Origin of the sequence: Nocardioides thalensis, assembly GCF_013410655.1 — a bacterium.
Lineage (GTDB): Bacteria > Actinomycetota > Actinomycetes > Propionibacteriales > Nocardioidaceae > Nocardioides > Nocardioides thalensis.
This window is the reverse complement of sequence record NZ_JACCFP010000001.1, coordinates 279850-336499: the sequence shown is the minus strand read 5'-3', so window position 1 is coordinate 336499 and position 56650 is coordinate 279850. Positions and strand designations below refer to the sequence as shown.

Sequence of the window (56650 nt, the reverse complement as noted above, 5' to 3'; positions counted from 1 at the left end):
CGTCACGACACGCTCACCGGTGCGCGAGGTCAGAGCGCGAGGTGTCGAGACTCCGGCTTCCTCGCGGAGGGCATCGAGCCAGGCCAGCTCGGAGGCGATGGCAACGGCATCGTGGTAGCCGGTGCGGTGGACCCTCAGCACGGCCGCTGAGTCGACGCCGCTGGTGCCCACGACGTAGGTGGTGTTCTCCGAACGGTTGAGCTCGTGGAGGGTCGGGCGCTCTCCGAGGTCGTAGAGCTCCGTCATCGCGCGCGCCACCTCCATCTCGGCTGCAGCGGCGTCGTGCTCTTTGGGCTCGTCAGCTCCCGATCTGGCCGCCATTACTGTTCCCGTCCGTCGATCGCTTCGAGAACCTTGATGATGTGGTCCCGCGCAGTGGTGACGTCGTCGTGACGGCCACCGAGGTAGAGCCGGCCGGCAGCGCCGATCATCTGGACGTCGACGAGCGTCACTCCTGGCGCTGCACGTTCGGCCTCGTTGGCAGCCACCGCAGCGAACAGCGCGGGCGTCATCTCGAACACCAGCAGCGAGTCCCCGGGAAGGATCATCGACCCCTGCCGGTTGCGGTTGAGGATCACGGCGTGCTGGTCGGTGATGGAGTCGATCACGTCGTGGTAGAGGATCCGCGGACGCAGCTGGTCCCGTGCCCGGGCGCCCGTGCCTGCCAGGATCGCCTCCCCTGCTGCGGTCACATCACCAAGGTCCCTGCCATGGACCTCGAGGACGCCGAACTGCCGCTCCACGAAGAGGATCCCTGGCTGGATCGAGGGCACGGCTCGCAGCGCGAGGTCGATGACCCGCTCGATCGCGAGTGCCGGCGCCACCTCGATGATCAGGGCGTGGTCCCCTACGTAGGGTGGATAACCGCGCGCTCGCGTGGGCGTGCCCATGTATGCGGCGAACTGCTCCCTCAGATCCTCGACCAACAGGTACACGCGCAGCTCCGTAGGCGCGACGTTGGGCTCCGCCATGGGTCCTCCTCAGTGTTCGGTCCGAACTCGACGCCCGGCTGTCTCAGTGGACGTTGACTTCGAACTTGCTGGCGAGCTCGGCGTGGGGACGCGGAATGACGTGGACGCTCACCAGCTCTCCCACCTGCGAGGCTGCTTCGGAGCCAGCCTCCGTAGCGGCCTTCACGGCCCCGACCTCGCCTGTGATGATCACGGACACCAAGCCGTCGCCGACGTCCTGCCGGTCGATGATCTGCACGTTGGCAGCCTTCACCATGGCGTCGGCTGCGGCGAGTGCTGCGACGTATCCCTTGGTCTCGATCATGCCGATGGCGGTACTGCTCATTTCTTCTCCTGTGGGTGAGTGCCCGCGCGTCGTGCGGGGGTCTTGGTGACGGCCTTCTTGGCCGCGCTCTTGGACTGACCAGGCAGGGTGCTCGGCGACGCAGGGTCGATGGCGCCGATGACCAGGGCGTCGACCGGCGGCGGTGCGCCGGGAAACCAGCTGGCGGCAACTGACCCTTGTGCGACCAGCACCTGCTCGCCCGTCCCGCTGCCGAGGACGTCGAACGCGATGATGGGCGTGCCGGCTTCAGGCTGCACCTCGAGGAACGCCCCCGGGGGAAGCCCGTCGATGTGCCGGCTGGACCACACACTTCCGATGACAGTGGCGCGGATCATGCTCGCTCCTTGATGATCGTGATTCCGAGGGCACGCGCGCGTTCGCGGGCAAGAGGTGTGAGGACGGCACGGGGGCCCAGGCGAATGCCTTCCACGGCTGCTCCGGCCTCCTGAACGTGGCGTTCCGTCACCGCTCCCGCCTCGATCGAGCGGAACCGTCCGCTGACGCCTGACCCAGTCGCGTTCTTGAGCTGGAACCGAAGGCGTCCGGAGCGCAGGTCCATCCGGTTCTTGGGGTTCTCGAACAGCGAGAGGACGTGTCGGACGAAGGCGTCGAGATCCCTGTCATCAGCAATCCGCACCGTGCTGACACGTGCGGCCGGATGCCGCCTTTCGCCCGGCGCCGTGGTCAGGTCGGGCGTCGGGGACCCCTGGCCGGGGCCACTTCCGGGCAGGCCGTCGCCTCGCCGGTCCTTGAGAGCGCCTGCAACGCCCGGGCTGACAAGGTCGGCAAGCACACGGCGGACTGCGGCGTCGATGAGCTGCTGGAGGTCGGGCTGCGGCGTGGTCATGACGACCCGCCGAGAGCTGTCTCGGCTGCCTCAGCGGCCTGTCGTACGTCGGCTTCCTGTCCGGCGAGGTAGACCCGGCCGGTGGCGCCGATCATCCGGTAGTCGATCACTTTCACGTCGGCCGCCTTCTCGGCCTCATTGGCCGCCACGATCGCGTAGGACGCCGGCTGGACCTCGAGGACGAACAACGACTCGCCAGGAAGGACCATCGAACCGATCTTGTTGCGGTTGATCAGGAACGCGTGCTGCTGGTCGATGCTCGAAATGATCTTGCTCGCAAGGATCGACGGCCGAAGTGCGCTGCCCGCGTCGGCGCGAAGCTTCATCAGCACCGCTTCTGCCGCGGACTGGACGGCGCTCGTCTCTCCGTGGAACTCGAGGTAGCCGAACTGGCGCTCCACGACCAGGATGCCGGCTTGAACCTCAGCATGCTGAAGGGCGGCGTCGGTGAGCGGCTCGATGTCGATACCCGGTGCAACCTCGATGATCTGGGCGGCCATGGACGCCCGCGGCAGCGAGCCTTTGATCCACGTCCCGAGGTAGCACATGGTCTGGGGCTGAAGTCGGTCAAGAAAGATGAATGAGCGAAGCTCGGCCATGGTGGTCAGGTCGCTTTCAGTCGTTCACGAATTTGGAGAGTTCGGACATCACGAGCCGACGTACCTCTTCGCGGAGTACGGCTTCGCTCGCAGCTGACGGCCGCTCTGCGTCCGCCACGCGCTCGTGCATCCCGAGGACCTTGGGAGGGCGCACGTCCCGTTCGCCGTTCGAAGGTCGCGGATACGGCGGCGTGGCGCCGGCGCGCTGCGAGCTCGGGGAGAGCCCGGTGAAGTCGGGCATCGCAGCAGCTGGATCAGCCGCATAGGCGATTCTGGTCCAGTCGACGAGATGGTCCGGCCGGAGGTTCTCGCCGAGAGAGCTTCGGCCGACGAAGCCGGTTCCGATGGTCATGGTGGGCGCCAGGTTCGTGAGGCCCCCAGATCCACCCAAGCTGTTGCCGACGTTCACCGAGACACGCAGAACCGGTACTGCCGCCGAGAACCGGAGGACTGTGTCCGCGTCGGTGCTGTGGATGGCCGCGGAGTGCCCGGCGCCGGCGACTCGGATGACCGATTGGGCGACCCGGATCCCGGCCGCCGAGTCCGGGACGGTGATCATGCCGAGGACGGGCGAGAGCTTCTCGTGAGTCAGCGGCTCGTCCGGAACCGCTGCGTCGAATGGCGCGACGAGCACCTTGGTCCGTGGACCGACCCTGATGCCGGCGCGAGCGGCGATCCAGGTGGCATCCTTGCCGATCACGGTCGGGTCGAGCCGGCCGCTAGGGAACATCGAGGAGCGCAGCAGCTCGGTGTCTGCCTGCGTGAGAACGGCAGCGCCGGCGCGTTCGAGCTCGCGGCGCAGTCGGTCCGCGACCGCTGTGACCGCGATGAGCACCGACTCGTTGGTGCACAGGACCGAGTTGTCGAACGCCTTGCTCTCGACGATGTGCCGAGCGGCCTCGCGTAGGTCCGCGGATCCGTCGACGAGGACCGGGACATTGCCGGGGCCCACGCCCAGGGCGGGGTTGGCGGAGCTGTACGCCGAACGCACCACGCCCGTTCCTCCGGTGGCCAGGATGAGATTGGTGCCGTGGTTGGCCATCAGTTCCTCGACCAGCGGGATCGTCGGTCGTTCGATCCACTGGATGGCACCGCTTGGCGCGCCCGCCTGTTCCGCGGCCGCGGCCAGGGTCGCCGCGGCGTGGGAGCAGCACTCTCTGGCCATCGGGTGCGGACTGACCACGATCGCGTTCCGAGTCTTCAACGCCAGGAGGACCTTGAAGTACAAGGTCGACACCGGATTCGTGGAAGGAGTCAGGGCAAGGACCACACCTGCCGGTCTCGGTATCGACACGATCTTGCTGGTCTGGTCGATCCGCGGAGAAGCGAAGTCTGCGCCACGATAGGCGTCCGCCAGCGCGCGTGCCATCGACCTGTTCTTGAGGGTCTTGTGCTCCGCGACCCCGAAGCCGGTTTCCCGAACAGCCCATTCTGCGTACTCCTCGGCGTGCTCGTGGGCTACGTCCGCAACGGCGTCGACGATCCGCTCGACGTCCTCGGCGGAGTACTCGGAGAACGCCTGCGCGGCCCAGCGGGCGCGTTCGAGGATGTGCGCCGCACCGATCACGGGGCGCGGGGTGCTCGTCATCGTGCGCTCACCGCCTTCCAGCCGTGTCGGTTCGTCGCGGCCCTGCCGATGGCGATCTCGCTGCGGTCCAGGAGCTCTTCGACCAGCTCGGGAGACATCAGCACTCCAGGCTTGAGCTGCAGGACGCGTGGGTCGAGCGTGCTGAAGATTGCCCAGACGCCGACGTCGTAGAGCTCTCGCATCACGTGGAGCGCCCCCTCGGGATGGTTGAACTCCAAGCCGATCACGACGCCGTTCTGGCGGATCCCGACGAGCCAGTCGGGATAGCTGTCCTGGATCCGGCGCAACCCCTTGTCCATTGCGTCCGCGATGTAGTGGACCATCGATCGCACCTGGGGTCGCCGAGCGATCTCCAGGGTCTTCAGGGCGGCGATGCAGCCGAGCTCGGACCCGCCGAAAGTGGAGATGTGGCCGAATCCGTCCTCGTCGAGCCATGCACCGGCACGATCGTTCAGGAGCGCCGCCGCGATGGGATAGATCCCGCCGGAGAGGCCCTTCCCGGTCACGAGGATGTCAGGCGTGACGCCGTACTTCTCGATGCCCCAGAGCTCCCCGGTACGCATCAGCCCGGTCTGGACCTCGTCCGCGATGTAGAGAGCGCCATGACGCTCACACAGCTCCTTGACGGCCGGCAGGTAGGCCGGCTCGGGAAGAGGGAATCCGTAGGTGGCAGGAATCGTCTCCAGCAGCACCGCGGCAACGTCCCCGGGTCGAAGAGCTGCCTCCATGGCAGCGAGGTCGTTGAAGGGGACCTGGATGAACTCCTCGGGTCGGTCGGCCAGAAACATCTCGGAGAACCTGGCGTCGCCGGTCGCCACGGCCAGGCCGGTGTGCCCGTGGAACGCCTTGATGATCGACACGACCTTGCGTCTCATGGTGGCGTTGCGAGCGCTCTTGATCGCGATGTCGATCGCCTCACCTGCCCCTGCTGCGTAGGCGACCTTGCTGATGCCGGACGGGGCAGAGCGGACGAGCTCTTCGGCCAGCGCCGTCCGGGCAAGGGAGGGGAAGTGGTGGTTCCCGATGTCGTACTTCTCCATCGCCGACGACACGGCCTCGACAACCTCCGGGTTGCGGTGGCCGAAGCTGTACGTACCGCCGTTCAGGTGGACGTCGATGAAGCGGCGGCCGTCCATGTCCCACATCAGGTAGCCGCTGCGCTCGTTGATGGCGAGATCGATCCCCTGGCGTGACCAGAAGCTCGTCTTGCCCGGGTTCCAGTACCTGGCGGACCTCTCGTAGAAGTCTGCCTTCGACTCGAACCTGAGCAGCGGGTCGTCGTACATCGCTCTTCCCTCACGCTAGGGACCCTGCTGGGCCGATAGCGCAACTCTGTATTGGTTGAACCATATCTGTCAACGGTTGGGTCGATTTTGCTTTACGGATCACTCTTAAGGCTTGCCAACGGTTGAACCGGGTGCGACGATCCCCGGCTAATGGTCCATCCCCAAGCATGGGAGCTCTCCATGGTGACGAACGATCCGACCCAGCAAGCCACCGCAACTGCTCCGCCATCTGTCCAACGCCTCCGACCCAACGCGGTAGGCCTCACCGGCGTCCTCTTCATGAGCGTTGCCACGGCCGCACCGATCGCCGCCATGGTCGGCAACGCGCCCATCGCGATCGGCTTCGGCAACGGCATTCACGCGCCCGCCGGCTTCCTCGCCGCGACCATCGTCCTGGCCCTGTTCGCCCTCGGGTACTCCTCCATGGCCCGCCACATCACCGCCACCGGCGCCTTCTACGGGTTCGTCTCTCATGGCCTGGGCCGGGTCGTCGGCATGGGCGCCGGCGCGCTCACGACACTGGCCTATGTGGTCTTCGAGGCATCGCTGGCGGGCATGTTCGGCTTCTTCGCCGCCCAGTTCGCCGAGGCACGGCTCGGTCTGGACGCCTCATGGATCTGGTTCTCGGCCGCGATGTTGCTCGCCAACGCGGTATTGACCTACTTCGACGTCACGCTCACCGCCAAGGTCCTGGGCGTCTTCCTGGTGACCGAGGTGGCGATGCTGCTGGCGGTGGCGATCACGGTGGTGACGGGCGGTGGTGGCCCGGAGGGGTGGTCGCTCGAGTCGCTGAATCCTCTGGGGGCGTTCACTGACCTGAGCGGCACGGTCCCGGACCCGGCAGGGAACGGCGAGGTCATCGCTGTCGCCGGATCCGCAGGGATCGGCCTCTTCTTCGCGTTCTGGTCGTGGGTCGGCTTCGAGTCTGCCGCCATGTACGGCGAGGAGTCCAAGGACCCCAAGCGGATCATTCCCCGCGCGACCATGGCAGGCGTCCTGGGCATCGGCGCCTTCTACGTGTTCGTCTCCTGGGCAGGCCTGGTGGGGACCGGGCCCGAGCGGTCGATCGCCTTGGCCCAGGACACCGCCAGCGCGGGTGAGATCTTCTTCGGGCTCGCGGAGCAGAACCTCGGAAGCTGGGCCGTGGTGCTCTTCGAGGCGCTCCTGGTGACTGGAGCATTTGCGTGCGGCATGGCTTTCCACAACTGCGCGAGTCGCTACATCTACGCCATCGGCCGAGAAGACCTGATTCCGGGAATGCGTGACACCGTCGGACGGTGCCACAGCAAGCACGCTTCACCGCACATCGCCAGTTTCGTGCAGAGTGTCATCGCATCAGTCATCGTCCTGTTCTTCTTCGCGACAGAACGCGATCCTTATGGACAGCTGTTCGCACTCATGGCGATCCTGGGTACGACCGCGATCCTCGTGGTTCAGACCCTGGCTGCCATCGCTTGCGTGGCGTACTTCCACATCCATCATCGCCACCCGGAGACGGCCCACTGGTTCCGCACCGGGGTCGCCCCGGCACTCGGCGCACTGGGCATGGCATACGTCATCTGGCTACTCATCCAGAATGCGAGCTTCGCCGCCGGCGCGGCCGCCAGCGACCCGGTCTTCAAGATCGCACCGTGGATCGTCGGAGCCGTCGGCATCGGAGGCGTCGCGTTCGCACTCGTCACCCGAGCGATCGCACCAGAGCGCTACGACGTCATCGGACGCATCGTCCTCGATGACTCTCACGAGCGAGCGTGACCACGGTGACGAAACTGGTCGACTATCACGCCAGCGACGGGGTCGCTCGCATCACCCTGTCCGACGGGGATCGGGGCAACCCGATCAGCGCGGCACTCGGCCGGCAGCTCCTCGGAGCAGTACGCCGAGCTCATGCAGACTCCGCGCGCGTCATCGTCCTCGCCGCCCGAGGACGCTACTTCTCGGTCGGCGGGGACCTCGCCGCGCTGCACGCAGCAGCAGCACCGGGTGCGTTCATGGACGACCTGACCAGCGACCTGCACAGAGTGGTGGTCGAGCTGATGGAGTCCGATGCCGTCGTCGTCAGCGCAGTCCAGGGCCACGCGGCCGGCGCAGGCTTCCCGCTTGCTTGCGCCGCTGACATCGTCCTAGCGGCCAGGACGGCCAGCTTCAGCCTCGCCTACGCGAGGGTGGGCCTCTCGCCCGATGGCGGCAGTACTCTGCTGACCCGTTCGCTGGGCCTCCACACCGTGCTTCGGTTGGCTCTTCTGGGACAGCAGCTCACCGCGCAGGAGGCGTTGGACGCCGGCCTGGTGGCCCAACTGGTTCCGGCGGACAGGTTGGCCGACACGGTCGAGGGGATTGTCGCGACGCTGCTCGATGGTTCCACGGAAGCGCTCAGCGCGACGAAGGCGGTCATCCGCGGCACCGCGTCCGAGCACGTGGAGTCCGTCCTACGACGGGAGGCACTAGCAATCCGCAGGCTGGCCGGGACGGACGACGGCCGAGAGGGCGTGCGCGCTTTCCTGGAGAAGCGGTCACCCTCCTTCGGATGACCCACGCGGGCTGTACCGTTGGGTCGCAAACGGTCAAACCGAAACGCAGGAGGGGCTTATGCGGGAGGGGAGCAGCGCTGGCGAGGTGCTCCGGCGACGCATCCTCGCGGACATCGCCGCCGGCACTCTTCGGCCGGGCGACCGGCTCGGCAGCGAGCGTCAGCTGGCCACCGACTACAACGTCAGTCGCGGCACGCTACGCGGCGTTCTCGCGGCCCTCGAAGAAGCCGGGATCATCAAACGGGTGCAGGGTCGCGGCGGAGGGACGTTCGTCGCTCGCAGCAAGGTCGAGCACGATCTCAGCGCGGTGCAGGCCGTGCCCGACTATCTGGCCCGCCAGGGGTATCCGGCGGGCACGACCGTCGTGTCTGCCCGGATGACCCCGGCCCTCGATGACGCTGCGAGAGCCCTGGGGTTAGCCCCGGGAAGCCTCGTGTTCGACATCCAACGGGTCCGCCTCGCCGACGGCAGACCGATCTCGCTCGACCACGCCTGGCTGTCCGTCGAGCGGTTCCCGGGCCTGCTCGAGATGCCGCTGGGGGGATCGATCTACGAGATCATGGAGAGCCATTACTCGGCGGTGCCCGCCGAGGCCGAGGAGGTCGCCGAGGTCGTCCTCGCGACCGAGGAGGAAGCCGCCTTCCTCGGAGTGGCCTCCGGTGCGCCGCTCCTCGCGATCACGCGCACGACCTTCGACGCCGAGCTCAACCCGTTGGAGTACTCCTACGACCTCTTCCGGGCGGACCGAACGACGATAACGATGCGGAGCCAGGGGCGGGGCATGCAGGCGACCTCGTCCTCCGGATCCTCCTCGCTGCGCCTGGAGCATCGCCCGGACGCCACGAAGTCAAGGGGGAAAGCCTCGCGGTAGGCGTTTCCGCATGAGCGTGAATCCTCGTGGCGGCCACAACGTCATCGCTGTTCCCGTGCCGCCGCTCGACCCTTTCGTCAGGTCGCGCTGGGAGCACTATGACCCCCACCTGGTCTCCGATGACCCAGCCTTCACGCACGCCCACGTCACGCTGCTGTCGCCGTGGATTGATGAGCCGACTCCGGACGACCTCGCCCAAATTGCCGAAGCAGCGAGCTCACTCGCGCCCTTCGACTACGACCTCAGCAAGGTCCATGTCACCCCCAGCGGCATCGTCCACCTACTCCCTGAGCCAGCCGCTCCGTTCTCGCGGCTCACGGCGCTCCTACGGGCCGCGTTTCCTCAATGCGTGCCCTAAGCAGGTAGGTACGGCGACGTGCCTCCGCACCTCACGCTCGACGTCGTCGGCTCCGACGTGACGCTCGAGACCCCCCGCGCCGAGCTGGCCGACGTGCTGCCGGCCCGCTGCACCGCCGAGCGCATCGAGCTGCACCGGTACGAGCCTGGTAACGCACACCTGCAGGCCAGCTGGTCGCTCGGTGCTCCGCTATGTCAGGCCCCCTCTGGGTCCAGCCCGTTGACCGCTCGGCCGCCGTCGACAGGCAGTACAGCGCCGTTGATGAAGCTTGCTCCCGGCGACAGCAGGTAGGCCACAGCGTCCGCGGCCTCGTCCACCGTGCCTGCTCGCCCCAATGGGTGGAGCTCGGCCATTGCCGCGTCGACCTCGGGGTGAGCCGCACGGTACGCCTCGAACCGGTCGGTTCGGATCGACCCAAGAGCGACCGCGTTGGCGCGAATGCCGTCGGGGCCGTGGTCAACGGCGATGGCGCGCGTCAGGCCTTCGATCGCGGCTTTGGCAGTTGCGTACGGCAGCGCGCCACGGACTGGCCGGCGAGCCTGATGTGACGAGACATTCACGATCGCTCCTGCCCGACCGCGCCGCAAGTAGTGGTTGACCGCAACATGCGAGCCGGTCACGGCGAGCGCGAGATTTGCCGTGATGAGATCCGTGACCGCGTTCGCTGAGTCAGCGGCGAGACTTGCGTCCTCGAAGACTGCGGCGTTGTTGACCCAGCCGCAGAGAGCCCCGGCGGACTCGGCGGCCTCAGCAGCCATCGCAGCAACCGCCGGGTCTCGTGCATCGCCCACAACGTGAGTCACCGCGTCACTCTCATCTCGACGTCCAGCCACGACGTCGAGGACCACAACAGCGCCGTCCCGGCTCAGACGGTCAACGATCGCGAGGCCCACGCCACCGGCACCTCCGGTGACGACGTACGAGCGCTGGTACACGTGTGCTCCTCAGGTCACGGCTGATCGGCTCGTGTTTCATGATGCCGGGCCTCGACGTGTTCCGCCGAGACCGATCGACGACGACTGGCTGGATCCATGGCGTGTCGGTGGCGCAGAGTGCCCAGCCAGCCGGCAACAGTCGCGACGACCGCGCAACGCGAAACGGCCCGTTCCCCACGTTTCCGCAGGTCACGGGCCGTTTCCGGCGCCGGTGGCAGGTAGTGGATTCGAACCACTGTAGGCAATGCCGGCTGATTTACAGTCCGTCGGACGGCAGGCTGTGACCTGCACACATGAAGCTGTGCCGACGTTCTATGGGGCGCATACGGGAAACCACCGCGCTCGCGGGCCGGCCGATCGACGATTAACGCCTTCTACACGATTGACCACTGGAGCTTGACCTCATGATCCGCAGCACATCGACAGGTGCGCCCCAATTCGGTCGTGTCCGGTGCTGAGCGTGAATCTCATCACCACACGGCACGGCTAGTACTGCCCGTTCGGCCCCTTCGTGTCGATGCCGTGAGGGCGGACTTGAGAGCTCCCGTGTTTCCGCACGGACCCGCATGAAAGCCGCGACACTCTCCTTGTGGATTGGGGATGGGTCGACAGCCTCGCCGGCGTCGTCATCGGCGGCGCGATCGCCGCATGGACGGGCAAGGCAGCCACCGACCGCGCCGCGCGCGATGACGCTCTAGTCGCCGTCGAGCGATTCCGCGGCCTCCCCTTCGACTCGAAACTCGACAACGACGCCAAGTGGCGATCCCGGCTCGAATCCCGGATGGCGCTGTTCCGAAGCGGCGTCCCGTGGATCTACGTGGAGCTCATCGACCGAGCAACCCAGGCGCTCATTGCGGCCGAGCACGCCATCAAGCCGCAACCCGGCGACAATCCCCACCGCGGAACCTACGCGAGCATGATGCGCCACCCCTCGCGCGTGCCCACGCGACCATTGGTGCTCTATCGCGACGTGGTCTGCGAGACCGTGGCGGAACGAATCGAACAACCCATCCGCGGACGGCTGTTCTCTATGTTGCGGCAGTGGCAGCTTCGACGCGCACTGGCAGCGGTCTACCGCGACAACGAGGTCCGTCGGATGCCGGAGACGACAGGGGATTTCTTCACCGTCGCCATCCAGCACCGACCAGTCGCTGAGCACCTGACATGGCCCTCACGCGGATTCACCCTGCTCCGCCCCGGGCGGTTAGTCCAGCCCCCACCTGGGTTCTGGCCAGCGCTCACGACCATCGACACCGACGCACAGCAGCCACGCGGCGGCGGCGAGGTGGACCCAAGCGAGGCCCCCGAGCCGTAGGACGACACGACATAGTCACGACGCCGCGGGGCGTCAGCACAGGACCGAACCACCGCCGCCTAGGACCCGGGCAGCACGTCCGGGTAGATCGCTGGCAGCAGATCGGTCTTGACGACCCTGGCGACCTGCTGCAGCGACACACCGCGGCGGTCCGCCTGGTGCTGCAGCAGCAGCGTCAACAGGTCCAGCGCGGCCGCGACGACCGGCCGGAACTCCGGGAACGCTCCGAGGTCGAGACCGAGCGTGCCCATCGCGAGCACGATCCGGTCGTCGGCCGCTTGCGTACCCGCATCTGCTAGGGAGAATGTGCCGATCGCGTCGAGGAGCAGACCAGCTGCGGAGGCACGAGCCTGAGTGTCGATGTGGGTCATGGGCTGACGCTACGCGCACGGCCGTTACCCTGTGGGCCAGAACGAGGCGGCCGACAGCGGCGTGTGATCGGCGACGCCACCGAGATCGTCCGACCGGGCGCACGGACGTCGGGGCTCGGTGGCTTCACGACAGCCACACCGACACGCTCATGGATTCGATCGACCCGGGCAACTTCCGCGAGGCCGTGCAATTCCGTCGGATAGTCGCCACTCACAAGGCCATCACCGAGGCCGAGGTTGAGGCCGACGTCGCCGCAGCCCGCGAGGCGGGCGACTCCTGGACCGTCATCGGCGCCGCGCTCGACATCACCGCCGAGGCCGCCGCCGAACTGTTCAGGCACGTCACCGCCTACCGGCGCAGGCCCCGGGACTTTTGCCACTTCGCGTTCCGACGCTCCAGGAATGCCGCACCGAACGAGCCCGTAATGGCAGCGACAACGGACACCACCGCGACCCAACTCGTGTCCGGAAGGGCACTCCACAGCACCGCACCGACGAGCGCGATGACCGCCGCGAGTGGCGCCCATGCCGTCCCAGGTGCCTCAGCGACACGCTCCTGCGGCTCCGCCGCGTACTTCTCCAGCAACCCGTCGACGTGCGCGCGGATCCGTTTGTGCGGTTCGGTGCCCTCATCGACGAGCTTCAACAGCTCCAGTTCCTCGCGAATCTCCACCCGCAGCCGCCGACGCCGGCCACCGCGCTGCAACTGGAATAACACGAACCCGACGAGCAGAGACGCGACCGCAGTGACGGCGATCTTCACCACGTCAGCGCTCACACCCCGACGGTAGCGGCACCAAACCCGCCCTCAGGCGATCAAACCCGCCGTCATTTCGTGGTTCGCATCAGTTCGCCTCGGTTGGCTACCGCCTTGGCTCCCGACCGCTACCGGGTCTGAACCAACGCCGGATCGGCTTGATGCCCTCGAGATAGGTGTCTCGATGTGTCTCCGCGGGCTCAGCGATCTGGGCCAACTTGGAAGACAACAGCATTGCGTCCGCGTCTGGCAGGGGCACGACAGGGCGGCGCAAGGCCGCGGACCACGCATGCTTATGCGGAAAGACCTCCAGCTGATCAACTAGGAGGCTTATCTCGACACCCTCCCGAAACGGAGCCAAGGAGGCGATCTCTAGGTCACAGGCGAGCGGAAACTCCCGGCCGACGATCGTGATGGGCTCGTCGAGCAGCGCGATTGGACTGGACATGGTCGCGGCGCCGATGACGCGGGTGCGATCGCGATCGGGGCTGTGGTAGCAACCTCGGGTCGTCATGAGCAGGAAGTTGTCGCCCACTTGAAGCTGGCCGAGAGAAGGGCCGCGCCTTGGAGGAAACGCCATCCTTTGCGTGCGCAGGATCCATGCCAAGGCGGCTCTCTCCCCAACCACGAGGAGGTACGTGGCGCGCTTGGTCACTCTCGGAGGCTAGCGAATCCGCTGACCTAGTCGTAGGGACCGAGGAAGCGTTCCCCGTTGAAGTGGATCAAGTGGGTGGGATCCTCGGCGCACCAGACGTCGGTCTCCCACGCGATTACGTGGAGGTACTTGCGCATCTCGCGGCGGTCTGGGAAGCAGGAGATGTAGACGAGGCCGGGCGTTGCATCCTCGAACAGGACAGCGAGCTCTCCATGGCGCTTGGAATCGACGGGCCCGTGGGACGAGGCTGCTTCCATGAGAACCAGCCAGTCGCGGTCGGGTAGGTAAACGACTAGGTCGGGCATCTTTCCGTGCTGGTTGACCGTGACCCCCAGGGCCCCGAGCCGCTGCTGCTCAAAGTGGGCCCACTTGTCATCGGCATCGCCGACGTAGAGCACCTCACCGCCCGGGGTGAACTGAGGACAGAACTCTTCGAGCATCTGCTTGATGAGTACATTCTGGCCACCCGGTGACAGGGTGAATGGTTTCCCATCCGGGAGAGTGACCGGAATCCGATTCAACGCGCGTGCAGCGGCGTACCGCTCTTTGAGGCCCGGCGCTGCCTGCAGGTACGCGGCCAACAGATCCCTGTACTCCGGAGTGCCATACGCCTGGATGACAGCCAGCGCCTCGCTCGTGATCTGGTAGTTCGATTTCGGCGAGTTGACCGGTCGGTCCGGGTTGTCAGCGTTCTGCACCACAAGCAGCGCATCGGCGAAATGGTGGAGGGTGAACCGGCGGATGGTCTCGCGAGTGTTCGCGGCGTACTCCACACCGTGCTCATCCCGAATCCAGTCCATGATCGCCCGCGTACCAAGCATCGGATTGGTCGCGTCGGACCAGCTGTCGCGCGGCGCAAGGCGCAGGAGTGCTAGCAGGACACGCGCTGATCGCTCATTGCACTGCTCGTCGTCGAAGCCCAGATCGCGAAGGATCTGCTGGCTCTCGTTGGTCGAGATCACGCGGCGGCGGCCGCGGCAGTCAGCGCCGCATCGACGAGCGCGTCGATCTCGTTCTGCTCGGGCAGGTGATCCGGACCGGCGGCGCCGAGAGCCCGCAGGCTGTCGATGCGGGGGAACCTCATGGTCCGCAAGTCTGTCGCGTTGACTTGGGTATGTCCGGAGAACGTACGGAAGAACTGGTCGACCAAGCTCGAGTTGAGCCACAGCGACAACCCGTAGGCGAGCTCTCGATCAAGCCCGACCCCGCCCAGATGGAGATAGTTGAGGTGGTTCTCCAAGGCCAACGGTCCCGGCTTCACGTCGGGTGACCAGACGGCGGCGACGATGCGGCGACGCTCTTCCTTCGCAGAGAACCGCTTGATGACCGTGTACCAACCTTCCGGGACCAGCCACCTCTCATCCGCGGCGTCGACGGGTAGATACCACTGCGCTTTGCGGATTTCTCGCGGCCACTCGATCCGGCCGCCTCGGACGTTTCCGGGATAGATCAGCGGCAGTCCGCCGTCGACAGCCTCGGTGTGCAGGCAACGGCGGCTGCGGAAGTCGACGACGGGGCCGGTGGAAACCTTTACCCCGAGATCGGCAAGAGTGCAGGGCAGAGTGAGCATCAATTCGGCGATGGCAATGTCGGCGTCGTTCGCCGCGATCCGAATGAACCGATGTTCGTCCTCTGGGTTGACGACGTCGGAGTACGGGACCGTGCGGTGAGCGGCGTCGTCGTGGTGGTCGTTGCTGACGGACAACATCACCCGTTCGCGCGAGCCGTGCTTGGTGGCGGAGAAGATCACGTTCTCCTGCAACACCCCCGTGTCTGCGAACACGGTCGACCGCGACTCGAAGACGTGAACCCGGTCTAGGGACACTTGGTCGAGCAGGTACCGGCGGAAGGCTCCGAAGTAGGGGCCGTTCGCGAACGAGCGCGGGGTGATCGCCACCAGCTGCCCGCCCTCTGCCAGCGCCGCGGTGGCGAGCGCCAAGAAGGCGGCGTACAGGTTCGGGGAGTCAACGCCGGCGGCCTTGATCGCGGCGCGCGCCGGCGACTTTGCAGCCAACTTCGCATACGGGGGGTTCTGGATACATAGGTCGAAGCCGGCGAGCCGGTCGTCGGCATCGAGCCCAGTTGATGCCTGTATGTAGTCGGCCTCGACAACTTCATAGGTCACCCGACCATGGCCGGCGGCCTTGCAGGCCTCCAGGGTCTCGATCAGATGCGGCAGCACCACTAAGTCGGCTTCGACTGCAACGATGTGAACAGAGACGTCAGGCGTTTCCGAGAGGACTCGCGCGACGATCGCCGCCGAAAGCATGCCCGACCCGGCACCCGGGTCCAAGATTCGCAACGCTCCTACCTCGGGCAGTCGGGGCAGCGATGCAATCAACGCGGCAGCGCGCATCGGTGTGAAGAACTGGCCGAGAGCCGCCTGATCCTTGGCGTCTAGGCGCGCGAGAGCCGCCCTGCGATGACACTCAGCCAGATCGAGAAGGTCGCGACGCATGTCGAACATCCTCGCGCACGGCAACGACAATCCCGAGGTGGGCGCGGCGGGACTGTGGAGAAAGGCAACGGAAGAGTGCACCGGCCGCCGAGGACGGCGCTTCAGCGCCGCCCGCAAGGCGGCGCCGGCGGAGCCGGCGCCTTGATCTACAAGAGGTCGACTCGGCAAACCGCCGGTCACGTGCGCGCGCCCCACGTTAGATGGGGCCGCGGGGGTGCGTTGGTGACTCGGTTGCCCTAGAAGCCGATGCCGCGACGGATGGACTGACCGCTCACGCCCGGCCGTCGTCCAATAGTCGGCGCGCCCGCTCCGCCCAGGCCTTCATCGTTCCCATGCCCCACAGGATGTCATTCATCGCGGTAGTCATCGTCCGAGACGAGTCCTTCAGCACTCGCGAGATGTTCGCCAATCCTCGCGCATGTTGGGCAAACTCGGCGGTACTGGACTCGGACTCCGCTACAACGACGCCTAGATCGGCCAACACCTGCAGGAACTCTGCACCTTCTGCGCGTTCGTCTGTATCCTCAGTCATTCTGTCCAGCATGTAGTTCAGGGCGGCGTCCGCAGTGGAGACGTCCTTGCGAAACTCAATAGCCAGTTTTTGAAGTTCCTCGGCCGGCGGCTTGAGGTTCTCGTTGGTCTGCCGAGCGACCGTGAGCCGGCCCGCAAACCCGCCTTGACGCTGGTCTGACTCGTGGATCGCCGCCGTAGACTCATCGATCACGTTAGCTATGTCGGCGATGCGGCTGGTAATCTCGTCGAGGCGCTCGCCAAATGAAGTGACCGACTCTTCGCCCTCGGCCAAGATATCGATAAAACCGGGCTCGTCGTGCCCAGCATCGTCATCGGGGGAGGACGACCGGGCGGCGACTTCAGAGATTTCCGCGCTTGTGATGACCGCGCCTTCGGTCCAGACCCGTGTGGCAGTCACCGGGGTGGAACGGCCAGCCAATGCAGCGCGCAAAGATTCGATGAGTGACTCGCGGACGTCAATAAAGCCCGCCTCGGTACGGGTGAACTGCAGCGTGCGAATCGTATTGACGTCGAAAGGAAGGCGTTGATACTCGCCGATCTGCACAGTAATTTTGTCGCGAGTGTGACGTAGACCGAGTTCGTACATCACGTTCGCGTTTCCATCTGTGAGATCAGCGATGACGACGTCTGAATCCCTGAGCAAGGTGAAAATCTGCTCGGTAATCTCACCTGGTTCGGAGATCTTGTCCGAGCGGAGGGGCGTCAGGCCAAAATGTGCGCAAGCTGGCTCTATCACGCGTTCCCATACTTGAATATTTTGTTCGTATGACGCCCGGGCTGGCGTACCGATCGGGGCCAGTCGACTTCCGATTGGACTAATGACGAAGCAACTTCGTTCCACTCCAAGCTCTCCGTCTGGTGTGCTATCTGTCATTGCCACCTCCGTGTTCGAGAATATTCGCTTGGCAGGGTCCGGCGAGCCGAACATATTGTGCTCGTCGAGGTTGGCCCACGAGCGGGCTTTCCGAGGCGGTCGGATTAGCGTTCGGTTGCGTGACTTGGCTCCCCGCTGGCATTGCCCCCAGGCCTCATGACGCGATCGACTCCGCGGTTATCAGGCGGAGGAGCGCCAGCTGATGCCGCGGAGTGTATGGACAAACTTCGGGGCTCACACGACGGGAGGGGCTTTGCCGTCATTTCGCTTCATCGGGATCGCTCCTAGCTTCCTTCGCGGCCTCCACACGCGAGATGAGGTCGTGCAGGGGCTTGGTGCCGCCCCCGATCGCAAGCCCGGTCACGACAACGTCCAGGGCGTACGGCGCTCCCCGTATTCCTGTGGACTGCAGCAGCGCTAGCCCGAGGAAAGCGGATACGACGATCCCGATCGCGGATGCGACACCCCACATGACCACGCTCGCGTTGACTCGTTCCTGCGCAACCGCTGCCTGGGTTTGCGCCGCCAGAGAGGCAGCCTCCTTGGCAGCCGGTTCTTGCTCCGGATCGGCCGCGGCCTTATCGGCGAGCGTTGTAGCGGCTCCAAAGGCCCGGTCGCGGGCGAGACGCAACCTCGCCTTCGGTGACGGCTTCGCGCTGCCTTCTGCCTGGGGCGCGTTCTCGTCGTCGGCGGCAGGGGTCGGAGTATCGATCTTACCGAGGGGGTCGCCGAGCCACGGTCTGAACGGCACCAAGACCCGCTCGATCGCCTGGGCGGCGATATAGAGGCCCGCGAACGCGCTGACGCCGGCGACCGCCACCGGAGGGTCGGGGTTGACTGTCTCGCCGATAATCACCCCGGCAACGACGGCTAAGGCGACCAGCCCATAAGCCCACCAGATGTAGAGCCCGCTGGCATGCGGCTCCTCCGCGACGCCCTGGATGGTCGAGGTGACCGGACCAGCGTGGGCCGGGGCATGAGCACCAGCCGCTGCAGCGGCAGAGTTCGGGGGACCGACGCCACCACTGGCGAGCGGTCCCTGCGCTGCGGTTGGTGTGCGGGTCACCGTGGTGGCGTATCTCGGCATGGTGTCGTCCTCCTTATGGACGTCACTTCGGGTGCGGCGTGGTCCGACCCGTGTGGATCGCCAAACTGGGAGCGGGCCGCTAACAGGACCGCTCGCTAGAGCGGATCACTTCCGATCCCGCGGAGGGTTCGGGTCGTGCCCGGGTGGGATCGTGTCGCTGTCGCGGATTCGACCGTCACGATCGTGGATTCGTAGTTCTCCCCCGCCAGCGTTCTGGACGATCTCGCGGCCCCGTGCAATAGCCTCCGCCTGTGTGTCGTGGTGACTGCTGGCGCGGGAGGCCCCTGGCGCGCGAACGTCCCAGCCCCCGTCAGGGTTCGGTACAACGTCTCTCGACGCCTCCTGTGCCATGCCTCCACCTTTCGCAGGGCGGCCGGATTGCTCTCGCAGTCCACTGATGTCGTCATCGTAGTTGACGAAACTTGCCATCCACAAGGGTCCAGTCGCCACCTGGTCGACGACCGGGGTCGCCCCTTAGTTCGGCGGCGTTGATCGCCCTATTGACGTGTCCCGCGGGGTTTAGCTTGACGATCCAGCGCCCGACGCCTTGGCCGGCACCGGGCGAGCGCCTCGTACGATCGGGTTTCGAACAGCGAGCCCGCTGGAGGCGGCAGCCCGTTTGTAAGCATCCCTCGCTTCGTCGTGAAGCCCAGCCTCGTCCGCGAGGGCCCCGACCTCGAACCAGAGCTGGGCGGCCTCGCGATCGTTCCCGAAGCCCGTGAGTACAGCGATCGCCGAGCGATAGGCCTGCCGGGCGCCGTCGTCGTCGCCGAGACTCCAGGCGATCTGCCCCAACAGGCTCAAGCCGGCTCCGCGAGCCAGGGGCAGTTCCGGCCCAACGCGACCGACGGCTTCTTGCGCCAGCTCATGAGCTTCCACGAGTGCGCCGCTGACGAATAAGAGCCGCGCGCGCACGATGTCGGTTCGGGCGCGATCTGCAGGCGAGGCGCCACTCCACTCAAGTTCCTTGGAGGCCTGTTCGAGTTGCCGGCGCGCGTCGTCGATATCCGGAGGATCAACCCGCAGCATGATCGCGCTCAACTGGGTGCGCAGCCGCGCGAGGTCCAGCGTTCCCTCTGCGGTCTCTAAGAGGTTCAACGCCTTCTTGGCCAGATGCAGGGCACGTTCGATATTGCCCGCCTCGGCCTCAATGACGCTCGTATTCCAGTACGCCGCCGCCCGTGCGCCGGGTGCGTCGAGTCTGTCAGCGCGCTCGATCGCTTCTTCGCAGGCCGCGGCTGCGGTATCGATGTCCCCCCGCTCATAGTGGGCAGCGGCCAAGGTCACGGTTAGACGGACCGCCTGCTCCGTGTCTATTAGCGATGCTTTCCGTGCGATGTCCAACCCGCGTTCCGCGGCAGAGACAGCTTCGTCCAGTGCCCCCCGTTCCCGGGATACACGGCTCAGAGCGACCGCTGCCTTCAGTGCGATCGGCCCTGGCTCTGCTTCTGCGACGATCGAGGCGAACTCGTCAGTGGCCTCCGGGAGCCCCAGCGCCTCTGCGGCTGCAGCGCACACGTAGCGGGCCCTCAGGCGACCCCCTGGGATCCGGTCGAGCGAAACGTCTGCGAGTACCGCAAGTACCCGCTCGTGAGACACATCGGCCTGACCTCCGCCCAACTCCAGCTCCGCCAAGTCGATCTGCAACTCGAGCGCACGAACATGGTCTGGGATTTCCCCGAGCACGAGTTGTTCGACGTTCACGCCGAGGCGCTGCGCAAAGAGATCGACTAACTCCGGACCAGGACGCCGTTCGCCCTTTTCGATACGGGACACGTAGGCGACTGACGCATCGGACCCGCCGAGATCCGGCTGAGTGAGTCCCTTGGCGGCCCGCGCTGCCTTGATCCGCTCGCCAAGAACTTTGGAATCAAGCGCCAGAAGGGCATTCACCAAGTCGACGTCCATGGACACATCTTGCCGCATCCGGCAACTGAGGTTCGCCTCGCCGGACAGCGGGCGCGAGTCACACGACGCGCTCACCGGCAAGAACGTCACCAGCCTCAGTCTCCCCACCGACCTCACGTGTCACAATCTCTGGCAAGTACTGACCATTCTGATCTTGCCGGTTCTTGACTTCATCTGAGAGCACTCGTCGAGCGCTCCGGACGAAGGAGACATAGATGAAGAACCAGACGGTCCGACGCATCGCAGCGGGGCTCGCGGCCCTAATTCTCACCGTCGGGGGGATGCTCACGGCGGAGGCCAGCCTCGGGTCCGCTTCGGCCAACGATCGCTCCTGGTGCTGTTGATCGGAGCTATCCCGAGGGCGGTGGCGTCGTCGACTCCGCGCCACCGCCCTGCCGCAGCGTGATGACCACGTCTTGGCGTCAGCGAGTTGTGCCAGAGCGGCGAAAGCTCTCCACTGGGGTCCGCCGCGCAGGCTCGGGGCCTGACTCGCCGTGAAGGTCATTGCGGGTGCCTCGTCGACCGCCTGGCGTACGTACACCCAGACGTCGGCTACTCGCGCTCCATCCTCAACGTCTCGGCGCGTGCTTGAAGTGAACCTGGACGATTCCGTGATCACCAGTGCCGGAGGCCTTGTGGTCGTCGTAATTGAGGTGGTCGTTGTTGATCACCAGTCCGTCGAAGAGCCACAGACGATCGGTCGAATGATCGTAGAACTGTTCGCTTAGCAGAATGTGGTCCAGGGACTCACGGAGATCCTGGAACACGTGGGTGTAGTACACGTCCCGGGTGTCGCGGTACTCCTGGAGGGTTTGCGCCGTGTAGAGCCCGACGTCCGCTCCACCGAGATGGGACCCCGGGAGATACCGCGGCTGGGCGGTCAGGATGTTCATCGTGTTGCTGTGCTGGCCGTCATTGAGGTCACCGAGCACTAGCACCGGCGTTGACGTGTCCTTCATGACGTCCGTCAGGATGTTCCGCAGCGCGACCGCCTCAGCTGTCCGACGAATCGTAGCGATGCCGGCTCCCAGCGCCGTTGCATGTGGTTTGAAGAGTTCTGGATTCGCCTCGTACCAAGGCTCGTGGCGGATCTCGGTCGGGAGTTTGGACTTCAGGTGAGCGACGAACACGCGCGTCAGGTCGACGTCGTCGCGCAACCTGACGTCGAACGACAGCACGGGACGCGAGAATCCTGAGATCCGCACCGTAATCGCGGGCGCCTGTGGGTCGCTGGCGTCCTCACTCGATTCGAGCCTCACCGTCTCGGGGAATGTGGCGGTCCAGGTCGGGTCCCCAACCATCAGACCGCGCCGGACGATAGCGCCGCACCAGATCTCCGATCCGTCCGCCGGCTCGGCGAGGAGGTCATAGGAATGTGTCATCCCAGCCGCGTCGACTACCTCAGCGAGTGCGTCGCGGTGCCAGAGCTCCTGAAACCCGACGATGTCTGCATCGAGTCGTTTCAGTTGTTGCGACAACCACGCGAGCTTCTTGGCGTACTCCTCAGGACTCCATCCCTCGACGTCCCGGTACATAGCGACGCCTGGAAGGTTCAGGTTGTACAGGTTGACAGTTGCGACGCTGAATCTGTCAAGGTTCATGGCTCGCCCCGCGTTCGTGCGTCAGGACACCGTAACGTGAGTGCCGCGGCCGCCAGTGTCTTCTTGCCGCGGCTCGTCGGCTTGACAACTTTTGTCATGTCGGCTCCGTGCGGGACACCCGTTCCCTGGTGCGTCACCTCGCGGGGCCGTCGGCTGTGGGATCCGCGGGGCTAAGGGTGAAGGCCACTTCGATCACTAGATCGTCCGGGGCCATGATCACGTGGATCACGGTTAGGACGTAGCGCGCCGCCCCCGTCTCTGCCGGATCAAGACACCAGTGCCGGGCCCGCGGTCCGATCATCGCTTGGCTCAGTCGATTTGGAGGACTGCGCCAGTTCGACTGGCTAGCGCGTATCCCCCGCCCGACTCGAAGGTCAGTCCTCCCCAGAGGTAGGCGCGGGTTCCGCTCTCGGTGGCGACGAACTGAGTATTGCTCCGCACCAACGAAGCGTTCAAATCATCTGACGTGCAGTCCGAGGTCTCTTGTGCACTCCAAACGCACGCACCCCGGTCGGTCGCGTACACCAGCGTCGAGCCAACGAATGTCGGTCGGGGGCCCGTGGTAGAGCCAACCTCGCGGGTCTGATCGACGACCGCGTGCCACGTCGCTCCATCAAATCGGCTCAGGATCGGCTCCGCAGCTCCGCTGTCCAATGGTGTGGACAAGGCGTAGGCCTGTGTCCCGTCGCCCACGAGCGTGAACTCCAGCTCATGCGACGGTCCGGAGACCTCGCGAACATCGAGCGACTGCGCATCGACCACGACGACTCGTCCATTCACGTCGCCGACAAGCACGCTCGAACCGGCCACCGCAATCGATGTGGGGTCGCCTACTGCGCGACTTTCGATGACAGTCCAGCGATCACTGCGGGGAGCGTAGGCGGCAAGCTGCGGCTGCTCCGGGCCACACGCGCCGGCTGCGATCACGACATCCGCGATCACGGCAGCGAGTTGCGGACAGATCGGTGCCGCAGACAGTCGTGTCCACCCATCCGTGGACGGATCGTATGCCGCAGTGTCCGTGAGCGGCGTGCCGTCTGCGCGCCCACCCATGACCAAAACCTGCTCACCGGTCCACGCGGCCACAGCGTGGGAGCGCGCCGACAGCGGACTGGCCGGCAACTCGTGCCACCCGCCGGTTGCCGGATTGAAGATCGCGCCGTCGTCTAGCGGTTCTCCTGCCGACATCGCACCAGCGTCATCGGGGCCTGAAGGGGCTTCGCCTCCCCACACGAACAACCTCTCACCCAAGGTCGTTTGAGCGTGGTTCGAGCGTGCTCCGAGCGGCGCCGGCGGGAGTACTTCGATCGCGAAGGACCCGACCCTGTCCGGTGCGCTGGCCGGGGTGGAGAGCTCGCTTGAGGAGAGCCGATTGGCCATGGTTGCGGTCAGGCCGACGACCGCCACACCGGCAACCACTGCCGCCGCACGTAGCCAGCCACGCCGCTGGCGCAGCTGCCGACTGCGGTCCAGCGTTTCCTGGAGTGCGGCGGGGCTTGCTTCGACTCGGTGGGCATAGTCATCAAGGATCCGAGTCAGTTCTTCACTCTTCATTGAAGGACCTCCGCTTGCTTCTTAAGTGCCGCCATGGCGCGGGCAGCGTGCGTTTTGACCGATCCCGGTGAAATCCCCAACGTGTGGGCGATCTCGGATTCCGGTAAGCCCATCCAGTACCGAAGCACGATCACTTCCCGTTGACGCGCCGGTAGGGCCTGCACGGCCGCGACCACGCGCATACTGGCGTCTGCGCTCATCAGAAGGTGATCAGCCGGCGGCGCCGACTCGGGAACGAGTCGCGGCATCGCCCGGCGTGCGACGCGCAGGTGACGCAGTCGGCTGCGCGACATGTTGCAGACCATCGCGCGGGCGTATCGGATCGCCGCATTGGGATCAGCGAGCAGGTCTCGACGGAGGAGCAGGCGAGCGAAGACTTCTTGGGCCACGTTCTCCGGGTCGTCGGCGCCCATCACCGCAGCGAGGCGTACCAGTGACTGGAAGTTGCCACTGAAGAGCTCAGCAAACGCTTCCTGTACATCAGGCCGCGATCGGCGCGCACCAAGCGGCGATGTCATCCGAATGGCCGCTTCATTGGTGCGCACGGGCTCTCCCTGACTCTCGGGACACCGACGAGTAGGTCGCTGTCGTTCTCCAGTTGGTGGGTGAACTCCCAACTCTCGACTTCGGTTGACACAAACTCGCCAGGAACTGCATCGCCGTCGCCCTGCCCGTCTAGGGCGGGCATCGGAACGCGTCGCCGCTGAGCATGCGTTTTGCCGCCAGGCGCGGGCCGCGAAACAGACCACCTGTGTGTCCCGGAGTATGCGTGTGGCAGAGCTTGGTGTTCGCGGACCAAGTGCCGTGTTGCACCAGCTCCCATGGCGTCAGAGGGTCCAAGTCGGAGGCCATCACCAATACGCGCGCTCGAGAGTTCGAAGCCGTATCAAACTCGATGAAGGGTGCTAGGGCACATGGAGCGAGATCTGTTGCGAAGCTCGCTGTCAGTGGGTCGCCGTCGACGGCGAAGGCCTCAATCGAACCAGGGTGTCGCAGGTCATGGCACAGAGCGTCGAGGTAAACCGCTCGGTCCAGTCCGAAGTACTGCCGCGTCCCGTACTGCCACAGATCTGTCCCGTCTCCTGCGAGTGCCTCACGAATTCCTTGCACCAGTCCCTTCCGGGTCGAAACCGTTCGCAATCCCATCAGCGTGGCTTGGTCCACGATGGTCGGGGTCAGGTCTTGCTGCCCGCTTCCGACAGAAACCGGATCTTCGAGCAGCCGTGCGCGTACCTGCGCGTATCCTGCGGACTCGCGGAGCAACTGGCGGGTCTGCGCAGGGCAGGTTCGCGTGAGGCACCGTCTGACCATCTCGTTCCAGGCACGGGACGTGGCTCGGCGCATCGCCGCGATGCGCTGGTCCCAAGGTGTCTCCAGAACAATGGGGCCGTCTAGAACGGCGCGGCTAACGCGCTCGGGGTATAACGCGAGATATGCCTGCGCGACAGCTGTTCCGTAGGAGTAGGTGAGGAGATCGACTTGGTCCTTGCCAAGGGCGATTCTGGTCGCTTCGAGTTCCTCGGCTGCGGAACCGGCCGACGCCAGCCAGGGCGCCTCGCCGTCTCGGGCTCCGCACTCCTCCGCGACTTGGCTGGCGGTCGTTTCCCAGTCGCTGCGGTCAACGCCGTACGCCGCGGAGGCGGGTCCGCACGCACCGGGCTCAGAAGACGATGTTGATCCATCCCAACTGACGGCCACCGATTGGCTGTAGTCAAGAGTGGGCAACACCGCTGCCAGTCGACCGGTCGACGCAAGGCCAGGTCCCCCTGCGTGTACAAAGACGAGTCGCTTCTCGCGCACATCTGGGCTGGGCTCATTGGTGAGTATTTGAATGTTCCAGCGGTGCTCGCCGCCATCCGCCGTGGTTGCCACGACTTCGGCGCAAAACAGATAGCGGTTCGCCGGAAGCCCTTCTGGCGGGGCCGGCTTGCCCCGGCGAGAGGGCTTCGGCGGCTCTCCACAAAGCTCCGGTACGCCGTTGAGCGAGGCGCTGAGGACGTCGGGCGACTGCCCAACAGACGCGGCCTCGGTTGGGGGGTCACCCGGAGTTGCTCGCCCATTGCACGCGACCAGAGCAGCCACCATGGTCGCTAGCGCCGCGGCGACCCGGAGGCCGCCGCGGCACTTAGCAGGATCTAGACGTCCGGACAATTGCTGTTGCTGGCGGACATTCCGTGCAGGATGGTCCATCCCGGCGCGGTTGCATTGTCGGCACGGCTGAGGCTGACCCGACCCGCGATCACCTTATTCGCCTGTTGGTATCCCGAACTCGGGTAATGGCACCATTGCACGCCGCCAGACCCGACTTCAGCACGGTTCACTGGGTGCCACCACTGTGTCGAGGATGTGACACTTCCTGTGTAGGACGTGTCGGCGGAACCTGACACCGCGATAGGCGGGGCGCCGAGAGTGATTGACACCCCCGCGCTGTATCCGATGGTCGTGGTGGTGTCTGCGGCACCAGCGATGCCAGAGGCAGGAGTTGGCGGCTCGAACTCCGAGTAGCTCCCGCTTGAAGTGCGGTCCACCTCAGCCCACAGGCGGCGGAACCCACTCCCGCTGGTGTCCAGCAACCCACCGTTTGTCTTGTTCGTGAACCGCGTGTACCGCTTCCACGCCGAGGAAGTATTGGGGCGCCATCGGGCGGTGGTGATATTCCACCAGCCTTTACGAATCCAATCATCGGTCGTGTATTGCCAGTTGCCGGAGTTGTTATACCCAAAGGCAGACTTCGGCGGTACGGCGAGCCCGGGATCGGTCGGCTCGGCTCCCTCCGCTGCGACTACGGCGAGCGTCGAAACTGTCTCACCGGCGGCGTTTTCCCCATCGAATGCTCGGACTTCCGCTCCGGTGGGTGCAACAAGCGTGGCTCCGTCGTACTCGTAAACCGAGTGTGGGACCGAGTAGACGTCCATGCCCGAAGCCGCAGCCTCTGCGAGGGCCTCCTGCCCGAGCAGGCTGTCGGTGACGTCCAGCGCCAACACTTCGGCTGCACTGAGCACACGTGTGACGATGACGAGGATGTCGTCGAGCACTTCTTCGATCGGATTTTCTGGATCTTCTTCGGCGTGGGCCGGTGCAGCCGACATGATCAGGCCCAAACAAAGGGCAGCGGCGACAATCGCGCGCCCGCCGAAAGATCTCGCTGATATTCGCATGCAGCAAGCTCCTTGAACTCTCGGAGGAGTTTGGAGTTTTCGGCGCGGCGCCCGAGGCGCGGAGCACCCCAGTGTTCCTCGCTATGAAACGTCTGCGGCCGGTAGATGGCCGCCATTCGGCAGAGTACGGGCGACGCAGGGGCGCTGTCGAGTTTTGGCAAGTTCGTGGGCTAGACCACCCGTGCGCAGCGCTCGCGCTGATTCGGGACTTCACATTCGAGAGATGTGCAGCCCCCGGTGCTTGGGGACTGGTTGACACCTTGCCGCACGGCCGGGACGGTGATGCTTCCGTAATGGCTCGCACCGGACGCCGTGTCCGGCCGTGCGCGCAGAAGCCACCGCGGTTGCGGATGCAGGAATGCCGGAACGGGTGGCATCGCGGCCGCGTCGACACCTGTCACGCCGGCCCAGCTGTGTCCCGGTTCTCCAGATGGCGGACCGACCTCGACCGTCACGCTGATGGCGACCGAACCGGTGCACGGCGGGTGCGGTCTACCCGTCGTCGTCGGGACTCGCCCGATCCCCCCGTCGAGATGGCTGCACGACCCTCGGGGGGTCCCTACCTCACCGAAGATCCGGAGTTACCGGCCTCGATGGCCCTGACCCTGGGGCAGGGCTCACATACATCCCGCCTCGGGTCCACCCGTGGTCCAGCCCCGTAGTATCGCGTTCGCCGTCGGGGTGGTGACGAGCCGAGCCATCCGCTCTGGACAACTTTCAGGAAGCTGCACGAAGGAAGTCAGAAGTTGACCCATCGGTTGCTGTGCTCGGTTTTGGGCGTCAGGTAGTCCCGCGCGTCACCAAGGTTGGTAGCTGCGGGGGACGTGATGGCGGCGACAACATCGAAGGTGGTGGGAGGCGCGTGATCGACTCTCAGTCGCTTACTGGGTCGAGCATCCGATAGCGGCAGGGTCCAGAGGTGGCCATCGTCGGCGAGAACGATATAGCCACGGTCGGTTGAAACCTCATAGACGATTCCGGCGTCCATGTCGGTTGCATTGGTGCACTCGATGTAGTCGCCTACGCGAAGGTCGACGTGCCCGAACCCAATCGAAACGGCGTCAGCCAGATGGCGTATCCAGCCTCGCATCACAACGACCGGTATCACCGCAGGGCTGACGAGGCTGAGCAAGAAAACCAGCCAGCTGTTGGTCACTGATGCCTCGAATGCTTTGAACCATGCGAGTCCGCAGAGAACCCAGAACGCTACGAAGAAGAGGGCGGTTGCCGCGAGTCGATGATTCACCCACATCTTGGTGTAGGCCGACCTGCTCGCCTGGCCACGCTCGAAAGGCGGAGGTCCGATGACCCCATCACGCCACGGGGTTACTAGATACCTATCGATCAGGCTCGACAGAAACACGGCAATGAAGCCCAGCTCGACGATTAGCAAGCACGTTGCTTCGATGCTGCCCCAACGTAGGTAAGACTCATAGGGATGCCACAGCACCAGCAGCCCCACTGCCAGCAAACTGACCGGTAGCCATCCAAGCACGACGAGGGCGGTGCGACGGTCCGCGTCCTTCCGGCGCACAGAGCGAGGCCGTCCGCCTAGGAGGCGAGCGTACGCCAGGTTGAGGATGAGCGATGTTGCAGACGCCGCCGCGAGGGCGGCGGCGGACAGCCTGGCAACCGCCTCGTCACCGAACAGTGCGAGAGGGAGAGCCGAGACAGTTGCGAGAACGAAATGGAATGCTGTCCAGTGGACGGTCATCTGGCTCCAGGGTGTGCGTCAGGCGAGACTGCTGGGGGCGCGGTGGGTCCGTTGGACCTGGGACCTTAACGAGGGTTGGCACAGGAGGTCACTTGGCGACCGCATGTGCGACGCGGCCCCTCGATGGGCGGGTTGCCAAGCTTGCTGCTCAAGCCATCGCGACGAACACTTCGTTCACGAGGCGAGCAACTCCCATGATCGGGTCGACGACGTGCGCTCGTGATGCCAACTCGTCGCAGGTAACTGGCTTCAGAGCACGCGGCGGTCGGGCTATGGAGTGGTCCGAGGGATTCCAGTGCCGCGTTCGCGTAGGTTACGAGTGACGGGCGGCGAGTCAAGGCGCCGAGGATCGACGCTCGCCGGGTCGTCGCACCGTTGACGTGGGGCCGAGTCGGCATGACCGGGCTCGGGGGGGCGACCGTGCCGAGACAGCGCCACGCACCGCGATTCCACAGGTCCCAGTTCCGCTCTGGCGCAGGGTCAGGGGCTGTGGTGGACTGATCGCCACGAACTCAGTCCTGTCTCGGGAGGATCGGATGAAGGTCGCTACTCAGTCGCGCGCTGCCGAGTTCGGCACTAGCGGACTCACGCAGTGGATCCAGGACAACGTAGTCACACTTGTCCTTCTGCTTCTGGCCGTCGCCGTGTTGTGGGCGGCACGTCAAGGCAATATCAGCAAGGGCATCACCATCGTCGCCGGGCTCATGCTCGGCGTGGTGGTGCTCGGCATCGCGTCGGGCAACAACGCCACGGACCTTGGGGACTTCGTGGTCGGTTTGTTCCGCGGCGAAGACGCCTAGCTCCATCAGCTCACGTTCTCGGGTGGTGAGCTGATGAGGTTGCCCGACGATGATGAGGTCTACGAGGTCGACCAGACCTACCTAGGCCCGCCGGGTCGTTACATCGCGGCCATGCGCCACAAGGCCATCTTCGCGTGGTTGGTGATTGCACCGCTGGTGCTGGTCCTGCTGCAGCGACTGGCGATCCCCATGACGCTGTTGACGGGCGGGCTGGCGTTCATCTTCACCCTGTGGGCGGCGATGAAGGTGGCCGATCACACGAACGAGGAGGTTCCGGTTGCGGCGGCCGCCCGGTCGCTCTGGAACGAACTGACGGCTCGCCGCCCGCCACGGAACCTGCACTCGGCGACAGGCGTCAGGCTCGGCCGCGCGATACGCCCACGCGGGGGTTGGAAGCGCTACTTGCGCAGGGCTCACCAACAGAAGGAGGCAGCCCGTGTGGGGTAGGCGAACGTCCGAACAGCGGGTCACTGAGGAGCCGACTCGTCGTGAGCGGGCCGAGAAGTGGGCACTATCGACGTGCGTCAACCACGTCGCATTCGCCGGCGACAGGATGATCGCCTGGTACCTCGCCGAGCCCCAGACGTGGAGCTTCCGATCGGTTCCGGAGGGCGAAGGGTTGATCCGGGCGCAAGCGACGCAACTCGCTCAGCTCGTGGGCAACACCGTGCATTGCCGGGTCACCAGTCGTCCCTATCCCGTCTCGCACTGGGCGCGGGTCGCGTACTCCAACGCGCCAGATCCTCGACCTGGGTTCGAGGCGATGATGAACCGCGACCAGGTCCACATGCTCCGCCACGCCCAGGCGGACAAGTTGGTCTATTACGGCGTCGATCTCGGTCACCGTGGCGCTGCCCTGCGCGTGCTCTCCAGCGTGATGGCGGGCGCGGCGAGCAGGGAGATGCGCCACCTCCAGGACCGCCTCGACACCGTCGACGCGATCATGGCCGGCCGGGGCCTGGAGTGCGCGCCGGCCGCTGGGCGTGACCTGGAATGGCTGCTCGCGCGAAGTTTTGCCCTCGGTTGCCCTGTGCCCGTCCCCGATGCCCGGGCGCAGGAGGAACGGCACCTTGACGTTGACGAGTTCATCGAATCCGTGGCCTGGTCCGCCGAGCCACTCGCGCCCACGGTCCAGATCACGACCAGCATGAACGAGCGGCAACTGACCCGGCACGTGTGCGTGCTGACGGTCGCGCGGATCGGCGACATCGCGATTCCGGAGGAGCACGAGCCCTGGATGGCGAAGGCGGACCGCGTCGGGTTTCCGGTCGAATGGTCCTTCCGCGTCCAGCCACGAGCGGCAGAGCAGACCTCCCGTGAGATGGCAGCCCTGACCAACAGGATCGACAGCCAGGTGGGTCATTGGCGCGATGATCACGGCAAGCGTCCCCCGAAGCAGTTGCAGCGTCAGGCCGACCGCGCGGCCGACATCGAGGACGAGATGCGCCGGGAGTTCACCGGCCTCTCCACTCGTACCCGCGGCTGGTACCGATTGGCTGTCGCGGGCGACAGCGAGGAAGAGGCACTCGACCGAGCGCAGCGCGTGATCGAGTTGTACCAGCCCCAGATCAAGGTCATCCGGCCGATCGGTCAGTTCCACCTGGCGCGCGAGTTCGTGCCCGGTGAGCCGCTCGCGACCACGGCCCACACTCGCAAGTTTCCGGTGCTCAAGGTCGCTGCCGGTCTGCCCGCCATCACCGCCGAGGTGGGCGATCGGCGCGGGTTCCATATCGGCGAGACCGCAGGCCTGGCCGCACGCGCTGTGTGCTTCGACCCGTGGTTCCTGCCAGAGGTGGCCGAGGCCAGCGGCCTGGTGCCGATCGTCGGCACGCCGGGATCGGGCAAGTCGACCCTGATGGGTCTGATCACCTACAAGGCGATCCTGTCCGGGGTGCGCGGAGTTGGCATGGACCCGGCCGGCCGGATGCAGAAGATGCTCGAGCTGCCCGAGCTCGCCCCGTTGACACGTAGCGTCGACGTACTTGGCGGCCACCCAGGATCGCTGTCGCCGTACGGCGTCGTCCCGGAACCTAACCGTGCGCTCGTGGAGCTGGACAGCAAGAGTGCCGACGACTTCGACCATCGAATGCGTCTGGCCACCTCGGCGGCAAATGCGACGCGGCGGGACCTGGCGTTCAGCACACTGCGCTGGTGCCTGCCGTTCCTGATGGGGCGTCACGAGGAGGTGCAGAAGCGGCTGCGGGCGGCGGTGATGAAGGCACCGGCCGACCTTCGCTCGAGCGCCTGGACTGTCGTGGAACTCCTGTCTGCCGGTGACGAAACCGACCAGGAGATCGCCCGCGAGCTGCACGCCGCCCGGGAGAGTGAGCTGGGTCGGCTGTTCTTCTCAGTGGAGACCCAGACCCGGGAGGACCGCGAACGCGTTGCTGGCCTTCATCCGGCGCGTTTCGTGATGTTCAACCTCAAAGGCCTGATCGCGCCTGACCCGGCGAAGGTGCCGATGGAGGACTGGCGGCCCGAGGAGCTGCTCGCACGCCCGATCATGACGCTCGCGTCCTGGTCCGCATTGCAGGTGATCTACCGCGGCGACCCGCACGAGCGGAAGCTGTTCATGCTCGACGAAGCGCATGAGGTGACGGAGGGCTCCGGCGCCGGCCGGGCCTTGGTCTACAAGCTGTCGTCCGACAGCCGGAAGAACAACTGCGCGGCTCTGGTCTCGACCCAGAACGCCAGCGTCGTCCTCGGCAGCGACATCAACAACTTCGTTGGCGCGGCGTTCGTCGGTCGGGCACGCTCCGAGGACGCACAGAAGGACGCGCTCCGCCTGCTCGGCAAACCTGAGGACGCCGGCTACGAGGAGATCCTCGCGAATCTCTCGCCGCAGAGCCGACGCAGCGAGGGCCGCCTCGGATACCGCGAGTTCATCTACCGCGACGGGCTCGGTGTGAGCGGCGGCATGGAGAAGATTCGGGTCACTCTGGCCCACCACCCCCAGCTCGCGGCGGCACTCGATACGACGGCAGATCCCGACAAGCGAGTGGCCGAGGCCAGCACGGCTAGCGCAGTTCCGGAGGAATCCGATTCGAGCACTGTCGCCACTGAGGACGTCGCGTGATCTGGGTACGGCGGTGCGGCGTCGTCCTTGCGTTGGCCGTCGCCGTGCTGGCCCTGTCCTCGACCCGACCGGCAGCAGCAGCTTGCGAGGGCGACGCACCCATCCCGGCGCCACCCGGTCCCTACCAACCGCACATCGTGAACGACGAGCCGTCTTTCGGTGAGCACGGCGACCAGTCTCTTCAGAGTGCGTACGGCACAACACCCCAGGTGTGGAACTACGACAACGGCTGCACGCCAGGCGCCGGGATCATGCCGAGCGTCGGCGCGGCATTGACCAACATCAGCTTCGACATCAGCGGTGCGCTGTCCGGATGGACTCAAGCGTTGCTCGAGTCGGTCATCGCGCCGGACTGGGCCGAGCCCCTGGACGAGCCCGTGGCTGAGGCGACGACAGCGGTCGCGAACGGCACGTGGACCCCATGGCTTGTGCTCGTGATGACGGTGGTGGCCGTGGTGGTCCTCTTCCGGTCACGCGAAGGTCACCTCAGTGGCGCGATCACTGCCACGGCGTGGGCCCTGCTCGTTCTTCTCGCGGTGTCCTGGGTGGTCAGCTATCCGACCGAGTCCGTCGAGGCCGTGGACGGCACCGTCCGCTCAGCGGTCGTGCAGATTGGCGACGGGTTCTCCGAGCAGGAGAGCAGCGGCGACACCGAGGAGGAGCGCGCACTGAGCAGCGTCGATCAGCAGATCGGGCTCGTCGTCGAGACGGTGCAATACCAGACGTGGCTCAAGACCGTGTTCGGGAGCGCGGATTCCGAGGTTGCCGAGAAGTACGGTCCCGCCACGTTCATAGCGACCCACTTCACGTGGGATGAGTGGGAGACCTACAACGAAGACCCGGACGGTGCCGGCGCCGAGATGCTCGAGCGGAAGGCGGACTCATTCAAGGCGATCGCCGAGGCGGTCAAGGACGAGGATCCGGCGGCATACAAGTACTTCACCGGCAGCCAGTGGGGCAGCCGGCTCAGCGCAGGTGCGATCTCGGTGCTCGTCATGTTCGTCGTGTGCGCGTTCCTCCTAGTCGCCGGACTCACGGTTCTCGCGGCATTCGCCGTGATCCGGTTGCTCGTGCCGTTCACACCCGCGCTCGGCGTGGTCTTTCTGCTCGACGTAGCCCGCGAGCGAGCGATCGACGTGTTCCGACGAGTCGGCGGCGTGCTGGTGATGGGACCGGCGTACTTCGTCGCGAGCCTGGTTCTCCTCCGCTTCTACGGAGCACTACTCACCGCCGACATGCCGTTTCTCCTGCGATTCGCCTTCGTGCTCGCACTCTCGGTGATCGCGTGGCGACTCCTGAAACCGGCATCGTCGCTGACGCGGATGCGCGTTCCCGGCCTGGCGCAGGTCCGGCGGTACGCGCGAGCACGACAGTCCGGTGGATCAGAGCCCGCCACGGCAGAGCCGCAGCCGTCGACCGGCGAGACGGCAGCTATGCCGTCCACCAGCTACCGACCGGTCTTCACAGGCGGCTCGTCCGAGCCAGTTGCCGCGCCCGAGCTGATGCCCGGCACATTCGTCGACCGCCCCGAGCCAGAGATTGTCGTCGTGCGCAAGCGCGATCCAGACGCACTCGAGGCGCCGAGCGGCCCTGGGGCCCATCGGCGTACGGTCCTAGCTGTCTCGGAGCGGCGGGGGCCCGAGCTGACAGCCCCCGCCCGTGCGGCGCGCATCGTCGCCGACGGCCAGAGAGAAGCCGAACCAACCGCCAATGCGCCGAGGCGCAGGATCGACCGGCTCCAGCCTGAGCCTCGTCGCGTCAACGAGTCCAACCTGATCCTCGACGACCAAGGGAATCGCGTCTTCGTCGTCTACGAGCCGGCCGGAGCCGGACACTGATGCGCACGACAACCCGCGGTGTCCTGTGGGAGGTCCTCGCACCTGTCGTGCGGTGGCCGCTGTACTCGCCAGCTCGTCTTGGTCTCGTTGCGTTGGCTCTACTTGGGGTGCTCTTCGCCGCCGGTGAGATCACGAGCACGTCCCACAGCGGCCAAACGAACGACGCGACGACCGCCCCCACCACTGCGCCCAGCACCGCGTCGCCCGAGGCGGGCAGCGAAGGCTCCGAGGAACCAGCACCAGGTACGCGGCGAGCGGTCGAACGGATCGCGCGCCAGTTCGTGGGCGATTACATCGACGTCCAGCTGCCACGCGAGGAGTGGCTCGACATGTTGGGCCACCGAGCGACACCGGCTCTGGCGGCTGCTCTCGAATCCGTCGAACAAGGCAACCTCGAGGCGGGCCGGCGGGTGGTCCGGGTCAAGGCTCAAGGTGTCGGCGCTACCGCGGCCTCGGTCGAGGTCACTACCGACGGCGGCGCCTTCACCGTCGACCTCGCGCATTCCGGTGTTCGATGGGAAGTTACCCGGGTCCTCCCGGCAGACCCAGACGCTGGCGAGTCCACCGAAGATCCCGCCGACAACTAGTCGCAATGATCGAGTACGTCCTCGTCGCCGTGTCGCGGCGCGAGCTAATCGGGCGGGTGATGAACGCCTTGGTCGCGCTCGTCCTGATGCTCGCGATCGGCGTCGTCACGCTGATTATCGTCGTCGCCGGGAGCGGCACCCAGCACGCCATCGAAGCGGCTGCCGCAGAGAGCAATTGCGACGACGGAACAGGCGACAATCTCTGGGTCGGCGACGTTCCGGCGATCGAGGACCTTTCGACGGAGCAGGCCGAGAACGCAGCGCTGATTGTTGCGGTGGCCGATCAACTCGCCGTATCTGAATACGGGATGGTGGTCGCGGTCGCCGTCGCCTGGCAGGAGTCGCGGCTGGTCAATGTCGACTACGGCGACCGGGACTCGCTCGGGCTCTTTCAGCAACGTCCGTCGACCGGCTGGGGCGCCCCCAGTCAGGTCACGAACCCGCGATTGGCGGCACGCGCGTTCTTCGGCCGAGCGCGACACACGTCCAACACGGGCCTCCTCGACATTCGTGGCTGGCAAACGATGCCGCTCGGAGAGGTCGCGCAGGCAGTCCAGCGATCCGCGGACCCCACCGGCAGCTGGTACGCCGACCACGAGCTCTTCGCCCGCCAGGTCGTCGCTCGACTGCTGACATCCGGATCTGACGGGCTCGACGGCACCGCCCCCGTCGCAGCCACCCGCCAAGGCACCGGGACGGACCACCGTCTGCGCGTCGTACACGCCAACATCCCCAACCGCTCCCCTGACTTTCCCTCGGCCCTCGGCACGGCGATCGCGCAACGCCCCGATCTGGTGTCCCTCAACGAGATGGCCGGTCGCTCTCCTGCACAGTTCACCCCGCCCGGCTACGCGTCGTGGCGAGGCGGCGACCGAGTGGACTACGGGCGCTCGCCCATCCAATCGATCTCCAACGCAGTTCTCTGGCGCACTGATCGCTGGACGAAGGTCGATGCAGGTCGTACGACGATCGTCCGCGGTGGCCCGCAGAAGTGGGACCAGCGGTACGCCGCGTGGGTCACCGTGCAGAGCGCCGACGCGGGACAGGTGTCAATGATCGCAACCCATCACATGATCAACCCGGCCAAGTACGGCCCGAACCGGCCGCTGCGACAGCGGCTCTACCTGGAGGGGATGCATCGACTCCAGGACCTCGTCGGCCGACTCTCGGACCACGGCCCGGTGTTCCTCGCCGGCGACATGAACAGTCAGTTCTCCGACAACGACCCCTGGGGCCCGCGTCGCACGCTCGCGGAGATCGGGATGACCTCCACGATGGACGTTCTCGGTCAACTCCAGACCCACGTCGGGGGCGGCACGATCGACTACATCTTCTTCCAGGACGAGGCCGCCCGACCTGTGCGCCAGTGGACGCGGCGCATCCCAAGCGACCACCGGGTTATCGGCGCCGACTTCCTGACGCAGGCAGGTGAAAGCTCGCCCCTGGGCGGACTGCTCTGCGGCACCGGCGCCGCGATGGACTGCCCGCAGACCCCTTGGCCCGACATGGAGGAGGGCCTCACTCCCGACGCACTCCGGGTTCTTCGGTGTCTGCACCAGCAGTTCCCAACCATCACGTCGTACGGCGGTGTCGGTACGCGGTCCAGCAATCCCGACTCGTCCCACGCCACTGGTCGTGCGGTGGACGCGATGATCCCGGGCTGGGACACCCCGGCCGGGCAGTCGCTCGGCGATCAGGCCGCCGATTGGGTTCGCACCAACGCCAGCGCGCTGGGCGTCAGCTACGTGATCTGGGACGCCCAGATCTGGTCGGTCGCGCGCAATAAGGAGGGCTGGCGGCCTTACACGCATCCCAGCGGCGCCTCTGACCCCACGAGCCTGCATCGCGATCACGTTCACGTCGATGTGTACGGCGACTCCGCCGGGACCGGCACCGGCGGCGGTCAATGGGTGATCCCCGTGGCCGGCGATTACACACTCACTGCCGAGTTCGGAGACTGTTCCGGGCTCTGGGTTGACTGCCATACGGGTCTCGACTTCGCCGCGCCGACCGGAACGGCCGTGCTCGCGGCATCCTCAGGCACAGTTGAGTTCGTTGGCCACGGTGGCCCCTACGGCACGCTCATCAAGATCTCGCACGGCAACGGCGTCGAGACCTGGTACGGCCACCTCAGCGCCACCGATGTCTCCGCCGGAACATCGATCGTTGCCGGTCAGCCGATCGGCCAGGTCGGTTCGACTGGCAACGCCACCGGCCCGCACCTCCATTTCGAGGTGCGCGAGCAGGGTGTCACGGTTGATCCAGCGCCGTTCCTCAATGATCGCGGCGTCATCGTGTAAGCGACTCAGCCCGGCGACGGAGTCTTCACGGTCCGTACGTCCGTCGCCCCTCAAGCGCGGCTCTTGCTGTGTTTGCCAACCTCGAAGCTCTTCGCCGCAGTGTTGAAATCGCTTCAGCGCCGGGCTGGTGCCTCGCGCGAGTCCAGGGGGCCCTGCCGACAAGCCCAAACCGTGATCGGCGCCTCGCGTGCTGGCACTCCGACCGCTACCGGCCGTGAACGACCATTGTCGGGTCGTCGACTCGCGCACGACGGCCGAGAGCATGGGCGATGCCCCGAGGCTTAAGGGCCCCACGGCCTCTGGGTCGGCTTGTGCCATCCAGCTGAGGTCTGCGGGTGGCGCCCGTTCGCAGGGCGACTACATGGTGCGCAGGAGGGACGCCGACGATCTCCCGATCGAAGTTGCCTAGTCCGTCAGGCGTCTGCGTGGTTGGACGGTATTTATAGCCTCAGATCTACTGAGCGACGAATTAGACCCCATACCTGCGGCCATGCTCGTCCGTAATCGATATCGGCACGTCGGCGGTGAATACGGCCATTATTCCTTCCGGAACGAACCCGATCTCGACATCTCCGGTGAGGAATGCGGTGCTTTCGATCGTTAGCCCGTTTCCCTGCCGGACCTCCACCTCGGTACCCCATGGCTCGAGGAATAGAATGCATGCTTCACCGTCGAGACATGTTACTTGAAGCTTCGGCGTGGGCGTACTGCGCAATCCCATTCCTACTCCTTATCCTCCTAGCCGACTGATAATGTCATCAAGGAGTTGCACGCGGACCGGTGCCGTCGTGCCTCCCTTTCCAGCGTCGACCGCGCCTTGGTAGAAACTGCGCAGAACCCGCGCGCTCTCCACAGTAAGCCCGGGAACCTGAGAGAGCTCATCCGCGCTCCGCGCCCCGATCAGCGCACGAGCGCCCTCCGTGCCTCGGCCCCAGATCATCTGTCCCCATGGCCCGAGTTTGTATCCCTCCGGAAGAACGGCCATGACATCGTCTAGCGAAGCCACCACGCGGGGCGCCGTAGACGTGGCAGCCCCCCTTCCAAGGAGGGCGCGAAGGGCTTGATATCCAGAGCGGCCGGCTACACCGAACTCACCGACTCCCACAAACATTGATGCGGTGAGGACAAGTTCGATGAATGACTTCAAGGTTGGGCCAGTACAGAGCGGGGTTGACGTCCCGGCGCCCCCGCAGTAGAGCTTTTTGACCTTCTCATAACCTCCGTCACCGCTCTGCGAAAGGAAGGTCTGGAAGTACCTGTCGAATGCGAACTGCTGCGCTTCCTCGGGCGACATTCCTGCCGCAAGGCCTTCTTCAGTCCACGCGTCTAGCGGCGCCGCCTCGTCCTCAGAAAGACCTGCGTATGGGTCGCCCGACGACCCCGAATCGGACCCCGAGTCGGTATCGTTGTTATTGGGATCAGCAGATCCGCACGAGGCCGTCTTGACGTTGCCGCTGACTGGTAGGTCCTTGCATCGGAGTCCGCTGGGGTCGACAGCAGCAATGGGGTTGTTGGCGGAGTAGGCGTACGGGTTGAAGGACTGCGGATTGCTAGGCACCAACAGGGGATCCGGCGTAGTGAGGATATTGAAACTGGCTTCGTAGTTGCGGTGGTCGAGCCTGATTCCGCCGGTGACGTCGTGGGGCTTGTTGAGGTATCCGCGTCCGTTAGTGGTGGTGGGAACGCTTGCTGCGCCGTCGACGACCGGATCGCCGAATGGGTAGTAGTTGGGTCGCTGGATCGTCCCTTCGCTGTGCGACCTGTGCTCATAGGTCAGACGCAGCGAGCCCTGGGTGTCGGCAAGTGGCCAGGTCCAGGCGGCGTCGGCGTTGCCGGCTGGGTTCGCTGTCGTACTGGTCTGGATCGCGACCGGAACACCGTCCAACGTTGCGAGGTTGCGGACGCTGGTGTCGTCGACGTCGACGCCGGTAGCAGTTCCGGTGTGAGTGCGAGTGACTTCAGTGCCGTCGGCACGGTAGAAGGTGGTGGCGACCTTGTTCCCGTCCTTGGTCCGTCGGACTAGCCGGGTTCCGTCTGCACGGTAGCCGTAGGTGTGGCTGGCAGAGTGGTTGTCGGTCGCGGTGACGCCGGCGAGTTGGCCGAGGTTGTTGTAGGCGTAACTGATCCCCCCGGAGATGGGTCCCTTGTTCGGCATTGGCCCGGGAGCCTGTTCGGTGGCGTCGCGGGTCCAGGCGGTGATCCGGCCCTGGCCGTCCATCTCGATCTGTCCGGGTGCGGGCAGCTCGGCCGGCCAGTTCTCGATCGTGTTCGCGTCTAGCGTTCCGGTCGGGTCGAGGTCGGTGGTGTGGTGGGGTCGGGTGCCATTGGTGTTGTCGTTGGCGTAGGTGATCGTCTCTCCGGCTCCGGCGACGCTGGTCAGTCGGTCGGCGTCGTAGGTGTAGCTCAGGTCGTAGGAGTCACCGACGACTAGGGTCGCCCCGGCGTGTTCGGAGCCCTCGGGCACTAGCGTGCTGCAGGTCTCGGTCGTGGCGGTCTTCGCGTTGACGAGCCGGTTGAGACCGTCGTAGCTATAGCACCAAGTGCTCTTCGTGTCGGCTCCACCGTGCGTGGTTTGGGCAGTCCCGGTGATGTGGGTGGGGTTGCCGACTGGGTCGTAGGCGTAGTCGAGCTCCAGTGCCCGGTACTCGGCGCCGGCGGTGCCACCAGGTGCGCCGGGGGTGATCCAGCCGCGAATGAGATTGGGGCGACCGGTCTGGCTTTCGTAGCTGTAGGTGCGGCGCAGCCCGGTGAGGAAGGTGTCGCCTGTGTACTTGCCTGAGGTGATCTCTGCGGGTCGTCCTAGGTCGTCGTATCCGACCTCTGCGGCGCGTAGCCCGGTGTCGCCGGTACTGTTTTTGATCCGCATTGTCTTCATTCGGCCGCCCGTGGTGTAGCTGTAGGCGACCTCCATCGGCGGAAGCTCGGGTGCTGACGGATAGGTAACGGTCTCCGGGAGCCCGGCCTGGTTGTACGACCTGGTCGTGGTGTGAGTGACCGTGTCGCTGCTGGTGGCCTCTTCGCCAGTGAGTGAGGCAGGGTAGGTTTCATAGGTCTTGATGGCCTGCCCGCGGGCGTCGTAGGAGGTGACTCCGGTGACGTAGGCACCCGCGATGGCCGGCGCTTCGCCGACCGCGTCGATGCCGGTGATCGGCTGCCTTACCGACGTGAGCCGGCCGGCGGACCTGGGAACGAGGCGGTTGTCGTAGCTCCACTCGGTCAGAACGGTGCCGGCCTCAGTTGCGGGGTCGGCAACGTCGGTAAGGTCATATTTCACTAAGGGCCGGGACAGGCGGTCATAGCGTGTCGCGATGACAGTGGCGGGGTTGGCGAGGCCGCCGATCGCAAAGGTCCGGACGCGCGTTGGGTTACCGGCGTCGTCGTACTCGGTTTCGGTGCGGCCGGTGTCGGGGTCGAACGCCTTGATCTGGCGCCCAGCCATGTCGTAGGTGTAGGTCCAGGTCGGCGATCCAGGCAGCCGCGGTTTGGTGGCGGAGCTGAGCTCGCCACGGGCGGTGTAGGTGTAGTCGACGATGTCGGTGGCGTGGTCGGCGTTGACCTTGAACTGTTGGACGCTGGTGGCCCGGTCCCACACGTCGACCTGGGTGCGGGTGAACCCGATCGCGGGCGCGTTGACCTCGGTCACGTCACCGCGGTACTGGGTGACCGTGGTGGCCGTGCCGTCGGGCAGGCGATCTTCCACGCTGATGGGGCGGCCCGCGGCGTCGTACTCGGTGAGTGAGTATCGAGCGACCGTCGCCGGGTCGGGGTTGACCAGCGCGTTGCCAGGCGTCCCGGGGTTGAGGACACCGGGCATCGTGTAACGGACCTGGCCGAGCTCGTCGTAGCCGGTGACCGAAACGATCCGCCCAGATCCCCCGGGCTGGGGGACCTGAGTCTCGAGCGTGCGACCCCAGCCATCGATGTAGGTATAGGACTCGTCGTAGATCTCATCGCCGGCGGTCCCTGGGGACGTGTCGGTGCGCAAGGTCTTGGTGCGAACCCGCGACGGGATCTCGCCAACGGGCCAAGAATAGGTGTAACTGGTCGAGGGATGGCCGGCGTTGTGTTCCCGGGACCGTCCGGGCAACCACACATCGACAGGTCGACCGAGCGGGTCGTAGGCGATCGAGGTGGTCGCGTCGTCGTCGCTCTGGGCTCCGCTGGCGCCCGTGACGACACGGGTGGGGACGCCACGGCCAGGCAGGTAATGAGTTGTGCTGATCAGGTCGTTGAGGGCGTCGTTCTCGCGCTGCAGCACGTCGTGCTGGATGGTCTTCACCTCCGCGACTGGCAACGCGTCCCCGGAGCCCGGGTTGTAGTTGGTGGTGGTGGTCAGGACGTTGCCCGAGCCACCCGGGGTGCGGGTCTCGATGACGCGGCCGTAGGTGTCGTAAGTCGCGTAGGTGTTAATGGTGTGGAGGCCGGCCCACCCCAGGACGTCGGAGGTCCACTGCTTGGTTTGCGTGGGCAGGCCACGGTCCAGAGAACCGCCCTTGTCATAGATGACCTGGGTACGAGCGACCACGTTGCCGCCACCGTCGCCGTCGCGGTTGGGGCAAACGCCGTTGTGCAACTGCTCGGTCGCTGGTACCCGGATCCACTTCCCGGGGGCAGAGTCGTAGTCAGTGAACTCGCAGGTCCCATCGGTGCCGCTGGCAGCATCGCCGAGGTCGTGAACTGTCTGCACTGCGCCGACCAGCAGGTCCAAAGCGCCGTCCTCGAGCGACGGGTCGCCGACACCGTCGCCGATCACGTCGTAGGAGATGCTGTGCTTGCGCTGGCCGGTCGGATCGCCAGCTTCGTCGAACAGCTGGGTCGTGGTCGTGACCGAGTTCTCGTATCGGATTCTGGCCTGCCGCTTGAGCTTGTCGTCCTGCGCGGTCGGGATGACGCCGTAGTCAGTGAAGGTGCGTTCGATCAGGGTCCCGAGCGGACGTAGGATGCTGGTCTCGGCGGTCAGGCCTTCCAGCCAGGCGTGATCCTCTTCGCTCTTGTGGTTCTCCCCGGTGTGCTCCTCAGAATCGATGTACTTCGGTGAAGTGGCGACGGCGCCGTCTGCGTTTTCGACCTGATCCGGATTTTGGGGCGCTCCGCTCATACCCCGGAACCGGACCGTCTTCGTCCGGGCGACGTCACCTTCCATCAGGTCACCGCGTGGACCGGTCTTGCGGGTGTGGACCACTGTGGTTTCATAGCCGCGCCAGTCCGACCAGGACTCATCGGCGGTGGGGGTGTTGTTGCTGCCAGCGAACCGCCAGGATGGATTACCTCGGTACTCGTAGTCATAGACGCGTCGCTTGGCGACCGTTACCGGCTTGTTCGAGGTCCAGTTGGTGCCCAGGCCGAGGCTGTTGTCGCCGAGGCTGACCTGGGTCACGACGTACTTGTGGAACCAGGTGAAGACCGATTTGTCATCGCTCGGTCGTGACCATTGGACGGCGAAGCAGTCCTTGTCCGATCCCCACCGAAACCGGTTCTCGACGTAGGGCACGTCGCATGCGTTGGACCCGTTCGGTCCGCCGTGACCGTAGTCGACGTCGATCAGGCCGCCGAGCTCGTTGTGGACGCGGTCGATGCGCATCTTTGCGTACTTGCCGGGTTCGGTGCCGGCAGGGATGCGGTTGTTCTTCGAGACCGCGGCGAAGTCGATCGCCGGCATTGTTGCAGTTGTGGTGCCTGAATGACCGATGCGAATGATCTTGTTCAACCAAAGGTCACGTGGCGATTCCCCGTCCGCGCCGTCGGGGTCGGGCATCGTGTACTCGAGCTTGTACTCATCAACCAGCCGCATCATTCCTTCGTCGCGCACGCGGGTGGTGATCCGGTCGTAGCGGTTGGTGGTGAAGAACGACGGCCCGACGGGGCATTCGTTCGACCCCTGATAGCAGATGAGGTCGACCGGGACGTCGGGCCACTGGCCCGGGCTGGCCTTGGGGTCGTCGCAGGTCCCCGCCCCATCCAGCAGCCCCGTACAGCGCCGTTCGCGGGTGATGTCCACGACCTGCTGAGCGCCGAAATCGCCATTGAACCCGTACTCGACCTTCGTCAGCATCCCGCCTCGGTCATAGGTGCTGCGGGCACCAGAGTCGAAGGGTCGGCCCCAACGGCCGTAGACGTTCTGCTCAGAGGTGTAACTGAACCGGATCACGTTGCCAGAGGTGTCCACGATCTTGTCCAGGTTCCACCGCCACCCCTGCTGACACCACCGGGCGGCGGCGGTCTTGTTGGCGTCATAGCATGGCTCGCCCGGGTCGTTCCCATACACGGGCACCGTCCATACCGAGTCCTGCCCGGCGTGCCCCCATCCGAACCAATACTCGGTACCGTCTGGGGAGGTGACCCGGAAACCCTCGTCGTTGTCATCCTCGTTCGAGGGTCGAACCGCGAGGTCGCTGGAACCACTGAAGCGCTGGATCCGCCAGCCAGGGTCGTTCTTCAACCGGTACTGGTTGTCGCCGGAGCGCGTGTCGATCAGACGCCCCGAGTGGCCGTTGAACGACAACGACAGTTCCTCGACAAGCGTGTCCCCGTTCGGGCCAGACTTCTCCTTCCAACACATGTCACCCAAGGACGGGTTGTTCTCGTCCTCCTGGCACGAGCCATAGGAGCGGGAGATGTAACCCGGCTCGAACACCCAGCCGACGCCGGCCGGCGAGGCCTGGCCGTTGGTCGCCGTGGTCATCCCGTCCACCGCCGCGGAGGAGTACGCCAGCGCCAGGTCAGGGGAGGCGCCGCCCACCGGAGGCGGGACCTGGAACGGGTACGAGTAGGAGAACTCGCCCGACCCCACTCCGGTCTGCCACTCCCCAGCTGGCGACAACGGCGCAGGACCGTATCCGCCCGGTGCCGATGACACCGTGTAGGCGGTGGCTCCGGCCGCCGCCGGTGCCGCAGCGGCCTCGATCGTGGCCTCGCGACCCGTGTCGTTGCCCGCGGCCGGGTCGATCGCCTCAGTCAGGTCCTCACCGGCCGCGACAAGCGCTGGGTCCAACGTCGTGAACGTCAGCGTGTTCGAACCGGTGTCATTGATCGCGGCTACGTCCACACCCTCGCCACAATCTGGGACGGGATTCGCCTCCAGCGCGCACACCGGGACAGCGCGGACAACCAGCCGGTCGGCCCAGTTCCCGCCATAGATGTCTGCGAAGTCGTTGTAATCGAGCCGCACGCGCACGCCCTCGACCGGATCTCCCGGCTCGATCATCTCCACCTCGGGTGCAGGATCGTCTAGGTCCAGCGGCGAGACCTCGCCGGCGGCGACCACCTCGACGGCCACCACGCCGACGTCAAGGTCGGCCGGCTGCTCCACCGAAACCACCACCTCTGGAACCGCTTCGCCGACCGGTGTCGATGGCTCGGTCGTGGGCGTGGTGGTGGACGTTTCGCTGGGCGACCCAGTCGGGCTACTCGACGGTTCGCCGGTCGGATCCGAAGTCTCGCTGGGGTCGAGAGCCGCCGCGGGATTCTCCGTGGGCGCCTCCGGAGTGGGATCTGCCGAGGGAGTGGGGCTCGCCGTCTCTGACGGAGAAGGCTCATCCGTCGACTCGGGCTCCTCATCAGCCGGAGGGTCGGTCGGCAGCTCTTCCGCGACCTCCGCCGGGACCCGCACCTCCACCGGCATCGCCGGCACATCGGCCCACTCCGACACCGCCGGGATGGTCGTCTCCGCATCTGTCGGCAAGTCATCCAGGCTGTCCGTCAGACCATCGATCGACTCCGCCGGATCGTCCACCTCAGGGAGCGGGTTGACCGGCACCGACGGCGTGTCGGGCAGGTTACCGCCGTCGATCTCCTCTGCAGCCGCCGCAATCTGCGGCGTGAGCGGCGCGGGAACCACAGACAGACCACCGAGCGCCACCGCCAGCATCACAACGAACAGCAGCACAGAAACAACGCGAGTACGCACCAAGAGCCCTTCCCGAGAGGGTTGGGCCCTCTATCCCGAAATGTTCAGCCTTGTTATAGAACCTCGGATGCTGTTCTGTCCTGAGAATCAGGAATGTCAGGACCTTGGCTGTCCGATTGCTGCCATGACCGGGTCCGCTTGGCAGGCTGGGACGGCTTCACGACTGGTAGGCCGATCGTGCGGGGCGACAAGGGGGACTGAGATCGCGATCAGGCGACAGGCGGGACCTCAACCTGTCGTCGCGTGGCGTCGTTCGTCAGACTCGAACCATGTGGTCGGTGGAGAGGTCCCAAGAGATTGCGCGGGAATTCATGCTGGGCTCCGGCGACCGCTGGTCACACACCGTTGCCGTCGGGCAGGCCGCGGAGCAGTTGGCTGAGCAATCCGATCTGGTGACCGACGTCTTGATATCCGCCGCCTGGGTTCACGACATTGGATACGCCGCCGAACTAGTCGACTCGGGGATGCATGCCGTCGACGGTGCACGTGCTCTTCTACGTCTCGGAGCGCCGGATCGCGTAGTGGCCCTGGTTGCGCACCACACCGGCGCCAGGTTAGAGGCAGAAGAGCGCGGCCTCTTGAGCGAGTGGATGGAGATGCCGACCCCGAATCGTCTCTCACTCGACATCCTGACGCTCATCGACCTATCCACGAGTCCGACTGGTCAACCCGTGATGGCAGTGGACCGAATCACGGAGATCCTCAACAGGTACGACGATGACCACCCCGTGCACCGCGCCGTCACCCGCTCGCAGGGAGAACTGCTCGCGTCTTCGGCTCGGGGGCGCACGGTTCTCGGTCTAGCCGATGACTGGCCGATCGGATCCGCTCAAAGCGTGCGCGATGCGGAGCCGCATCGACGGATGCAGTTCTAGGTCATCGATCTCGGCGGGCGTGACCCAGACGACTTGGTCGCTCTCGGAGCTGGTTCGGGCTTCGCCGCCCAGGAGACGGGCGCGGAAAGCGATCGAGAACTGCTGGCGCACCTCGCCGTCGTCGTACGCCATGACGTGACCGGGATTGGTGTACGTGCCGGTGATGGTCTCGACGGCAACGTCGTAGCCGGTCTCCTCCTTGACCTCACGGACGACGGTGTCGGCGATCGATTCACCGATCTCGTGCCCGCCGCCGGGAAGCGCCCACTTGTTGTTGTCGGTCTTGTGGATCATCAGCACGCGACCCTGCTGGTCTTGAACGATTGCCACGACGGAGGGCACCACACTATTGGCTTTAGGAGCATCGGGGTCGTCGACATAGTCGATGCGCGCCATGCCAGCAGCGTACGTCGAATCGCGTTCAGGGCGCCGGGACGGCGGCCTCCCAAGTCTTCTCGAAGCTGCTCATGTAGTGCGTGAACAGGCGGCCGCCGGCGACTTTCCGGAGGTGTAGGACGGGCGAGTGGCTGGCTGGCGCGCCGAGCGCATGGACGTTCGCGAGCACGGTGTCGTCGAATCGGAAGAGTGACGCGTAGAGCGTGCTGCCATGCTGTCGGGCGTCGATACCTGGCTGTTGCAGGAACGGCATCCAATAGGCCCACGTGAGGCGACACCTGCTGACCAGAAGGTCACCGATGCCCTCCTCCCTTCCTCGAAGCTCGAGCGCGGGAGACTCCGGATCTCCGAACAGGAGACGGACCCGCACTCCGTGGCGGGCCTTCGCAGCCAGCTGCTCCGCGAAGTCCGGGAGCGCGTCGTGGAAGAAGCTCCCAGCAAAAGCGAGCAGATCGACCTGATCGGTGGCGCGCTCAAGCAAGCCTTCCCACACATCGATAGGAACCGAGCCCCGGTTCGGATACAGCGTGACGAACTCCGCCTCGCTCGCCGCGAGATTGCGGGGATCGGACTTGGTCGACGGCCACAGGAACGCCTCGTCGTCGCCGAGTAACGCGGCCACCTTGAGTCGATGGGTTCGGTGCGGGACCCGGCCGGTCGAGATCCAGCGCTCAACGGTTTTCGGGTCGACGCCGATCTGCTCGCTTAGGTCCGCTTGGGTCACGCCCGCGGAGACCAAGGCGCTCCGGAGCCGCTCGTTCGACATATGCCCTCCCGAGACGAATAGGGACGTTTCGACGGTCGCACGGACGTCCCCAAACGTCCAGCGGTGCGGTGTCTTGTCCACAGCCGCTGCGGTCTGGTGGAGCTGAGCCGCCCGGCTCAACAACCAAGCGAGAGGCAACACGACATGAGCACCTATGCGATTGACAGTGACCGGCAGACGATGGTGGCGACCGGGATCGTGTCACCGGTCTTCGAGTGGATCGAGACGCCCGACGGAAAGCGGCGTCCGGGCGAGATCCAGGCACGGGACGAGGACACCGGCATGCCGTTGTGGAACGTCGAGGTTTCGTTCCGCGTGTCCATGTTCGGTCGCGAGTCGACGGTGAACGCGAACGTCGGTGTGGGAGCCGTGGAGAAGCCAGAGCCGGCCATGTACAGCCCCATCGTGTTCGACGGCCTCGTCGTCTCGGTGCGACTCAACAAGAACGGCGGCTTCACCGAGTACTGGTCGGCCGACGGCGTCAAGGACTACAAGCGCGAGCCCGTCCGCGCCCGGGGCGTCGGGACCGAGAAGCCGGGTGAGTCGAAGGCGGTCGCGTGATGGGCACCGGACTCATGCGCGTCTCCACCCACGAGCTTGCCTGGGTGGTCGCCGTGCTCGATCAGATGCCGGCGGTCGACGTCCTGTCGCTGCGCGCCGAGCCGGCCACCTTCGAGGTCGGCGGCAGCCGGTTGCCGATGGTCGAGGTGGCGATTCAAGCCTCAGCGTGGGAGGACGCGATCCTGCTCGCCACTGCGCTCGGTCTGCGAGAGATCGATGGCCACTACGCCGATGGCCTCTATGGCCGGTCGGTATGGCGCACCTGGGTCGGCTGGGTGCCGGAGGCGTCCCGGGTGGAGCCGGTCCAGGTGAAGGTCACCGCTTCCGAGCTCGAGCACGAGCTGCCCACGCTCTTCGATGCTCTCGAGGCGTTCGGCAAGGACCGTGGCGCCGCTGAAGGGGTGGCGTGATGAGCAACGTCCTGGATTCACTGTCGGAGGCCACGGGCGCGTTGAAGGATGCGACCGATCGTGCCGAGGTCGCCTACCGGTCTCTGGAGTACGTCGCGCCGAAACTGGCGGAGGAGGCGCGGCGCCTGGCTCTCCAGGCCGAGGACGTGCTGGTCCGGGTCGCCCACGCCCAGGAGGCGCTGTCGGGGGTCTCGTTATGACGAGTGTGACCGAGGATCTGAGCCTCGCCATGAACGAACTGATCGACGCGAGATCGTCGATACACGCCGCGAAGCAGCTGGTCGAGCAAATCTCGCCCGGTCAGGCATCTGAGCTGGCTGACCTGCAGCGGGCGACCACCGACGCTGTGAACCGGCTATTGCGAGTGCAGGCGACCCTGACGGGAGCGGGGCTGTGAACGGCGCGCCGGCGATCATCCTGAAACTCAGCCAATTGATGCGGGCTTGCTGGTGGTGGCTGATGGTCCGGCTCCGCTGGCGGCGGGTGTGCCGACAGAACCGACTCGCCGATCGGCGGGTGCCCAGTCGTCTGCGTCTCAGGGCAGACGACCGGCGAGAGTTTGGCTGGTGGCGGGACCGATGGGTGACACCAACGCTGTGTCACGTTCGGGTCCGTGGCCACGCGATGCGGCTGACCATCCGTGCCCGCCCGGGGCAGACGGTGACCGAGCTCGAGGAAGGCGCGGAACGATTGGCAGCGACGTACGACGCGCATGCCTTCCGCACGTGGGTCCATCCGCGCCGTCCAGGCTCGACAGTGGTAGTCGAACTGGTCATGCGCGACTTGCTCACGCAACCCGCCACCGCAAGCGAGCCTGAGCCGGAGGCGGTCTACGACGCCGTCAGCTTAGGCAGAACTCAAGGCGGCGGGAGGTGGCAGATACAGGTCCGCGGTCGACACACGTTGTGCGTAGGCGCCTCCGGCTCCGGCAAGGGATCGGTGCTCTGGGGGATCGCTTGCGGTCTCGCCCCCGCGGCGGCATGCGACCTTGTGCGGCTATGGGGCATCGATCTCAAACGCGGCGTGGAACTGGCCATCGGAGCGGACCTCTTCGAACACCTCGCCTACACCCCCGAGGAGGCGCTCCAGATCCTGCGCAACCTGATCGATGTGATCGACGAGCGGGGAGGCGAAATGGTCGGAAAGACCCGTCTCCACGAACCCACGGTGGGCGACCCCCTGCAAGTCCTGGTGATCGACGAGCTCGCGGCGCTCACGGCCTACGCGCCTCTCGACGTACGCCGGGAGGCCGACAAGTTGCTCGGCGTGATCCTCACTCAGGGCCGCGCACTCGGCGTCGTCGTGGTGGCGTTCGTTCAGGATCCGCGCAAAGAGGTCGTGGGCATGCGCTCGCTCTTTACGCAGACCGTCGCCCTGCGGCTGCGGTCCGGCGATGAGACGGCGATGGTTCTTGGCGACGGCATGCACCGGCTCGCGCCCGCCCATCGGATCAATCCCTCGCGCCCCGGCACCGGGTGGGTGGTCGAGGACTCCGGAGCGGTCGACCGGGTCCGCGCGGACTACTGGCCCGATTACCTGATCCGAACCCTGGCTGGCCGGTACGGCGGGCACTGCGACGGCGAACCCACCTCGGAAACAACTCCCACGATCCTGGAAGGAGCGGTCCGATGACCGTTGTGATGTTCGTGCTGATGCTGAGCATTCCCGTGGCTATGGTCGCTAAGGGAAACAAGCTCCACTTCGTCCTGATCGCCCTGTGGGGTTTCTTCCTCGGAATGACGCCCCTCGGCCCCGACATCGCCGATCTGTGCAACCAGGCCGGCGAGGCGATCGCAGGATCGGTGTCCCAATGACCCGCGGTGGAACCACCGGCCCCAGGCTGCGTCGGTCGCGCCGCGGCCCATCGCGAAGGTGGATGCTGCTCGGCGCTTGCCTCGAGGCACCGGATCTTCCGTGGCTGGCCGACCGAGCCTCGATGGCGGACACGACGAAGATGCGGGCAGTGTGCGCCGCATGCCCCGTGCGCCATCACTGCGCCGACTACGCAGATGCGGCCGGCATCGTCGGCGGGTTCTGGGCCGGGCGCGCGCGATGGGACGTTTCGGCCCAGATCGACCGAGTCAGCTAGGGACGAACGGACATCGCTGTGCTCGGCTCAGTTCCACGACTGGCGGACGACCCGGCGATCGTTCGTGCGGCGGCGGAGTCCCAGGGCGTATGCGTTCGCCCGATCTTGCGCGAGCTGGTCGATACCGTCACCGGCACCACGCAGACGGTCGTCCTACCGTGCGGTTCGACCCGCGCAACGGTCTGTAAGTCGTGCGCGGACAAGGCACGCCGACTGCGGATGCAGCAATGCCGCGAGGGATGGCACCGGGATCGCGACGACGACCTCGAACCCGGTTCGACCCAGCACGACGAGGACGAGGACAACGAAGACGAAGACGACGACGCCGAAGGTTCGGATCGCCGGGTCCGTTCGACGAGGCGACGTCAGGACGCACCAGATCTGCCGCGGGTCGAGATGGCCGCGACCACCATCGGCCGAATCCTGACCTCACCGAACGGCCGCAGCTATCGGCCCTCGATGTTCCTCACGCTGACACTCCCCTCCTACGGAAAGGTCCACGACGACGGCACCCCGGTCGACCCAAGCACCTACGACTACCGGCGGGCTGCGCTGGATGCGATGCACTTCTCCAAGCTGGTCGACCGGTTCTGGCAGAACCTGCGCCGCTGCGCGGGCTACAAGGTCCAGTACTTCTCCGCCGTCGAAGCCCAACGCCGGCTCGCACCCCATCTGCACGCCGCGGTCCGCGGGGTCATCAAGCGCTCCGTGGTGTTGCAGGTGATCCGGGCGACCTACCACCAGGCCTGGTGGCCGCCCTTCGACACCCCGATCTATCTCGGCCATGCCGTCCCCTTGTGGGACCACCGCCACCAGGCCTACGTCTGCCCATGGACCGGCGCACCGTTGCGGACCTGGGAGTCCGCGCTCGACGACCTCGACGCCCAACTCGAGGCCGACCCATCCACCACGCCTGCGCACGTCGTCCGTTTCGGCAAGCAGGCGGACTACAAGTGGTTGATCGCCGACTCCACCCGCACCCAACGTGCCGTGGGGTATCTGACCAAATACCTCACCAAGTCGGTCGCCGACACCTACGGCGACCCCGACCTCCTCACTGTTCGGCAACGAGCGCACCTCGACCGGCTCAACCACGAAACCAGATGGCTGCCCTGCGGGCCGGAATGCGGCAACTGGCTGCGGTACGGGATCCAACCGAAGAACGCCACCGAGGGTCTCGAGCCCGGCACCTGCCGGCGCGCCGCACACGATCCGGAGAACCTTGGGTACGGCGGTCGCCGCGTCCTGGTGTCTCGGCAGTGGACCGGCAAGACCCTCACCGAACACCGCGCGGACCGCGCCGAGGTCGTGCGCCAAGTCCTGCTCGAGGCCGGCGTCGAGCTGCCCGACCGGGACCGGATGAGCGCCACCGCGACGGGACCGGACGGCCAGATCCGCTACGAGTGGCGACCGGTGAGCTTCAAGGACGTCGACATCCGCCTGTGGAAACACGCCATCCTCGCCTCCGTACGGGAAAGGATCAGGTGGAGAACCCAATACGAAGCAGCCAAACGAGCCGGACCACCGGAAACCCCGAACCCGCCGACGGACCCCCGCGGCCTCCCGACAACCAGCACGCCTGTGGTCTCCGGGATGGCTGTCAAGGGTGGCCGAAGGCCATCGCGAAGCGACGCGAAGCGCCCTTGACCGCCAGCACGGAGACCCAACCATCCACGTCGGGAGGCCGCGACAACCAGCGCCAAGGCGCTCGACATCACCCCTCCCTCCGGCAGATGCCGGCGGGGCTTCTCGGGAGGAAGCGAATGTGAGCACGAGCAACCGACATCTGACCGTCGATGAGGTGTGCACGGAACTCGGCGTCGCCAGGTCGACGTTCCACGACTGGCGAGCGAAAGGTCGCGGGCCGCGCTGCATAAAGCTGCCCAACGGCAAGCTGCGGATCCGACGTGCAGACTTCGACAAGTGGCTGAGTGAGCACGAGGACGTAGTCGCATGAGCGCAACGTCGTTCGACGTGCGGATCTGGAAGACGGAGACGTACGCCCGCAAGTCCGGAAAGGGCTACCGCGTGCCCTGGCGGGTCGAAACGAAGAGGTTCAGTCGGGCCTTCCAGACAGCAAGTCTCGCGGAGTCGTTTCGAGCGTCACTGGTGACGGCCGCCAGGAAGGGTGAGGCCTTCATCGTCGAGTCTGGCGTGCCGCTCTCGATGGCCTCCCAGACCGCTGGTCCGCCCCTGACCTGGTTCGAGCACGCCATGGATTTTATGGATGCGAAGTGGCCCGACGCCGCTCCGAAACACCGCAAGAGCACGGCGAACGGTCTGGTCACCGTGACGGTCGCCCTCGTGCGTTCAGACGCGGAATTCTCCGAAGCGGCACTACTCCGGAAGGCCCTTCGTGGTTGGGCGTTCAACCCGCCGGCTCGCCGGCGGTCACCCGATCCGCCTGAGCACCTCGCCGACGCGATCGAATGGATCCGTCGCGAATCCTTGCTCCTGAACGACCTCGCGGATCCCGACGTTTTGCGGCGCGCGCTGACGGCGATCGGTCGCAAGCTCGACGGGACGGTGGCAGCGACCTCGACGATTGCGGTGAAACGAGCGGCCCTTTCGGGTGCGCTCGTTTTGGCCGTCGAGCAAGGCCGTCTTCCTGGCAATCCGCTCAAGCAGGTGAAGACAAAGCGCCAGCGCCAAGTGACCGCGATCGACGTCCGATCGGTGGCCAATCCGCAACAGGCCACAGATCTGCTAGACGCGGTCAAGCACATCGAACCGTCGCTCTACGCGTACTTCGCGTGTATGTACTTCGCGGCGCTCCGCCCGGCAGAGGCACGACTCCTACACGACCGCGACTGCATGCTGCCAGACTCAGGGTGGGGTCAGCTGGTACTGGCGGGGTCGTACCAAGATCCTGGGTCGGCATGGACCGACGACGGTCAGCCGGGTGAGATTCGCGGGCTCAAGCATCGCAACACGAAGGAGACCCGGCCAGTGCCCGCAGACCCGCAGTTGGTCGGGGCGCTGCGCTGGCACATCGACAGGTTCGGCGTGGGTGCTGGTGGGTTGCTGTTCCCTACCCGAATCGGTCGCTTCGGCCGACCCGTCTCTCCCCCGTTCGGCAATCCGGTGAGCATGAAGACCGTTTACCGCGTGTGGGCTGCCGCCAGGTCGAATGCACTGACGGAACAACAAGTCGCGTCGCCCTTAGCTGCCCGGCCGTATGACCTCCGGCACGCCTGCGTGTCGACGTGGCTCGAGGCTGGCGTCCCGTCGGCCCGGGTAGCGGCGTGGGCCGGTCACAGCGTCGCCGTACTTCACCGCGTCTACGCGCATTGCCTCGACGGCCGCGAAGACGAGGCACGCCGGCGAGTCGACGTCTTCCGGAACGGCCCGAGTGATGCCTGATCGTTCCCGTGGGACAAATATGGGACGAGCGGCCGTAACCAGCCGGTGCCAGCCGGTGCCCGCCGGACAACGCGAAACGGCCCCCGGCCAAACGTTTCCGCTGGTCAGGGGCCGTTTCTTGCGCCGGTGGCAGGTAGTGGATTCGAACCACTGTAGGCAATGCCGGCTGATTTACAGTCAGCTCCCTTTGGCCGCTCGGGCAACCTGCCGGGCTTGTCTCCGCACCGGTGTTGGCCGGGCGAGGACGACGCGAAACAATAGCGCAGCACGTCCCGCCCGACCCAATCGACTGGAGCAGTGAGCCATGGCCGACTCGTCCTTCGACATCGTCAGCAAGATCGACCGGCAGGAGGTCGACAACGCCCTCGGCCAGACCGCCCGCGAGATCGCGACCCGGTTCGACTTCAAGGGCACCGGCGCCAAGATCGAGTGGAAGGGCGAGCACGCGATCGAGATCGAGGCGTCGGCCGACGACCGCGCCAGCGCGGTGCTCAGCGTCTTCCAGGACAAGCTGATCAAGCGCCAGCAGTCGCTGAAGATCCTCGACGCCTCCGAGCCGCGCCAGTCGGGCCAGGTCTCCAAGATCGGCATCACCCTCAAGGAGGGCATCTCCTCCGAGGACGCGAAGAAGATCAGCAAGCTGATCCGCGACGAGGGCCCCAAGGGCGTCAAGGCGCAGATCCAGGGCGACGAGCTGCGGGTGTCGTCGAAGAAGCGGGACGACCTCCAGGCCGTGATCGCGCTGGTCAAGAGCCAGGACTACGACTTCGCGGTGCAGTTCACCAACTACCGGTGACGTCGGGCCCAACGCCCTTCCAAGACAAACGGCCCCTGACCCCGCGCGGGGTCAGGGGCCGTGCTGCGTGTCTTCGAGGCGTCAGCGGTGGTCGTGTCCCCGGCCGCTGTTCGCGCCGGTCGAGTCATCGAAGTGCTCGCGGCTGCCGGACTTCGCGAGGCCGCGGCTGACCATGTAGCCGATCGTCAGCAGGGTGATGTAGAACCACACCTCCTGGGTGCCGAAGTCCGACCCGCTGTCGGCCACCGCCGAGGCGATGAGTAGCCCGATGACGGCCAGGATGTAGAAGACGAACTCGGTGGTCTTGAAGGACGCCTTGGTCTCGGTGCTGATCCGGCGGTCGGTCGCGTAGTGGGCCGTGCCGGGTGCGTGCGTGGATGCCATCTCTCTCGGGCCTTTCCTTGGGAGGATGCCCTACCCTCTTGTGCCAGAGGCGTCAGGGCAGGGCGCTGTGTGTCTTGCTAGCACGAGCCACAGTGCCCCCTGGCGCCTCGCCCATACCGCTAGGTGTCCTGCGTGACATCCGCCAGCAGCTCCAGCTGGCGCGTCCACGCGGCCGAGCCGGTGTCGACGACACCGAAGTGGCCGCCCTCGACCTCGATCAGGGTGGCGTCCGCGCCGGCGGCGGTCGCTCTCTCGACGTACGACGCGGACTGCTCGAACGGCACGTCCTCGTCGTCCCGCGCGTGCACGCACCAGACGGGTACGGCGAGCGGCACCTGCTGCGCGGGGTCGAAGCGCTCGTCAGCCTCCGTCGGCGGGTGACCGAGCAGCGCGGTGGCCGCGCCCCCGCCGAGCTCCTCTCCGGCGCGCAGGTCGAGGACGCCTGCCTGGCTGATCACGTGCGTGACCGGCACCTCGTCGGCCCATCCGTAGCGACCGCGGGCGGCGGCCCAGGCGGCCAAGTGGCCACCGGCGCTGTGCCCGAGCGTGACCACGGTCGAGGTGTCGAGGTCCAGCGTCGCGAGCAGGTCGATCCCGGCCGCGACGTCGTCGAACGTCTCCGGCGCGCCTCCGCCGCCACCGGGCCCGGTGCCGACGCGGCGATACTCCAGGTTCCAGGCCGCCCACCCGTGCCCGGCCAGCGAGCGGGCGAGCGGTGTGCCGAGGGCGTCGGCGTCGTACTGCGCCTTCCAGAACCCGCCGTGCACGACCACCACGACACCGTGGGGGGTGCCGGACGGCAGGTGCAGCTCGCCGTACTGGCTCGGGTCGTCGCCGTAGGCGTGCCGGGTGACGGCACGCGCCGCCTCGGTGCTCTCGGACATCACGGGCTCCTCCTGGTCGCAGCTCGTCAGTGCCATGGCCGCAGTACCCAACCCGGCGAGACGGAGGACGGTCCGGCGGTGCACAGCTCGATCCTCCCAGCCGCGCGTGACCCCCGACGGTCCCACCGCGTTGTCGGTGCATGACGGGCAAGCGCGCGCGGGTGCTGGAGCCGGAGACGTTCTCCGGGGCCGGGCCGCGCGCCGAGGCGCTGCTCCGCCACCGCGACGAGGTGCTCGACGTGGTCCAGTCGTACGGCGGCCGCGACGTGCACGTGTTCGGCTCGGTCGCCCGCGGCACCGACCACGACGGCTCCGACATCGACCTGGTGTTCTTCGAGGACCGGCCGGTGAGCTTATTGGCCAGCCTGTGGATGCACCGGCAGCTCAACGAGATCCTGGGCGCCTCGGTCGACGTGTTCGCCGCGGGCGAGCTGCCGCCGCGGACCCTCGACGCGATCGCGCCGGACGCCGTACTGCTGTAGCGCTCAGCGCCAGCCGAGCCCCGGCGCCACGTGGGTGAGGATGCTCTCCAGCACGTGCGCGTTGTAGTCGACGCCCAACTGGTTGGGGATCGTCAGCAGCAGTGTGTCGGCGGCGGCGATCGCCTCGTCCTTCGCGAGCTCCTCGACCAGCCGGTCGGGCTCGGCGGCGTAGGAGCGGCCGAAGACCGCGCGCGTCTTCTCGTCGATGTTTCCGAACTGGTCGGTCGACGCACGGTCCGCGCCGAAGTAGGCACGGTCGCGGTCGTCGACCAGCGCGAAGATCGAGCGGCTCACCGACACCCGCGGCTCGCGCGCGTGTCCGGCGGCCTTCCAGGCCTCGCGGTAGGCCTCGATCTGCTTGCGCTGCTGCACGTGCAGCGGCTCGCCGGTCTCGTCGTTCTTGAGCGTCGAGCTCTGGAGGTTCATCCCGTGCTCGGCCGCCCAGACGGCGGTCGCGTCGGAGCCGGCGCCCCACCAGATCCGGTCGCGCAGCCCGGGCGACTGCGGCTCGAGCGGCAGCAGTCCCGGCGGGTTGGGGAACATCGGCCGCGGGTTGGGCCGGGCGAAGCCCTCGCCCTTGAGCAGCTCGAGGAAGACCTCGGTGTGCCGCCGCGCCATGGCGGCGTCGTCCTCGCCCTCGGCCGGCTGGAACCCGAAGTAGCGCCAGCCGTCGATGACCTGCTCCGGCGAGCCGCGCGAGATACCGAGCTGGAGCCGCTCCCCCGCGATCAGGTCGGTCGCGGCAGCGGCCTCCGCGGAGTAGAAGGGGTTCTCGTAGCGCATGTCGATCACGCCGGTGCCGATCTCGATGCGCGACGTGCGCGCCCCGATCGCGGCGAG

General features: G+C 66.1%; 56 protein-coding genes and 1 tRNA gene (2 of these 57 running past the window's edge). 25 read left to right on the top strand and 32 right to left on the bottom strand.

Annotated elements, in window-relative coordinates:
• From HNR19_RS01640 to HNR19_RS01605, 8 genes are all read right to left on the bottom strand, one after another.
• Window positions 1-246, bottom strand: the beginning of a protein-coding gene (locus tag HNR19_RS01640) for a phosphotransferase enzyme family protein (protein WP_218910108.1). It extends 705 nt beyond the left edge of the window; only the first 246 of its 951 coding nucleotides appear in the window; its start codon is at window positions 244-246; its stop codon lies off the left edge, out of view.
• Window positions 247-320: 74 nt separating this feature from the next.
• Window positions 321-971 carry a microcompartment protein gene (locus HNR19_RS01635; RefSeq protein ID WP_179666253.1) on the bottom strand — a complete coding sequence of 217 codons (651 nt, stop codon included), beginning with the start codon at window positions 969-971 and terminating at the stop codon, window positions 321-323.
• A gap of 43 nt (window positions 972-1014) precedes the next feature.
• The gene (locus HNR19_RS01630; RefSeq protein WP_179666252.1) at window positions 1015-1296 is read right to left on the bottom strand and encodes a BMC domain-containing protein; all 282 of its coding nucleotides are present in this window, start codon (window positions 1294-1296) and stop codon (window positions 1015-1017) included.
• The gene (locus HNR19_RS01625; RefSeq protein WP_179666251.1) at window positions 1293-1631 is read right to left on the bottom strand and encodes a EutN/CcmL family microcompartment protein; all 339 of its coding nucleotides are present in this window, start codon (window positions 1629-1631) and stop codon (window positions 1293-1295) included. Before HNR19_RS01625 ends, HNR19_RS01630 begins: the two co-directional genes overlap by 4 nt.
• The gene (locus HNR19_RS01620; RefSeq protein ID WP_179666250.1) at window positions 1628-2143 is read right to left on the bottom strand and encodes a hypothetical protein; all 516 of its coding nucleotides are present in this window, start codon (window positions 2141-2143) and stop codon (window positions 1628-1630) included. The genes HNR19_RS01625 and HNR19_RS01620 overlap by 4 nt, the downstream gene beginning before the upstream one ends.
• Window positions 2140-2742: a BMC domain-containing protein gene (locus HNR19_RS01615; protein ID WP_179666249.1), complete on the bottom strand. Its 603-nt coding sequence runs from the start codon at window positions 2740-2742 to the stop codon at window positions 2140-2142. The genes HNR19_RS01620 and HNR19_RS01615 overlap by 4 nt, the downstream gene beginning before the upstream one ends.
• A gap of 16 nt (window positions 2743-2758) precedes the next feature.
• Entirely contained in the window at window positions 2759-4330 is a 1572-nt protein-coding gene (locus HNR19_RS01610) for an aldehyde dehydrogenase family protein (RefSeq protein WP_179666248.1), read from the bottom strand.
• Window positions 4327-5616, bottom strand: a complete 1290-nt coding sequence (locus HNR19_RS01605; RefSeq protein WP_179666247.1) for a class-III pyridoxal-phosphate-dependent aminotransferase — start codon at window positions 5614-5616, stop codon at window positions 4327-4329. The genes HNR19_RS01610 and HNR19_RS01605 overlap by 4 nt, the downstream gene beginning before the upstream one ends.
• Before the next feature lie 279 nt (window positions 5617-5895).
• Here HNR19_RS01605 and HNR19_RS01600 point away from each other — a divergent pair, with 279 nt between their 5' ends.
• From HNR19_RS01600 to HNR19_RS22265, 4 genes are read left to right on the top strand one after another with little or no spacing between them, the layout of a single operon-like run.
• Window positions 5896-7371, top strand: coding sequence for an APC family permease (locus tag HNR19_RS01600; protein ID WP_218910107.1), 1476 nt, complete (start codon window positions 5896-5898; stop codon window positions 7369-7371).
• Complete coding sequence (locus HNR19_RS01595; protein ID WP_179666245.1) at window positions 7368-8147, top strand: enoyl-CoA hydratase-related protein; 780 nt, start codon at window positions 7368-7370, stop codon at window positions 8145-8147. The genes HNR19_RS01600 and HNR19_RS01595 overlap by 4 nt, the downstream gene beginning before the upstream one ends.
• A 58-nt stretch (window positions 8148-8205) precedes the next feature.
• On the top strand, window positions 8206-9018 hold the full coding sequence (locus HNR19_RS01590) for a GntR family transcriptional regulator (protein WP_179666244.1): 813 nt from the start codon (window positions 8206-8208) through the stop codon (window positions 9016-9018).
• 10 nt (window positions 9019-9028) lie between these two features.
• Window positions 9029-9376: a 2'-5' RNA ligase family protein gene (locus tag HNR19_RS22265; RefSeq protein WP_218910106.1), complete on the top strand. Its 348-nt coding sequence runs from the start codon at window positions 9029-9031 to the stop codon at window positions 9374-9376.
• A gap of 194 nt (window positions 9377-9570) precedes the next feature.
• Here HNR19_RS22265 and HNR19_RS01580 read toward each other — a convergent pair whose 3' ends face one another.
• The gene (locus tag HNR19_RS01580) at window positions 9571-10311 is read right to left on the bottom strand and encodes an SDR family oxidoreductase (RefSeq protein WP_179666243.1); all 741 of its coding nucleotides are present in this window, start codon (window positions 10309-10311) and stop codon (window positions 9571-9573) included.
• A 589-nt stretch (window positions 10312-10900) separates the two neighbouring features.
• On the opposite strand from HNR19_RS01580, the gene HNR19_RS01575 reads away from it, so the two are divergent.
• Complete coding sequence (locus HNR19_RS01575) at window positions 10901-11626, top strand: hypothetical protein (protein ID WP_179666242.1); 726 nt, start codon at window positions 10901-10903, stop codon at window positions 11624-11626.
• Between the two features lie 59 nt (window positions 11627-11685).
• Here the strand turns inward: HNR19_RS01575 and HNR19_RS01570 are convergent, their stop codons facing one another.
• The 5 genes from HNR19_RS01570 to HNR19_RS01550 form a co-directional block, all read right to left on the bottom strand.
• On the bottom strand, window positions 11686-11997 hold the full coding sequence (locus tag HNR19_RS01570) for a hypothetical protein (protein WP_179666241.1): 312 nt from the start codon (window positions 11995-11997) through the stop codon (window positions 11686-11688).
• 349 nt (window positions 11998-12346) lie between these two features.
• The gene (locus HNR19_RS01565) at window positions 12347-12775 is read right to left on the bottom strand and encodes a hypothetical protein (RefSeq protein ID WP_179666240.1); all 429 of its coding nucleotides are present in this window, start codon (window positions 12773-12775) and stop codon (window positions 12347-12349) included.
• 85 nt (window positions 12776-12860) lie between these two features.
• Window positions 12861-13409, bottom strand: a complete 549-nt coding sequence (locus HNR19_RS01560; protein WP_179666239.1) for a hypothetical protein — start codon at window positions 13407-13409, stop codon at window positions 12861-12863.
• A gap of 26 nt (window positions 13410-13435) precedes the next feature.
• Window positions 13436-14371, bottom strand: coding sequence for a BsuBI/PstI family type II restriction endonuclease (locus tag HNR19_RS23365; protein ID WP_179666238.1), 936 nt, complete (start codon window positions 14369-14371; stop codon window positions 13436-13438).
• Complete coding sequence (locus HNR19_RS01550) at window positions 14368-15867, bottom strand: Eco57I restriction-modification methylase domain-containing protein (protein ID WP_179666237.1); 1500 nt, start codon at window positions 15865-15867, stop codon at window positions 14368-14370. The genes HNR19_RS23365 and HNR19_RS01550 overlap by 4 nt, the downstream gene beginning before the upstream one ends.
• Between HNR19_RS01550 and HNR19_RS01545 the strand changes: the two genes are divergently transcribed.
• Window positions 15866-16012 (top strand): hypothetical protein, encoded by a 147-nt coding sequence (locus HNR19_RS01545; protein ID WP_179666236.1) that lies wholly within the window; start codon window positions 15866-15868, stop codon window positions 16010-16012. The two genes, HNR19_RS01550 and HNR19_RS01545, sit on opposite strands and share 2 nt — an antisense overlap.
• A gap of 126 nt (window positions 16013-16138) precedes the next feature.
• Here the strand turns inward: HNR19_RS01545 and HNR19_RS01540 are convergent, their stop codons facing one another.
• From HNR19_RS01540 to HNR19_RS01490, 11 genes are all read right to left on the bottom strand, one after another.
• Entirely contained in the window at window positions 16139-17329 is a 1191-nt protein-coding gene (locus HNR19_RS01540; protein WP_179666235.1) for a hypothetical protein, read from the bottom strand.
• A gap of 205 nt (window positions 17330-17534) precedes the next feature.
• Window positions 17535-18362: a hypothetical protein gene (locus HNR19_RS01535; protein WP_179666234.1), complete on the bottom strand. Its 828-nt coding sequence runs from the start codon at window positions 18360-18362 to the stop codon at window positions 17535-17537.
• Between the two features lie 105 nt (window positions 18363-18467).
• Complete coding sequence (locus tag HNR19_RS01530; RefSeq protein WP_179666233.1) at window positions 18468-18713, bottom strand: DUF2188 domain-containing protein; 246 nt, start codon at window positions 18711-18713, stop codon at window positions 18468-18470.
• A 168-nt stretch (window positions 18714-18881) separates the two neighbouring features.
• On the bottom strand, window positions 18882-20270 hold the full coding sequence (locus tag HNR19_RS01525; protein ID WP_179666232.1) for a helix-turn-helix domain-containing protein: 1389 nt from the start codon (window positions 20268-20270) through the stop codon (window positions 18882-18884).
• Window positions 20271-20328: 58 nt separating this feature from the next.
• Window positions 20329-20592 (bottom strand): hypothetical protein, encoded by a 264-nt coding sequence (locus tag HNR19_RS01520; protein ID WP_179666231.1) that lies wholly within the window; start codon window positions 20590-20592, stop codon window positions 20329-20331.
• Window positions 20593-20839: 247 nt separating this feature from the next.
• Entirely contained in the window at window positions 20840-21871 is a 1032-nt protein-coding gene (locus HNR19_RS01515) for an endonuclease/exonuclease/phosphatase family protein (RefSeq protein ID WP_179666230.1), read from the bottom strand.
• Window positions 21872-22180: 309 nt separating this feature from the next.
• On the bottom strand, window positions 22181-23425 hold the full coding sequence (locus HNR19_RS01510) for a Kelch repeat-containing protein (protein ID WP_179666229.1): 1245 nt from the start codon (window positions 23423-23425) through the stop codon (window positions 22181-22183).
• Window positions 23422-23970 (bottom strand): sigma-70 family RNA polymerase sigma factor, encoded by a 549-nt coding sequence (locus tag HNR19_RS01505; protein ID WP_218910105.1) that lies wholly within the window; start codon window positions 23968-23970, stop codon window positions 23422-23424. The genes HNR19_RS01510 and HNR19_RS01505 overlap by 4 nt, the downstream gene beginning before the upstream one ends.
• Window positions 23971-24100: 130 nt before the next feature.
• Window positions 24101-25510, bottom strand: coding sequence for an alpha/beta fold hydrolase (locus tag HNR19_RS23675; protein ID WP_425490630.1), 1410 nt, complete (start codon window positions 25508-25510; stop codon window positions 24101-24103).
• A 50-nt stretch (window positions 25511-25560) separates the two neighbouring features.
• Window positions 25561-26583: a hypothetical protein gene (locus tag HNR19_RS01495; protein ID WP_179666227.1), complete on the bottom strand. Its 1023-nt coding sequence runs from the start codon at window positions 26581-26583 to the stop codon at window positions 25561-25563.
• Between the two features lie 739 nt (window positions 26584-27322).
• Complete coding sequence (locus HNR19_RS01490) at window positions 27323-28297, bottom strand: hypothetical protein (protein ID WP_179666226.1); 975 nt, start codon at window positions 28295-28297, stop codon at window positions 27323-27325.
• Between the two features lie 536 nt (window positions 28298-28833).
• Here HNR19_RS01490 and HNR19_RS01485 point away from each other — a divergent pair.
• From HNR19_RS01485 to HNR19_RS01460, 6 genes are all read left to right on the top strand, one after another.
• Window positions 28834-29097 (top strand): hypothetical protein, encoded by a 264-nt coding sequence (locus tag HNR19_RS01485; protein WP_179666225.1) that lies wholly within the window; start codon window positions 28834-28836, stop codon window positions 29095-29097.
• 33 nt (window positions 29098-29130) lie between these two features.
• Window positions 29131-29544: a hypothetical protein gene (locus HNR19_RS01480; RefSeq protein WP_179666224.1), complete on the top strand. Its 414-nt coding sequence runs from the start codon at window positions 29131-29133 to the stop codon at window positions 29542-29544.
• A gap of 106 nt (window positions 29545-29650) precedes the next feature.
• The gene (locus HNR19_RS01475) at window positions 29651-32173 is read left to right on the top strand and encodes an ATP-binding protein (protein ID WP_179666223.1); all 2523 of its coding nucleotides are present in this window, start codon (window positions 29651-29653) and stop codon (window positions 32171-32173) included.
• Window positions 32174-32310: 137 nt separating this feature from the next.
• On the top strand, window positions 32311-34011 hold the full coding sequence (locus HNR19_RS01470) for a YML083C domain-containing protein (protein WP_179666222.1): 1701 nt from the start codon (window positions 32311-32313) through the stop codon (window positions 34009-34011).
• 107 nt (window positions 34012-34118) lie between these two features.
• Window positions 34119-34598: a hypothetical protein gene (locus tag HNR19_RS01465; protein WP_179666221.1), complete on the top strand. Its 480-nt coding sequence runs from the start codon at window positions 34119-34121 to the stop codon at window positions 34596-34598.
• A 5-nt stretch (window positions 34599-34603) separates the two neighbouring features.
• Window positions 34604-36898: a peptidoglycan DD-metalloendopeptidase family protein gene (locus tag HNR19_RS01460; RefSeq protein WP_179666220.1), complete on the top strand. Its 2295-nt coding sequence runs from the start codon at window positions 34604-34606 to the stop codon at window positions 36896-36898.
• Window positions 36899-37628: 730 nt separating this feature from the next.
• Here the strand turns inward: HNR19_RS01460 and HNR19_RS01455 are convergent.
• The gene (locus tag HNR19_RS01455; protein ID WP_179666219.1) at window positions 37629-44783 is read right to left on the bottom strand and encodes an RHS repeat-associated core domain-containing protein; all 7155 of its coding nucleotides are present in this window, start codon (window positions 44781-44783) and stop codon (window positions 37629-37631) included.
• Between the two features lie 290 nt (window positions 44784-45073).
• Between HNR19_RS01455 and HNR19_RS23670 the strand changes: the two genes are divergently transcribed.
• Window positions 45074-45679: an HD domain-containing protein gene (locus HNR19_RS23670; protein ID WP_179666218.1), complete on the top strand. Its 606-nt coding sequence runs from the start codon at window positions 45074-45076 to the stop codon at window positions 45677-45679.
• Here the strand turns inward: HNR19_RS23670 and HNR19_RS01445 are convergent.
• A complete protein-coding gene (locus HNR19_RS01445) occupies window positions 45605-46075 on the bottom strand; it encodes an NUDIX hydrolase (protein WP_179666217.1) in 471 nt (156 codons plus the stop codon). The genes HNR19_RS23670 and HNR19_RS01445 overlap by 75 nt on opposite strands.
• Window positions 46076-46100: 25 nt before the next feature.
• A complete protein-coding gene (locus HNR19_RS01440; protein WP_179666216.1) occupies window positions 46101-46841 on the bottom strand; it encodes an XRE family transcriptional regulator in 741 nt (246 codons plus the stop codon).
• A 144-nt stretch (window positions 46842-46985) separates the two neighbouring features.
• On the opposite strand from HNR19_RS01440, the gene HNR19_RS01435 reads away from it, so the two are divergent.
• The 10 genes from HNR19_RS01435 (at window position 46986) to HNR19_RS22465 (ending at window position 53264) form a co-directional block, all read left to right on the top strand.
• On the top strand, window positions 46986-47402 hold the full coding sequence (locus HNR19_RS01435) for an L-type lectin family protein (protein ID WP_179666215.1): 417 nt from the start codon (window positions 46986-46988) through the stop codon (window positions 47400-47402).
• Between the two features lie 44 nt (window positions 47403-47446).
• On the top strand, window positions 47447-47812 hold the full coding sequence (locus HNR19_RS01430; protein ID WP_179666214.1) for a hypothetical protein: 366 nt from the start codon (window positions 47447-47449) through the stop codon (window positions 47810-47812).
• Complete coding sequence (locus HNR19_RS01425; RefSeq protein WP_179666213.1) at window positions 47812-48012, top strand: hypothetical protein; 201 nt, start codon at window positions 47812-47814, stop codon at window positions 48010-48012. The genes HNR19_RS01430 and HNR19_RS01425 overlap by 1 nt, the downstream gene beginning before the upstream one ends.
• Before the next feature lie 29 nt (window positions 48013-48041).
• A complete protein-coding gene (locus HNR19_RS01420; RefSeq protein WP_179666212.1) occupies window positions 48042-48209 on the top strand; it encodes a hypothetical protein in 168 nt (55 codons plus the stop codon).
• Between the two features lie 263 nt (window positions 48210-48472).
• A complete protein-coding gene (locus HNR19_RS01415) occupies window positions 48473-49444 on the top strand; it encodes an FtsK/SpoIIIE domain-containing protein (RefSeq protein ID WP_218910104.1) in 972 nt (323 codons plus the stop codon).
• Entirely contained in the window at window positions 49441-49626 is a 186-nt protein-coding gene (locus HNR19_RS01410; RefSeq protein WP_179666211.1) for a hypothetical protein, read from the top strand. Before HNR19_RS01415 ends, HNR19_RS01410 begins: the two co-directional genes overlap by 4 nt.
• The gene (locus HNR19_RS23665; protein ID WP_425490629.1) at window positions 49623-49901 is read left to right on the top strand and encodes a WhiB family transcriptional regulator; all 279 of its coding nucleotides are present in this window, start codon (window positions 49623-49625) and stop codon (window positions 49899-49901) included. The genes HNR19_RS01410 and HNR19_RS23665 overlap by 4 nt, the downstream gene beginning before the upstream one ends.
• An 18-nt stretch (window positions 49902-49919) precedes the next feature.
• A complete protein-coding gene (locus tag HNR19_RS01400) occupies window positions 49920-51548 on the top strand; it encodes a replication initiator (protein WP_343047001.1) in 1629 nt (542 codons plus the stop codon).
• A 118-nt stretch (window positions 51549-51666) separates the two neighbouring features.
• Window positions 51667-51858, top strand: coding sequence for a helix-turn-helix domain-containing protein (locus tag HNR19_RS01395; RefSeq protein ID WP_179666208.1), 192 nt, complete (start codon window positions 51667-51669; stop codon window positions 51856-51858).
• Complete coding sequence (locus tag HNR19_RS22465) at window positions 51855-53264, top strand: tyrosine-type recombinase/integrase (RefSeq protein ID WP_179666207.1); 1410 nt, start codon at window positions 51855-51857, stop codon at window positions 53262-53264. The genes HNR19_RS01395 and HNR19_RS22465 overlap by 4 nt, the downstream gene beginning before the upstream one ends.
• A 127-nt stretch (window positions 53265-53391) precedes the next feature.
• Here the strand turns inward: HNR19_RS22465 and HNR19_RS01385 are convergent.
• Window positions 53392-53473 (bottom strand) — tRNA-Tyr (locus HNR19_RS01385).
• Between the two features lie 95 nt (window positions 53474-53568).
• Between HNR19_RS01385 and HNR19_RS01380 the strand changes: the two genes are divergently transcribed.
• Window positions 53569-54060, top strand: coding sequence for a YajQ family cyclic di-GMP-binding protein (locus HNR19_RS01380; RefSeq protein WP_179666206.1), 492 nt, complete (start codon window positions 53569-53571; stop codon window positions 54058-54060).
• An 81-nt stretch (window positions 54061-54141) separates the two neighbouring features.
• Here HNR19_RS01380 and HNR19_RS01375 read toward each other — a convergent pair whose 3' ends face one another.
• Together HNR19_RS01375 and HNR19_RS01370 are read right to left on the bottom strand one after the other, a co-directional pair.
• Window positions 54142-54444, bottom strand: a complete 303-nt coding sequence (locus tag HNR19_RS01375; RefSeq protein ID WP_179666205.1) for a hypothetical protein — start codon at window positions 54442-54444, stop codon at window positions 54142-54144.
• A 119-nt stretch (window positions 54445-54563) separates the two neighbouring features.
• The gene (locus HNR19_RS01370; protein WP_179666204.1) at window positions 54564-55328 is read right to left on the bottom strand and encodes an alpha/beta hydrolase; all 765 of its coding nucleotides are present in this window, start codon (window positions 55326-55328) and stop codon (window positions 54564-54566) included.
• Window positions 55329-55468: 140 nt separating this feature from the next.
• Between HNR19_RS01370 and HNR19_RS01365 the strand changes: the two genes are divergently transcribed.
• On the top strand, window positions 55469-55810 hold the full coding sequence (locus HNR19_RS01365) for a nucleotidyltransferase family protein (RefSeq protein ID WP_179666203.1): 342 nt from the start codon (window positions 55469-55471) through the stop codon (window positions 55808-55810).
• 3 nt (window positions 55811-55813) lie between these two features.
• Here the strand turns inward: HNR19_RS01365 and HNR19_RS01360 are convergent, their stop codons facing one another.
• Window positions 55814-56650, bottom strand: the 3' portion of a protein-coding gene (locus HNR19_RS01360) for an LLM class flavin-dependent oxidoreductase (protein WP_179666202.1). The gene runs 186 nt beyond the window's last position; 837 of the gene's 1023 nt are visible here — the last part of the coding sequence; its start codon lies off the right edge, out of view; it ends in the stop codon at window positions 55814-55816.

Bases quoted from the DNA above. Each gene is read 5' to 3' on its own strand.
- HNR19_RS01635 (WP_179666253.1), bottom strand. From the start codon at position 971: ATGGCGGAGCCCAACGTCGCGCCTACGGAGCTGCGCGTGTACCTGTTG.
- HNR19_RS01630 (WP_179666252.1), bottom strand. From the start codon at position 1,296: ATGAGCAGTACCGCCATCGGCATGATCGAGACCAAGGGATACGTCGCA.
- HNR19_RS01625 (WP_179666251.1), bottom strand. From the start codon at position 1,631: ATGATCCGCGCCACTGTCATCGGAAGTGTGTGGTCCAGCCGGCACATC.
- HNR19_RS01620 (WP_179666250.1), bottom strand. From the start codon at position 2,143: ATGACCACGCCGCAGCCCGACCTCCAGCAGCTCATCGACGCCGCAGTC.
- HNR19_RS01615 (WP_179666249.1), bottom strand. From the start codon at position 2,742: ATGGCCGAGCTTCGCTCATTCATCTTTCTTGACCGACTTCAGCCCCAG.
- HNR19_RS01610 (WP_179666248.1), bottom strand. From the start codon at position 4,330: ATGACGAGCACCCCGCGCCCCGTGATCGGTGCGGCGCACATCCTCGAA.
- HNR19_RS01605 (WP_179666247.1), bottom strand. From the start codon at position 5,616: ATGTACGACGACCCGCTGCTCAGGTTCGAGTCGAAGGCAGACTTCTAC.
- HNR19_RS01600 (WP_218910107.1), top strand. From the start codon at position 5,896: ATGAGCGTTGCCACGGCCGCACCGATCGCCGCCATGGTCGGCAACGCG.
- HNR19_RS01590 (WP_179666244.1), top strand. From the start codon at position 8,206: ATGCGGGAGGGGAGCAGCGCTGGCGAGGTGCTCCGGCGACGCATCCTC.
- HNR19_RS22265 (WP_218910106.1), top strand. From the start codon at position 9,029: ATGAGCGTGAATCCTCGTGGCGGCCACAACGTCATCGCTGTTCCCGTG.
- HNR19_RS01570 (WP_179666241.1), bottom strand. From the start codon at position 11,997: ATGACCCACATCGACACTCAGGCTCGTGCCTCCGCAGCTGGTCTGCTC.
- HNR19_RS01545 (WP_179666236.1), top strand. From the start codon at position 15,866: ATGTCGAACATCCTCGCGCACGGCAACGACAATCCCGAGGTGGGCGCG.
- HNR19_RS01550 (WP_179666237.1), bottom strand. From the start codon at position 15,867: ATGCGTCGCGACCTTCTCGATCTGGCTGAGTGTCATCGCAGGGCGGCT.
- HNR19_RS01540 (WP_179666235.1), bottom strand. From the start codon at position 17,329: ATGTTCGGCTCGCCGGACCCTGCCAAGCGAATATTCTCGAACACGGAG.
- HNR19_RS01535 (WP_179666234.1), bottom strand. From the start codon at position 18,362: ATGCCGAGATACGCCACCACGGTGACCCGCACACCAACCGCAGCGCAG.
- HNR19_RS01530 (WP_179666233.1), bottom strand. From the start codon at position 18,713: ATGGCACAGGAGGCGTCGAGAGACGTTGTACCGAACCCTGACGGGGGC.
- HNR19_RS01525 (WP_179666232.1), bottom strand. From the start codon at position 20,270: ATGGACGTCGACTTGGTGAATGCCCTTCTGGCGCTTGATTCCAAAGTT.
- HNR19_RS01515 (WP_179666230.1), bottom strand. From the start codon at position 21,871: ATGAACCTTGACAGATTCAGCGTCGCAACTGTCAACCTGTACAACCTG.
- HNR19_RS01510 (WP_179666229.1), bottom strand. From the start codon at position 23,425: ATGAAGAGTGAAGAACTGACTCGGATCCTTGATGACTATGCCCACCGA.
- HNR19_RS23675 (WP_425490630.1), bottom strand. From the start codon at position 25,510: ATGGTGGCTGCTCTGGTCGCGTGCAATGGGCGAGCAACTCCGGGTGAC.
- HNR19_RS01495 (WP_179666227.1), bottom strand. From the start codon at position 26,583: ATGCGAATATCAGCGAGATCTTTCGGCGGGCGCGCGATTGTCGCCGCT.
- HNR19_RS01490 (WP_179666226.1), bottom strand. From the start codon at position 28,297: ATGACCGTCCACTGGACAGCATTCCATTTCGTTCTCGCAACTGTCTCG.
- HNR19_RS01485 (WP_179666225.1), top strand. From the start codon at position 28,834: ATGAAGGTCGCTACTCAGTCGCGCGCTGCCGAGTTCGGCACTAGCGGA.
- HNR19_RS01480 (WP_179666224.1), top strand. From the start codon at position 29,131: ATGAGGTTGCCCGACGATGATGAGGTCTACGAGGTCGACCAGACCTAC.
- HNR19_RS01475 (WP_179666223.1), top strand. From the start codon at position 29,651: ATGATCGCCTGGTACCTCGCCGAGCCCCAGACGTGGAGCTTCCGATCG.
- HNR19_RS01460 (WP_179666220.1), top strand. From the start codon at position 34,604: ATGATCGAGTACGTCCTCGTCGCCGTGTCGCGGCGCGAGCTAATCGGG.
- HNR19_RS23670 (WP_179666218.1), top strand. From the start codon at position 45,074: ATGTGGTCGGTGGAGAGGTCCCAAGAGATTGCGCGGGAATTCATGCTG.
- HNR19_RS01445 (WP_179666217.1), bottom strand. From the start codon at position 46,075: ATGGCGCGCATCGACTATGTCGACGACCCCGATGCTCCTAAAGCCAAT.
- HNR19_RS01440 (WP_179666216.1), bottom strand. From the start codon at position 46,841: ATGTCGAACGAGCGGCTCCGGAGCGCCTTGGTCTCCGCGGGCGTGACC.
- HNR19_RS01435 (WP_179666215.1), top strand. From the start codon at position 46,986: ATGAGCACCTATGCGATTGACAGTGACCGGCAGACGATGGTGGCGACC.
- HNR19_RS01425 (WP_179666213.1), top strand. From the start codon at position 47,812: ATGAGCAACGTCCTGGATTCACTGTCGGAGGCCACGGGCGCGTTGAAG.
- HNR19_RS01420 (WP_179666212.1), top strand. From the start codon at position 48,042: ATGAACGAACTGATCGACGCGAGATCGTCGATACACGCCGCGAAGCAG.
- HNR19_RS01410 (WP_179666211.1), top strand. From the start codon at position 49,441: ATGACCGTTGTGATGTTCGTGCTGATGCTGAGCATTCCCGTGGCTATG.
- HNR19_RS23665 (WP_425490629.1), top strand. From the start codon at position 49,623: ATGACCCGCGGTGGAACCACCGGCCCCAGGCTGCGTCGGTCGCGCCGC.
- HNR19_RS22465 (WP_179666207.1), top strand. From the start codon at position 51,855: ATGAGCGCAACGTCGTTCGACGTGCGGATCTGGAAGACGGAGACGTAC.
- HNR19_RS01380 (WP_179666206.1), top strand. From the start codon at position 53,569: ATGGCCGACTCGTCCTTCGACATCGTCAGCAAGATCGACCGGCAGGAG.
- HNR19_RS01375 (WP_179666205.1), bottom strand. From the start codon at position 54,444: ATGGCATCCACGCACGCACCCGGCACGGCCCACTACGCGACCGACCGC.
- HNR19_RS01370 (WP_179666204.1), bottom strand. From the start codon at position 55,328: ATGTCCGAGAGCACCGAGGCGGCGCGTGCCGTCACCCGGCACGCCTAC.
- HNR19_RS01365 (WP_179666203.1), top strand. From the start codon at position 55,469: ATGACGGGCAAGCGCGCGCGGGTGCTGGAGCCGGAGACGTTCTCCGGG.